The sequence below is a fragment of the Streptomyces durmitorensis genome (assembly GCF_023498005.1).
Lineage (GTDB): Bacteria > Actinomycetota > Actinomycetes > Streptomycetales > Streptomycetaceae > Streptomyces > Streptomyces durmitorensis.
The window spans coordinates 4,098,048-4,152,039 of the sequence record NZ_CP097289.1 but is presented as its reverse complement, the minus strand read 5'-3'; the positions used below and the strand labels follow the sequence as shown (position 1 = coordinate 4,152,039).

General features: G+C 66.7%; 67 protein-coding genes and 4 tRNA genes (2 of these 71 only partly in view). 63 read left to right on the top strand and 8 right to left on the bottom strand.

The genetic code is table 11. From position 1 onward, the window contains the following. The 3 genes from htpX to M4V62_RS18530 all read left to right on the top strand — a co-directional run. Window positions 1–796 carry the 3' portion of a zinc metalloprotease HtpX gene (htpX, locus tag M4V62_RS18540; protein WP_249588360.1) on the top strand. Its footprint begins 68 nt before the window's first position, so 796 of the gene's 864 nt are visible here — the last part of the coding sequence; its start codon lies beyond the left edge, outside the window; the stop codon is at window positions 794–796. Next, window positions 793–1,185 carry a YccF domain-containing protein gene (locus tag M4V62_RS18535; protein WP_249588359.1) on the top strand — a complete coding sequence of 131 codons (393 nt, stop codon included), beginning with the start codon at window positions 793–795 and terminating at the stop codon, window positions 1,183–1,185. Before htpX ends, M4V62_RS18535 begins: the two co-directional genes overlap by 4 nt. Before the next feature lie 130 nt (window positions 1,186–1,315). After that, a complete protein-coding gene (locus tag M4V62_RS18530; RefSeq protein WP_249588358.1) occupies window positions 1,316–1,582 on the top strand; it encodes a GlsB/YeaQ/YmgE family stress response membrane protein in 267 nt (88 codons plus the stop codon). 132 nt (window positions 1,583–1,714) lie between these two features. Here the strand turns inward: M4V62_RS18530 and M4V62_RS18525 are convergent, their stop codons facing one another. Further along, a complete protein-coding gene (locus M4V62_RS18525) occupies window positions 1,715–2,203 on the bottom strand; it encodes a YajQ family cyclic di-GMP-binding protein (RefSeq protein ID WP_249588357.1) in 489 nt (162 codons plus the stop codon). 201 nt (window positions 2,204–2,404) lie between these two features. On the opposite strand from M4V62_RS18525, the gene M4V62_RS18520 reads away from it, so the two are divergent. Then, a tRNA-Tyr gene (locus M4V62_RS18520) sits at window positions 2,405–2,486 on the top strand. A gap of 68 nt (window positions 2,487–2,554) precedes the next feature. After that, window positions 2,555–2,800: a hypothetical protein gene (locus M4V62_RS18515; protein ID WP_249588356.1), complete on the top strand. Its 246-nt coding sequence runs from the start codon at window positions 2,555–2,557 to the stop codon at window positions 2,798–2,800. A gap of 74 nt (window positions 2,801–2,874) precedes the next feature. On the opposite strand, the gene M4V62_RS18510 is transcribed toward M4V62_RS18515, so the two are convergent. The 3 genes from M4V62_RS18510 to M4V62_RS18500 form a co-directional block, all read right to left on the bottom strand. Then, the gene (locus M4V62_RS18510) at window positions 2,875–3,252 is read right to left on the bottom strand and encodes a nuclear transport factor 2 family protein (protein WP_249588355.1); all 378 of its coding nucleotides are present in this window, start codon (window positions 3,250–3,252) and stop codon (window positions 2,875–2,877) included. A gap of 105 nt (window positions 3,253–3,357) precedes the next feature. Further along, a complete protein-coding gene (locus M4V62_RS18505; RefSeq protein ID WP_249588354.1) occupies window positions 3,358–4,014 on the bottom strand; it encodes an SDR family oxidoreductase in 657 nt (218 codons plus the stop codon). 122 nt (window positions 4,015–4,136) lie between these two features. Then, window positions 4,137–5,423 (bottom strand): amidohydrolase family protein, encoded by a 1,287-nt coding sequence (locus M4V62_RS18500; RefSeq protein ID WP_249588353.1) that lies wholly within the window; start codon window positions 5,421–5,423, stop codon window positions 4,137–4,139. A gap of 341 nt (window positions 5,424–5,764) precedes the next feature. Between M4V62_RS18500 and M4V62_RS18495 the strand changes: the two genes are divergently transcribed. The 8 genes from M4V62_RS18495 to M4V62_RS18460 all read left to right on the top strand — a co-directional run bounded on the left by M4V62_RS18495 (window position 5,765) and on the right by M4V62_RS18460 (window position 10,561). Further along, window positions 5,765–5,837, top strand: a tRNA-Thr gene (locus M4V62_RS18495). A gap of 48 nt (window positions 5,838–5,885) precedes the next feature. Further along, a tRNA-Met gene (locus M4V62_RS18490) sits at window positions 5,886–5,958 on the top strand. Between the two features lie 91 nt (window positions 5,959–6,049). Then, a complete protein-coding gene (rpmG, locus tag M4V62_RS18485; protein ID WP_004571794.1) occupies window positions 6,050–6,214 on the top strand; it encodes a 50S ribosomal protein L33 in 165 nt (54 codons plus the stop codon). A gap of 84 nt (window positions 6,215–6,298) precedes the next feature. After that, window positions 6,299–6,763, top strand: coding sequence for a MaoC family dehydratase N-terminal domain-containing protein (locus tag M4V62_RS18480; protein WP_249588352.1), 465 nt, complete (start codon window positions 6,299–6,301; stop codon window positions 6,761–6,763). A gap of 4 nt (window positions 6,764–6,767) precedes the next feature. Continuing rightward, entirely contained in the window at window positions 6,768–7,196 is a 429-nt protein-coding gene (locus M4V62_RS18475) for a MaoC family dehydratase (protein WP_249588351.1), read from the top strand. Window positions 7,197–7,348: 152 nt separating this feature from the next. After that, entirely contained in the window at window positions 7,349–7,906 is a 558-nt protein-coding gene (locus M4V62_RS18470; protein WP_249588350.1) for a TetR/AcrR family transcriptional regulator, read from the top strand. Window positions 7,907–7,982: 76 nt separating this feature from the next. Next, window positions 7,983–9,428: a DHA2 family efflux MFS transporter permease subunit gene (locus tag M4V62_RS18465; protein ID WP_249588349.1), complete on the top strand. Its 1,446-nt coding sequence runs from the start codon at window positions 7,983–7,985 to the stop codon at window positions 9,426–9,428. Window positions 9,429–9,505: 77 nt separating this feature from the next. Next, complete coding sequence (locus tag M4V62_RS18460; RefSeq protein WP_249588348.1) at window positions 9,506–10,561, top strand: UDP-N-acetylmuramate dehydrogenase; 1,056 nt, start codon at window positions 9,506–9,508, stop codon at window positions 10,559–10,561. 19 nt (window positions 10,562–10,580) lie between these two features. Here M4V62_RS18460 and M4V62_RS18455 read toward each other — a convergent pair whose 3' ends face one another. Continuing rightward, a complete protein-coding gene (locus M4V62_RS18455; protein WP_249588347.1) occupies window positions 10,581–11,213 on the bottom strand; it encodes an NAD(P)-dependent oxidoreductase in 633 nt (210 codons plus the stop codon). 87 nt (window positions 11,214–11,300) lie between these two features. Between M4V62_RS18455 and M4V62_RS18450 the strand changes: the two genes are divergently transcribed. Further along, complete coding sequence (locus M4V62_RS18450; RefSeq protein WP_249588346.1) at window positions 11,301–11,900, top strand: TetR/AcrR family transcriptional regulator; 600 nt, start codon at window positions 11,301–11,303, stop codon at window positions 11,898–11,900. Here the strand turns inward: M4V62_RS18450 and M4V62_RS18445 are convergent. Then, window positions 11,890–12,909 carry an adenosine deaminase gene (locus tag M4V62_RS18445; protein ID WP_249588345.1) on the bottom strand — a complete coding sequence of 340 codons (1,020 nt, stop codon included), beginning with the start codon at window positions 12,907–12,909 and terminating at the stop codon, window positions 11,890–11,892. The two genes, M4V62_RS18450 and M4V62_RS18445, sit on opposite strands and share 11 nt — an antisense overlap. 143 nt (window positions 12,910–13,052) lie before the next feature. Further along, entirely contained in the window at window positions 13,053–14,279 is a 1,227-nt protein-coding gene (locus M4V62_RS18440) for a pyridoxal phosphate-dependent aminotransferase (protein WP_249588344.1), read from the bottom strand. A gap of 191 nt (window positions 14,280–14,470) precedes the next feature. Between M4V62_RS18440 and M4V62_RS18435 the strand changes: the two genes are divergently transcribed. The 48 genes from M4V62_RS18435 to truA all read left to right on the top strand — a co-directional run bounded on the left by M4V62_RS18435 (window position 14,471) and on the right by truA (window position 52,449). Next, window positions 14,471–14,543: transfer RNA gene (locus M4V62_RS18435), tRNA-Trp, on the top strand. Between the two features lie 105 nt (window positions 14,544–14,648). After that, the gene (gene secE, locus M4V62_RS18430; protein ID WP_160506639.1) at window positions 14,649–14,936 is read left to right on the top strand and encodes a preprotein translocase subunit SecE; all 288 of its coding nucleotides are present in this window, start codon (window positions 14,649–14,651) and stop codon (window positions 14,934–14,936) included. An 89-nt stretch (window positions 14,937–15,025) separates the two neighbouring features. Beyond that, complete coding sequence (nusG, locus tag M4V62_RS18425; RefSeq protein ID WP_249588343.1) at window positions 15,026–15,946, top strand: transcription termination/antitermination protein NusG; 921 nt, start codon at window positions 15,026–15,028, stop codon at window positions 15,944–15,946. A gap of 175 nt (window positions 15,947–16,121) precedes the next feature. Beyond that, window positions 16,122–16,556, top strand: a complete 435-nt coding sequence (gene rplK, locus M4V62_RS18420) for a 50S ribosomal protein L11 (RefSeq protein WP_160506641.1) — start codon at window positions 16,122–16,124, stop codon at window positions 16,554–16,556. 87 nt (window positions 16,557–16,643) lie between these two features. Further along, window positions 16,644–17,366: a 50S ribosomal protein L1 gene (rplA, locus tag M4V62_RS18415; RefSeq protein WP_249588342.1), complete on the top strand. Its 723-nt coding sequence runs from the start codon at window positions 16,644–16,646 to the stop codon at window positions 17,364–17,366. Between the two features lie 156 nt (window positions 17,367–17,522). Continuing rightward, entirely contained in the window at window positions 17,523–18,416 is an 894-nt protein-coding gene (locus tag M4V62_RS18410) for an SCO4651 family lipoprotein (RefSeq protein ID WP_249588341.1), read from the top strand. A gap of 65 nt (window positions 18,417–18,481) precedes the next feature. Then, window positions 18,482–19,426, top strand: coding sequence for an SCO4651 family lipoprotein (locus M4V62_RS18405; protein ID WP_249588340.1), 945 nt, complete (start codon window positions 18,482–18,484; stop codon window positions 19,424–19,426). Window positions 19,427–19,690: 264 nt separating this feature from the next. Then, window positions 19,691–20,221: a 50S ribosomal protein L10 gene (rplJ, locus tag M4V62_RS18400; RefSeq protein WP_249588339.1), complete on the top strand. Its 531-nt coding sequence runs from the start codon at window positions 19,691–19,693 to the stop codon at window positions 20,219–20,221. A 113-nt stretch (window positions 20,222–20,334) separates the two neighbouring features. After that, window positions 20,335–20,715 carry a 50S ribosomal protein L7/L12 gene (rplL, locus tag M4V62_RS18395; protein ID WP_249588338.1) on the top strand — a complete coding sequence of 127 codons (381 nt, stop codon included), beginning with the start codon at window positions 20,335–20,337 and terminating at the stop codon, window positions 20,713–20,715. A gap of 558 nt (window positions 20,716–21,273) precedes the next feature. Next, window positions 21,274–24,759: a DNA-directed RNA polymerase subunit beta gene (rpoB, locus tag M4V62_RS18390; RefSeq protein ID WP_249588337.1), complete on the top strand. Its 3,486-nt coding sequence runs from the start codon at window positions 21,274–21,276 to the stop codon at window positions 24,757–24,759. Between the two features lie 96 nt (window positions 24,760–24,855). Continuing rightward, complete coding sequence (locus M4V62_RS18385; RefSeq protein WP_249588336.1) at window positions 24,856–28,755, top strand: DNA-directed RNA polymerase subunit beta'; 3,900 nt, start codon at window positions 24,856–24,858, stop codon at window positions 28,753–28,755. 224 nt (window positions 28,756–28,979) lie between these two features. After that, complete coding sequence (locus tag M4V62_RS18380) at window positions 28,980–29,651, top strand: hypothetical protein (protein WP_249588335.1); 672 nt, start codon at window positions 28,980–28,982, stop codon at window positions 29,649–29,651. Between the two features lie 32 nt (window positions 29,652–29,683). Then, entirely contained in the window at window positions 29,684–30,079 is a 396-nt protein-coding gene (locus M4V62_RS18375) for a hypothetical protein (protein ID WP_249588334.1), read from the top strand. Window positions 30,080–30,345: 266 nt separating this feature from the next. Continuing rightward, window positions 30,346–30,717: a 30S ribosomal protein S12 gene (gene rpsL / locus M4V62_RS18370; RefSeq protein WP_003948652.1), complete on the top strand. Its 372-nt coding sequence runs from the start codon at window positions 30,346–30,348 to the stop codon at window positions 30,715–30,717. Between the two features lie 2 nt (window positions 30,718–30,719). Next, a complete protein-coding gene (gene rpsG / locus M4V62_RS18365; protein ID WP_003974303.1) occupies window positions 30,720–31,190 on the top strand; it encodes a 30S ribosomal protein S7 in 471 nt (156 codons plus the stop codon). 39 nt (window positions 31,191–31,229) lie between these two features. Further along, entirely contained in the window at window positions 31,230–33,356 is a 2,127-nt protein-coding gene (gene fusA / locus M4V62_RS18360; protein WP_249588333.1) for an elongation factor G, read from the top strand. Between the two features lie 152 nt (window positions 33,357–33,508). Next, entirely contained in the window at window positions 33,509–34,702 is a 1,194-nt protein-coding gene (tuf, locus tag M4V62_RS18355) for an elongation factor Tu (protein ID WP_160506655.1), read from the top strand. A gap of 530 nt (window positions 34,703–35,232) precedes the next feature. Continuing rightward, complete coding sequence (gene rpsJ / locus M4V62_RS18350; RefSeq protein ID WP_003948644.1) at window positions 35,233–35,541, top strand: 30S ribosomal protein S10; 309 nt, start codon at window positions 35,233–35,235, stop codon at window positions 35,539–35,541. A gap of 13 nt (window positions 35,542–35,554) precedes the next feature. After that, the gene (gene rplC / locus M4V62_RS18345; protein ID WP_160506658.1) at window positions 35,555–36,199 is read left to right on the top strand and encodes a 50S ribosomal protein L3; all 645 of its coding nucleotides are present in this window, start codon (window positions 35,555–35,557) and stop codon (window positions 36,197–36,199) included. Between the two features lie 7 nt (window positions 36,200–36,206). Beyond that, window positions 36,207–36,860 (top strand): 50S ribosomal protein L4, encoded by a 654-nt coding sequence (gene rplD / locus M4V62_RS18340; protein ID WP_160506659.1) that lies wholly within the window; start codon window positions 36,207–36,209, stop codon window positions 36,858–36,860. Then, a complete protein-coding gene (gene rplW / locus M4V62_RS18335) occupies window positions 36,860–37,276 on the top strand; it encodes a 50S ribosomal protein L23 (protein WP_190084419.1) in 417 nt (138 codons plus the stop codon). The genes rplD and rplW overlap by 1 nt, the downstream gene beginning before the upstream one ends. Before the next feature lie 39 nt (window positions 37,277–37,315). Continuing rightward, window positions 37,316–38,152, top strand: a complete 837-nt coding sequence (gene rplB / locus M4V62_RS18330; protein ID WP_160506661.1) for a 50S ribosomal protein L2 — start codon at window positions 37,316–37,318, stop codon at window positions 38,150–38,152. 12 nt (window positions 38,153–38,164) lie between these two features. Further along, window positions 38,165–38,446, top strand: coding sequence for a 30S ribosomal protein S19 (gene rpsS, locus M4V62_RS18325; RefSeq protein WP_160506662.1), 282 nt, complete (start codon window positions 38,165–38,167; stop codon window positions 38,444–38,446). Between the two features lie 41 nt (window positions 38,447–38,487). After that, on the top strand, window positions 38,488–38,835 hold the full coding sequence (rplV, locus tag M4V62_RS18320) for a 50S ribosomal protein L22 (RefSeq protein ID WP_016645177.1): 348 nt from the start codon (window positions 38,488–38,490) through the stop codon (window positions 38,833–38,835). Further along, window positions 38,835–39,677 (top strand): 30S ribosomal protein S3, encoded by an 843-nt coding sequence (gene rpsC / locus M4V62_RS18315; RefSeq protein ID WP_160506663.1) that lies wholly within the window; start codon window positions 38,835–38,837, stop codon window positions 39,675–39,677. The genes rplV and rpsC overlap by 1 nt, the downstream gene beginning before the upstream one ends. Window positions 39,678–39,682: 5 nt before the next feature. Continuing rightward, complete coding sequence (rplP, locus tag M4V62_RS18310; protein ID WP_135332557.1) at window positions 39,683–40,102, top strand: 50S ribosomal protein L16; 420 nt, start codon at window positions 39,683–39,685, stop codon at window positions 40,100–40,102. Beyond that, window positions 40,102–40,326 (top strand): 50S ribosomal protein L29, encoded by a 225-nt coding sequence (gene rpmC, locus M4V62_RS18305; RefSeq protein ID WP_003998824.1) that lies wholly within the window; start codon window positions 40,102–40,104, stop codon window positions 40,324–40,326. The genes rplP and rpmC overlap by 1 nt, the downstream gene beginning before the upstream one ends. After that, on the top strand, window positions 40,326–40,610 hold the full coding sequence (gene rpsQ, locus M4V62_RS18300; protein WP_055564830.1) for a 30S ribosomal protein S17: 285 nt from the start codon (window positions 40,326–40,328) through the stop codon (window positions 40,608–40,610). Before rpmC ends, rpsQ begins: the two co-directional genes overlap by 1 nt. Window positions 40,611–40,718: 108 nt before the next feature. Continuing rightward, the gene (gene rplN / locus M4V62_RS18295; protein ID WP_073768975.1) at window positions 40,719–41,087 is read left to right on the top strand and encodes a 50S ribosomal protein L14; all 369 of its coding nucleotides are present in this window, start codon (window positions 40,719–40,721) and stop codon (window positions 41,085–41,087) included. A gap of 2 nt (window positions 41,088–41,089) precedes the next feature. Continuing rightward, window positions 41,090–41,413, top strand: a complete 324-nt coding sequence (gene rplX / locus M4V62_RS18290; protein ID WP_055553504.1) for a 50S ribosomal protein L24 — start codon at window positions 41,090–41,092, stop codon at window positions 41,411–41,413. After that, a complete protein-coding gene (gene rplE / locus M4V62_RS18285; RefSeq protein ID WP_249588332.1) occupies window positions 41,413–41,970 on the top strand; it encodes a 50S ribosomal protein L5 in 558 nt (185 codons plus the stop codon). The genes rplX and rplE overlap by 1 nt, the downstream gene beginning before the upstream one ends. A gap of 5 nt (window positions 41,971–41,975) precedes the next feature. Further along, window positions 41,976–42,161, top strand: a complete 186-nt coding sequence (locus tag M4V62_RS18280; protein WP_003948630.1) for a type Z 30S ribosomal protein S14 — start codon at window positions 41,976–41,978, stop codon at window positions 42,159–42,161. Window positions 42,162–42,385: 224 nt separating this feature from the next. Beyond that, complete coding sequence (gene rpsH, locus M4V62_RS18275; protein WP_160506666.1) at window positions 42,386–42,784, top strand: 30S ribosomal protein S8; 399 nt, start codon at window positions 42,386–42,388, stop codon at window positions 42,782–42,784. Window positions 42,785–42,805: 21 nt separating this feature from the next. Next, window positions 42,806–43,345 carry a 50S ribosomal protein L6 gene (gene rplF / locus M4V62_RS18270; RefSeq protein WP_249588331.1) on the top strand — a complete coding sequence of 180 codons (540 nt, stop codon included), beginning with the start codon at window positions 42,806–42,808 and terminating at the stop codon, window positions 43,343–43,345. A 3-nt stretch (window positions 43,346–43,348) separates the two neighbouring features. Continuing rightward, window positions 43,349–43,732, top strand: a complete 384-nt coding sequence (gene rplR / locus M4V62_RS18265) for a 50S ribosomal protein L18 (RefSeq protein WP_160506668.1) — start codon at window positions 43,349–43,351, stop codon at window positions 43,730–43,732. A 46-nt stretch (window positions 43,733–43,778) separates the two neighbouring features. Further along, the gene (rpsE, locus tag M4V62_RS18260; protein WP_160506669.1) at window positions 43,779–44,381 is read left to right on the top strand and encodes a 30S ribosomal protein S5; all 603 of its coding nucleotides are present in this window, start codon (window positions 43,779–43,781) and stop codon (window positions 44,379–44,381) included. Then, window positions 44,381–44,563 (top strand): 50S ribosomal protein L30, encoded by a 183-nt coding sequence (gene rpmD / locus M4V62_RS18255; protein ID WP_041985698.1) that lies wholly within the window; start codon window positions 44,381–44,383, stop codon window positions 44,561–44,563. The genes rpsE and rpmD overlap by 1 nt, the downstream gene beginning before the upstream one ends. Window position 44,564: 1 nt before the next feature. Then, window positions 44,565–45,020: a 50S ribosomal protein L15 gene (rplO, locus tag M4V62_RS18250; RefSeq protein WP_249588330.1), complete on the top strand. Its 456-nt coding sequence runs from the start codon at window positions 44,565–44,567 to the stop codon at window positions 45,018–45,020. 224 nt (window positions 45,021–45,244) lie between these two features. Further along, the gene (gene secY / locus M4V62_RS18245; protein WP_249588329.1) at window positions 45,245–46,558 is read left to right on the top strand and encodes a preprotein translocase subunit SecY; all 1,314 of its coding nucleotides are present in this window, start codon (window positions 45,245–45,247) and stop codon (window positions 46,556–46,558) included. Continuing rightward, the gene (locus tag M4V62_RS18240) at window positions 46,558–47,211 is read left to right on the top strand and encodes an adenylate kinase (RefSeq protein ID WP_249588328.1); all 654 of its coding nucleotides are present in this window, start codon (window positions 46,558–46,560) and stop codon (window positions 47,209–47,211) included. The genes secY and M4V62_RS18240 overlap by 1 nt, the downstream gene beginning before the upstream one ends. A gap of 114 nt (window positions 47,212–47,325) precedes the next feature. Continuing rightward, window positions 47,326–48,165, top strand: a complete 840-nt coding sequence (map, locus tag M4V62_RS18235) for a type I methionyl aminopeptidase (RefSeq protein ID WP_249588327.1) — start codon at window positions 47,326–47,328, stop codon at window positions 48,163–48,165. A 153-nt stretch (window positions 48,166–48,318) separates the two neighbouring features. Beyond that, window positions 48,319–48,540: a translation initiation factor IF-1 gene (gene infA, locus M4V62_RS18230; protein ID WP_003948620.1), complete on the top strand. Its 222-nt coding sequence runs from the start codon at window positions 48,319–48,321 to the stop codon at window positions 48,538–48,540. A 57-nt stretch (window positions 48,541–48,597) separates the two neighbouring features. Continuing rightward, window positions 48,598–48,711 (top strand): 50S ribosomal protein L36, encoded by a 114-nt coding sequence (rpmJ, locus tag M4V62_RS18225; RefSeq protein ID WP_003974245.1) that lies wholly within the window; start codon window positions 48,598–48,600, stop codon window positions 48,709–48,711. A 178-nt stretch (window positions 48,712–48,889) separates the two neighbouring features. Then, window positions 48,890–49,270, top strand: coding sequence for a 30S ribosomal protein S13 (rpsM, locus tag M4V62_RS18220; protein ID WP_135332566.1), 381 nt, complete (start codon window positions 48,890–48,892; stop codon window positions 49,268–49,270). 62 nt (window positions 49,271–49,332) lie between these two features. Beyond that, the gene (gene rpsK, locus M4V62_RS18215) at window positions 49,333–49,737 is read left to right on the top strand and encodes a 30S ribosomal protein S11 (protein WP_003948617.1); all 405 of its coding nucleotides are present in this window, start codon (window positions 49,333–49,335) and stop codon (window positions 49,735–49,737) included. 120 nt (window positions 49,738–49,857) lie between these two features. Further along, window positions 49,858–50,880, top strand: a complete 1,023-nt coding sequence (locus M4V62_RS18210; RefSeq protein ID WP_016645160.1) for a DNA-directed RNA polymerase subunit alpha — start codon at window positions 49,858–49,860, stop codon at window positions 50,878–50,880. Window positions 50,881–51,018: 138 nt separating this feature from the next. Then, the gene (rplQ, locus tag M4V62_RS18205) at window positions 51,019–51,513 is read left to right on the top strand and encodes a 50S ribosomal protein L17 (RefSeq protein ID WP_249588326.1); all 495 of its coding nucleotides are present in this window, start codon (window positions 51,019–51,021) and stop codon (window positions 51,511–51,513) included. Between the two features lie 81 nt (window positions 51,514–51,594). Beyond that, window positions 51,595–52,449, top strand: coding sequence for a tRNA pseudouridine(38-40) synthase TruA (truA, locus tag M4V62_RS18200; RefSeq protein WP_249588325.1), 855 nt, complete (start codon window positions 51,595–51,597; stop codon window positions 52,447–52,449). 15 nt (window positions 52,450–52,464) lie between these two features. Here the strand turns inward: truA and M4V62_RS18195 are convergent, their stop codons facing one another. After that, window positions 52,465–53,313, bottom strand: a complete 849-nt coding sequence (locus M4V62_RS18195) for a hypothetical protein (protein WP_249588324.1) — start codon at window positions 53,311–53,313, stop codon at window positions 52,465–52,467. A 74-nt stretch (window positions 53,314–53,387) separates the two neighbouring features. Between M4V62_RS18195 and M4V62_RS18190 the strand changes: the two genes are divergently transcribed. Next, window positions 53,388–53,992: the 5' end (the start) of a glycosyltransferase family 87 protein gene (locus tag M4V62_RS18190; protein WP_249588323.1), read on the top strand. Its footprint extends 607 nt past the window's final position; the window shows 605 of its 1,212 coding nt (coding positions 1–605); its start codon is at window positions 53,388–53,390; the stop codon falls past the right edge of the window.

Genomic DNA, 53,992 nt, shown 5'->3' with positions numbered 1-53,992 from the left:
CATCGGCAGTTTCTTCGGACGTACGGGCTTGATCGTCGCGCTCTTCGTGGCGCTCGGCACCAATGCGTACGCGTACTGGAACAGCGACAAGCTCGCCCTGCGCGCCATGCGCGCGCGCCCGGTGAGCGAATTCGAGGCACCCGAGCTGTACCGCATGGTCCGCGAGCTCTCGACCCAGGCCCGCCAGCCCATGCCCCGTCTCTACATCTCGCCCACCGAGGCACCGAACGCGTTCGCGACGGGCCGCAATCCGCGCAACGCTGCGGTGTGCTGCACCGACGGCATCCTGCGCCTCCTGGACGAGCGCGAGCTGCGCGGCGTCATCGGCCACGAGCTCAGCCACGTCTACAACCGCGACATCCTGATCTCGTCGGTCGCCGGCGCACTCGCCTCGGTGATCATGTTCCTGGTCAACTTCGCCTGGCTGATCCCGATCGGCAGGTCGAACGACAACGAAGGCCCCGGCATCTTCGGCATGCTCCTGATCATGCTCCTGGGACCGCTGGCCGCCTCCGTCATCCAACTCGCGATCAGCCGCTCCAGGGAGTACGAGGCCGATGCGTCCGGCGCGCAGCTGACGGGGGACCCGCTGGCCCTCGCGAGCGCCCTGCGTAAGCTCGACGCGGGCACCAAGCAGCTTCCGCTGCCGCCCGAGCCACGCCTTGAGACGGCAAGTCACATGATGATTGCGAACCCTTTCCGTCCGGGGCAGGGCATGTCCAAGATGTTCTCCACGCACCCGCCGATGGCGGAGCGCATTGCCCGGCTCGAGCAGATGGCAGGTCGCCACCAGTGAAGACAATCCTCAACGTCATTTGGCTCCTCCTGTGCGGCTTCTGGATGTTCCTCGGCTATCTCGTCGCGGGGCTGATCCTGTGCATCACGATCATCGGCATCCCGTTCGGCCTCGCCAGCTTCCGGATCGGCCGCTATGCCCTGTGGCCCTTCGGGTACACGACAGTTGAGCGCCGCGACGCGGGCGCGCCGTCCTGCGTCGGCAACGTCCTGTGGCTGGTCCTGGCGGGCTGGTGGCTCGCGCTCGGCCACATCGTCACGGGCTTCCTCCTGTGCGTCACGATCATCGGCATCCCGCTGGGCGTCGCCAACTTCAAGCTGATCCCGGTGTCGTTGATGCCGCTCGGCCGCGAAATCGTGCGTACGGACCAGCCGTTCGCGCAGCGCTAGAGCCCCATCCGGGCCGCGCCGCGGCCCGGTAAGCGTGTGTCATACACCGCACCGAGCCGATCACCGCAACCGTGCCCCGCCCCTGTGACGTCTTCAAGGAAGACAGCACAACGAGGGGCAGGTACACCGCATGGGCATCATCAGCTGGATCGTTCTGGGGCTGCTCGCCGGTGCCGTGGCCAAGGTCCTGCTGCCGGGCCGCGACCCGGGCGGCTTCATCGGCACGACCGTCATCGGCATCGCAGGCGCGTTCATCGGCGGCTGGTACTCCGCGCGCTATCTCGACCGCCCGATAGCCAACGACTTCTACGACGGCCCGACCTGGGTGGCGGCGATCGGCGGCTCACTCGCTCTGCTCGTCGTCTACCGCATCTTCTTCGGCCACTCGCGCCGCTGAGCCCACCCGCACGCTCCGCGCCCCCTGAGGCGCCGGTCCCCCGATCTGCGGCCAGCAGCAAGGGCGGGCACCCGAACCGGGTGCCCGCCCTTCGGCGTCGTACGACGAGAAAGCACCAGTACTTACTGGCGGCTACCGGTAGTTGGCGAACTGCACCGCGAAGTCGAAGTCCTGCCCCTTGAGCAGCGCCTGCACGGCCTGCAGGTCGTCACGGCTCTTCGAGCTGACCCGCAGCTCGTCGCCCTGGACCTGCGCCTTGACGCCCTTCGGGCCCTCATCGCGGATGATCTTGGCAACCTTCTTCGCGTTCTCCTGGGAGATGCCCTCCTCGATCGAGGCGAAGATCTTGTACTCCTTGCCGGACAGCTGGGGCTCGCCCGCATCCAGCGACTTGAGCGAGATGCCGCGCTTGATCAGCTTGGACTGGAAGATGTCGAGGATCGCCTTGACCCGCTCCTCGCCGTTCGCCTCCATCAGGATCTTCTCGCCGGACCAGGCGATCGAGGCACCCGTGCCCTTGAAGTCGTAGCGCTGCGAGATCTCCTTGGCGGCCTGGTTGAGGGCGTTGTCGACCTCCTGCCGCTCGACCTTCGAGACGATGTCGAAACTGGAGTCGGCCATGTCCTGTGGCTCCTTGTATCGGGGTCTGCGTACTCAGCTGGTGCACGGCCTTCGGTGCCCGGCCGCATCCGCAAAGCCTAGCCACCGCCCCCGTGCCGGGTACTGATCAATCGGGTGGCGAAGCACCCCTGTGCATCAGGTATCGTTTACGTCGTTGCCACGGAGCGCCGCGCAAAGCGAACGATTCCAGGCAGCGACCCAGGCGGTGTGCCCGAGCGGCCAAAGGGAGCAGACTGTAAATCTGCCGGCTCAGCCTTCCCAGGTTCGAATCCTGGCGCCGCCACACGAAGGAGACCCTCTCCGGTCTTGCGGAAACGCAAGCTGGAGGGGGTCTTTTCGTACGCTGAGGCCATGTCGTCCATGTCGTCCATGTCATCCACACCGTCCTCATCGCGCCGCAGGAACTGCCCCGAGTGCCGCCGGGAAATCGCCGTCGTCGGTGGCCGGTTCGCCCGTCACGATCCGCCGGGGCAGCGCGGCAGCGGCGACCTCGTCTCCTGTCCGGGCTCGCGCAGGCAGGCCCTGCTGGGCGCCGCACAGCCCGCTCTGGACGGTTACACGGTCCCGGACTTCCCTGGCCAGCTCCCGCTGTTCTGAGGCGCTCTCACGGCTCTCCAGGGCGTCCTGGGGCATCTGCGGGGCAATCTGTGGGGTGCCTGCCTGTGGGGCGGCTACGGCTGCCGTACGTCCATCCGGCTCACCAGGCCGTCGTCGCGGAACGTGTAGACGTGCTCGACCGTCGACGGCGCCCAGTGGTCGCCCGTCTCGTCCCGCAGTCCTGGCCGCACGGTCGCCACGACCCGCCGTCCGTCGTCGTCGAGCCGCAGCCGCTCCAGGTGCACCAGGGGGTGCATCACCGCGAACTGCCGTGCCCAGTAGGCGCGGACCGCCGGGATGCCGCGGGCGCGCGTGTTGTCCAGGAGGTTCGGCCAGTCCACGTCGGGTGCCAGGGAACGGGGGATGAACGCGTCGCGCTCTTCGGTACTGAAGACGGCGTACATCTGCCGCAGGAGAGCTTCGTGCGCGGCGGGCACTTCGGCGGCGGGCATGGTGTTCCTCACGTAGGCGGTGCCCACAGCCAAGCACCGCCCCGCGCGCGGGACATCCCTCAGGAGACCGACTTCCCTCAGGAGACCGACTTCGCCGTACGGACGTCAGTTCCCCGCAACGGACTTGACCGCCACGGACACCGGTGTGGACCCGCTGATCAGCTCCAGCGTCAGACCCGCCGTCGCCGACGAGTCGACAAGCTCCGCGAGCACCGCGGCCACGTCGTCACGCGGGATCGGCCCGCGTCCGGTCGAGGCCTCCAGGCGCACGAGTCCGGTGCCCGCGTCGTCCGTCAGCATGCCGGGGCGCAGGATCGTCCAGTCCAGGGCCTTGCGGCCGCGTACGGATGCGTCGGCCTCGCCCTTGGCCCGCAGATAGGCGTCGAAGATCTCGTCGCCCTTGTGCGCGGGATCCGCGCCCATCGACGACACGACCACATAGCGCCGCACTCCGGCGCGCTCCGCGGCGTCCGCGAAGAGCACGGCGGCGTCGCGGTCCACGGTGTTCTTGCGGTCGGCCCCGCTGCCCGGCCCCGCGCCCGCGGCGAAGACGGCCGCGTCGGCGCCCTCCAGAAGCCCGGCGACCTCGTCGACGGACGCCGACTCCAGGTCGCACAGCGCGGCCTCGGCACCCGCGTCCCGCAGATCGGCTTCCTGCCCGCTTCTGCGGACGAGCCCGACGACCTCGTCACCCCGCGCGGCGAGCAACCGCTCGAGCCGCAGCGCGATCTGACCATGACCTCCAGCGATGACAATGCGCATGCCTCCGACCGTACGGCAGCCCTCGCAAGATCGCCCCGCGCACGCGGGGGCGCGTCAGGAACCGCCGCCCGCCCTCAAGTGCTTCAGCGAGCCCTTCTGTGGCCCCTCCCTCAAGCCCGCCCTCACGACGGTTCCGCGCCCTTGGACCGCCCAGGACCGTCCTTCTTCGAGCGGCCCTGTCGCGGCAGGTCGAGCGCCACGGCGGCAGCCGAATCGCAGTACTCGCGCACCGCGCTCGTCCGTGCCACCACGCGCCCCCGGTGCACCACGATGCGGCTGTACGCGAGCGAGAGCGCCCCCGCGAGACGGTCGCCGCGCACCGCGAGCAGCTCGGCGGGGAAGCCCGCCTCCACCCGCACCTGGGGAAGCCCCATCGCGGCCCGCGCCGCCGTGCTCACCGCTCCGTACGCGTCCTCGGGGCGCAGCCCGCACCGCGAGGCCAGCAGATAGGCGGCCTCCAGCGGATCCCCGCGCCCCACGGGGTTCGACACGTCCCGCATGGCCCCGCTGCCCGCGGCCACCCGCACCCCGGCCGCCCGCAGCAGCCGGACCGGCGCCACGGCGCCCCGCCGGTCCACGCTTCCGCACCCGCCCTGCGGCAGGCACACCACCGTCACTCCGGCCGCCGCCAGCTGTTCCGCGGTCCGCGCGGCCACGTCCGACGGCAGCCGCCCGAGCCCGCCGCACGGCCCGATCGTCACCCCCGGCCGCAGCCCGCCCGCCATCGCCGCGAGCCGCCCGAGCCGCGCCGGATCGCTGCCGTCCGTGTGCAGGTCGACGGGGCAGCCGTGCTCGGCGGCGACCTCGAGCACCGCCTCCACGTACCCGGTCGGATCGGGGTCAAGGTCGGGGCAGCCGCCCACCACGGAGGCGCCCATCTTCACCGCGTCCCGCAGCATCGCGAGCCCGTCGGCGCCGGCCACCCCGGTCAGCAGGCGCGGCACGGCCACGGTCGTCAGGTCCACCAGGCCGCGCAGCGAACGCCGCGCCTGCAGCACCGCCTCCATCGACGTGAGCCCCGGGACGTCACCGATCCGCACGTGCGAGCGCAGCGCCGTCGCGCCGTGCCCGAGCTGCAGCAGGGCGGCCTCGGTGGTCCGGCGCTGGACATCGGCGAGTTCGTACGAGACCGGGCCCTCCGCGTCGGCGGAGAGCGCCGTGTCGCTGTGCGCGTGCGGTTCGGCCGCGGCCGGCAGCAGGAGGTAGCCGGAGAGGTCCACGCGCGCGGCGTGCGCGGTCAGGCTGCCCGCCGTGCCGACCGCTTCGATGCGCCCGGAGCCGAGCCGCACGTCCACGGTCCTGCCGTCGGTCAGCCGGGCGCCGCTCAGGAGCAGCGCGGTGGCGTCGGCGTCATCACCTGAGGAGCCTGAGGAGCCGGAGGAGTGGGGCTGCGGCTGACTGTCGGGCATCGCGCTCCTGAGGTTCGGGGGCGGCTGCGGGGCGTGGCGTCGTGCGGCACCGAGGTGTCCGGATCCAAGGCGTCCAAGATCACGCAGCGTGGGTCGAGCCTAGGGCGACGACCGGCCCTCTTCGAGGAGGAGCGAAATAGTCGTACCGGCGTGGTGCGGGCCTCCGGAGAAGCGTGCTGCCGGGCTCCGAACGGGCGTGGCGGGAGGGCCGAACCGGTGTGGTGTGTGGCGCCGAAGTGACGTGGTGAGGCGCCCGTGACGCCTGCCGACATGCCCCTGGACAGCCCCGGCGAAACGGATTTGGGCGATCGGCGACCAACCGTGTAATGTCTTCATCGCTCGCCCCAATAGCTCAGTCGGTAGAGCGTCTCCATGGTAAGGAGAAGGTCTACGGTTCGATTCCGTATTGGGGCTCTGATGTCGAGTGATCCTCGCCTTCGGGCGAGGGGATCCGGCATCTACAGCGGTGTAGCTCAGTCGGTAGAGCAAGCGGCTCATAATCGCTGTGTCACCGGTTCAAGTCCGGTCACCGCTACTCAATTGGTAGCCGATTGTGGGGTCGGACCTTCGATCGGCTACTCTTTTTTTGCGTTCATCCGTCCATCCGTCCGTCAAGGAGCACTCACGTGGCTGCCACAGACGTCCGCCCGAAGATCACGCTGGCCTGCGTGGAGTGCAAGGAGCGGAACTACATCACCAAGAAGAACCGGCGTAACGACCCGGACCGTCTTGAGATGAAGAAGCACTGCCCGCGCTGCAACGCGCACACTGCGCACCGCGAAACGCGCTAGATACAGGCTCGTACACGAGGCCGTCCCCGATTTCTGGGGGCGGCCTCGCGTCGTTTACCCATACCTGCAGGAGGTGCCGAGTCCATGGCGCTCGACCAGTCCTTCGTAGGGCGGTCCTACCCGCCCACCGATCCCTATGAGGTCGGCCGGGAGAAGATCCGTGAGTTCGCCGAGGCGGTGGGCGACACCAACCCGGCGTACACCGACGCGGAGGCCGCCAAGGCGTTCGGGCACCCCGATGTGATCGCCCCGCCGACTTTTGTGTTCGCCATCTCGTTCAAGGCCGCGGGCCTGGTCATCGAGGACCCGCAGCTGGGGCTCGACTACAGCCGCGTCGTGCACGGCGACCAGAAGTTCGCGTACACCCGCCCGGTGCGTGCGGGGGACCGGCTCACGGTCACCTCGACCATCGAGGCCATCAAGTCGCTGGCGGGCAACGACATCCTGGACATCCGCGGCGAGGTCCACGACGAGGCGGGCGAGCACGTCGTCACCGCCTGGACCAAGCTCGTCGCGCGTGCGGCGGAGCCCGCGGCAGAGGGAGCGTGAGTCGATGACCGCCAAGATTTCGTACGACAGCGTCGAGGTCGGCACCGAGCTGACGGCCCAGAGCTTTCCTGTGTCGCGCGCCACGCTGGTGCGGTACGCGGGCGCCTCCGGTGACTTCAACCCGATCCACTGGAACGAGAAGTTCGCGGTGGAGGTCGGCCTTCCCGACGTCATCGCGCACGGCATGTTCACCATGGCCGAGGCGATCCGTGTGGTGACGGACTGGGTCGGCGACCCGGCCGCCGTCGTCGAGTACGGCGTGCGCTTCACCAAGCCCGTCGTGGTCCCGAACGACGACAAGGGCGCGCTGATCGAGGTCAGCGCCAAGGTCGCCGTGAAGCTCGACGACAACCGGGTCCGGGTGGACCTGGTGGCGATGAGCGGGGGCCAGAAGGTTCTTGGCATGTCCCGCGCAGTGGTTCAGCTCGCCTGACCTTCGTACGCAGGAAGTGAGTAAGGGGCACCCGCCATGGGGGGTGCCCCTTACTCGTGACTCGTGTTACTCGTGCCCCTTCTTGTGCGCGCTCGCCACTCCGTCGCCACGGGTCTCTTGACTGGGTAGTGATTGGCCACTAACTTTGCCGCATGGTCAGGATGAGCGCAGAGGAGCGACGCGAGAGCGTCATCCGCGCGGCGATGATCGAGTTCGCCCGCGGTGGCTACAACGGCACGTCCACCGAGGTGATCGCCAAGCGCGTGGGCGTCTCGCAGCCGTATCTCTTCCGCCTCTTCCCGGGGAAGCAGGCGATCTTCCTCGCCGCATCCGGGCGTTGCTGCCAGGAGGTCGCCGAGGTCTTCAGGAAGGCGTCCGAGGGGCTCGAGGGGGAGGAGGCCCTGCATGCCATGGGTGAGGCCTATCAGGCGCTCATCGCCGACGACCCCGACATGCTGCTCATGCAGATGCAGATGTACGTCGCCGTGGCCTCCGCCGAGGCGTCCGGGGACCGGGAGTTCGGCGAGGTGCTGCGGGCCGGCTGGATGGAGATGTACGACACGGTCCGCCTCGCGCTGGGGCCGGACGTCGGCGACACGGCGCAGTTTCTCGCCTACGGGATGCTGATCAACGTCCTGGTGTCGATGGGGTTCAAGCCCGACCACCGGGTGTGGGCCGGTTTCTACGATTCGTCGCAGCTCGAGAAGTGAGTCGCGTGCGTCAGGGGGGTGCGTCTTTTTGCGCCCACGAAAGTTAGTCATCAATAACTAACCACAGGGGAAAGCAATGTCACAGCAGACAGCACGGCGCGGGGAAGCGGCCTGGGCCCTCGCCATCACCAGCGTCGCCGGATTCATGGCGGCCCTCGACAACCTCGTCGTCACCACCGCCCTGCCCGCGATCCGCGAGGACTTCGGGGGAGCGCTGCACGACCTCGAATGGACGGTGAGCGCCTACACCCTCACCTTCGCCGTGCTGCTGATGTTCGGCGCGGCCCTGGGCGACCGCTTCGGGCGCCGCAAGCTCTTCATCGTCGGCCTCTCGATCTTCACCGGAGCCTCCGCCGCCGCGGCCCTCGCGCCCGGCATCGAGGCGCTGGTCGCCGCCCGCGCGGTCCAGGGCGTCGGCGCCGCGGTCATGATGCCGCTGACGCTGACCCTGCTGACGGCGGCCGTTCCGGTGGCCAAGCGCGGGATGGTGTACGGGATATGGGGCGCCGTCAACGGCCTCGCGGTGGCCAGTGGTCCGCTCATCGGCGGCAGCCTCACCGAACACGTGTCCTGGCAGTGGATCTTCTGGCTGAACGTCCCGCTCGGCCTGGTGGTGCTGCCGCTCGCCCGGCTGCGCCTCTCGGAGTCGTACGGCACGGGCGCACCGCTCGATGTCACCGGAACCGTGCTGGCCAGCGGCGGGCTCTTCGGCATCGTGTACGCGCTGATCCGCGGCAACATCGACGGCTGGACCAGCGCGACCGTCCTCATCGGTCTGATTGGCGGCGGCGTGCTCCTGGCGCTCTTCGTGCGCCACGGCATCCGCAGCGAGAACCCGATGCTGCCGATGCGGCTCTTCCGCAGCCGCGCCTTCTCCGCGATCAACGCCGCGAGCATGCTGATGTTCGTCGGGATGTTCGGTGCGATCTTCCTGCTCAGCCAGTTCCTGCAGACCGTCCTCGGCTACTCGCCCACCGAGGCGGGCCTGCGGATGCTCCCCTGGACCGGTATGCCGATGATCGTCTCTCCCCTCGCGGCCTATCTCGCCGACCGGTTCGGCGGCCGCCCCGTCGTCACCGCGGGCCTCGCGCTCCAGGCCGTCGGCCTCGCCTGGTTCGCGGTCATCGTGGAGCCCGGCGTTTCGTACGCCGCCCAGCTGCCCGCCCTGATCATCAGCGGCATCGGCATGGCGCTGTACTTCGCCCCCGCGGCGAACCTGGTGATGTCCAGCGTCCGCCCCTCCGAGCAGGGCATCGCGTCCGGCGCCAACAACGCCCTGCGGGAGGTCGGCGGCGCCCTCGGCATCGCGATCCTCGCCTCGGTCTTCTCCGCCCAGGGTGGCTACGGCCCCGCCCAGCACTTCGTGGACGGCCTCGCGCCCGCGCTGTGGGTCGGCGCCGCGCTGGTCGGCGTGGGCGCGGTGGCGGCCGCGCTGCTCCCGGGCCGGACCGTGACCGAGGAGCCGACCGGTGCCGTACCGGCAGCGGCCGGGACCGAGGCGCGCACCCACGCCGGCGTCTGAACCGGTTCTGCCCCTCTCACTCCCACGGTCCGTGGCCCCGCCCGAGCGGCGGGGCCACGGACCGTACCCTTGAGCACGTGCAGGAACTCCACGATGCTCCCCTCGCCCCGCTGACCACCTTCCGGCTCGGCGGTCCCGCGGCCCGTCTGATCACCGCGACGACCGACGCCGAGGTGATCGCCGCCGTCCGCGAAGCCGACGAATCCGGGACCCCGCTGCTGCTCATCGGCGGTGGTTCGAACCTCGTCATCGGGGACAAGGGCTTCGACGGCACCGCGCTGCGCATCGCCACGAAGGGCTTCGAACTCGACGGCACGAAGCTGGAGTTGGCCGCAGGCGAGGTGTGGACCGACGCGGTGGCCCGCGTCGTGGACGCCGGTCTCGCGGGCATCGAGTGCCTCGCCGGGATCCCCGGCTCCGCGGGCGCGACGCCGATCCAGAACGTGGGGGCGTACGGCCAGGAGGTCTCGTCGACCATCACCGAAGTGATCGCGTACGACAGGAAGACGCACGAGACGGTCTCCGTCACGAACGCCGAGTGCGACTTCTCGTACCGCCACAGCCGCTTCAAGGCCGACCCCGACCGCTTCGTGGTGCTGCGCGTCCGCTTCGTGCTGGAGGACGCCCAAGGGATGAGCGCCCCCCTCAAGTACCCGGAGACGGCCCGCGCCCTCGGCGTGAACGCGGGCGACCGGGTCCCGGCGGCCGTCGCCCGTGAGACCGTCCTGAAGCTGCGGGCGGGCAAGGGCATGGTGCTCGACCCCGAGGACCACGACAGCTGGTCGGCAGGGTCCTTCTTCACCAACCCGATCCTCACGGAGGACGAGTTCGCCGCCTTCCACGCGCGCGTGGTGGACCGTCTCGGCCCGGACGTGGCACCCCCCGCCTTCCCGACGGACGACGGCCGCGTGAAGACCTCCGCCGCCTGGCTCATCGACAAGGCGGGCTTCACCAAGGGCTACGGAGAGGGCCGGGCCCGCATCTCCACCAAGCACACCCTGGCGCTCACCAATCGCGGCGGCGCGACCACGGAGGACCTGCTGGCCCTCGCCCGTGAAGTCGTCGCCGGGGTGCGGGACGCCTTCGGGGTCACGCTGGTCAATGAGCCGGTGACGGTGGGCGTCAGCCTCTGACGCCCACCCCTCCGGGCCTCTAGTACGCGACGCCCACGCCCTGCTTCACCGTCGACAGGTCGTCGATCACCGACAGCATCGCGTGCGCCACATCGGCCCTCCCGATGAACCGGCCGCTGGCCGGGGTGCCCCCGACGACCTTGCGGTAGACGCCCGTCACCGGCTTGTCCTGCAGCCTCGGCGGGCGCACGGACGTCCAGTCCGTCGCGCTGCTCGCAAGGCCGGCCTCCATGGCCCGCAGGTCGTCGTACACGGGCTTCAGGATCTTGCTGACCAGGGCCACCGTGATCCGGTCGACCGCCGGCTGACGCTCGGCCGGAGGGCCGACCGGCGCCGCGCTCACCACGACCAGCCTGCGTACCCCCTCGGCCTCCATCGCGTGCACCACCGAGCGCGTGAGCGCGGTCGCGATCCCCGCGTCCGCCTTTTTGCGCGCACCGAGCCCCGACAGGACCGCGTCCCGCCCGGCCACCGCGGCCCGCAGGGACTCCGGGTCGGTCAGATCGGCCCGGACCACCTCCAGGGACTCTCCCGTCGCGCTCAGCCGTGCGGGGTCGCGCACGACGGCCGTGACCTCGTGGCCCGCCGTGAGCGCCTGCCGGACGATCTCCCCGCCGACACCGCCGGTCGCACCGAACACTGTGAGCTTCATTGCGCACCCTCCCCAGGTGGGTAAGTATTCACTCACCCTTAGAGTGAGTATTCACTCACCCCTACGTCAAGGTTGGTTGGACGGCACATGCAGCAGAAGCCCACCCGGGCCCGCATCCTCGACGCGGCCCACGACCTCATGCGCACCATCGGCCTCGCCCGTGCCACCACCAAGGAGATCGCCAAGGCGGCGGGCTGCTCCGAAGCGGCGCTCTACAAGCACTTCGCGAGCAAGGAGGAGCTGTTCGTGGCCGTCCTCCAGGAGCGGCTGCCGCGCCTCGGCCCGCTCCTGCGCCGCCTCGCCGAGGACCCGGGGGAGCGCTCCGTGGAGGAGAACCTCGCCGAGATCGCCCGCCTGGCCAGCCACTTCTACGCCCAGAGCTTCCCGATCGCCGCGTCCCTGTACGCCGAGACCAAGCTCAAGCGCCGCCACGAAGACTCCATGCAGGAGATGGGCACGGGCCCGCACATGCCCATCGAGGCCCTCGACGCCTACCTCCGCACCGAACGCGACGCCGGCCGCATCGACCCCGGGGCCGACACCTTCGCGGCCGCCTCGCTCCTCCTGGGCGCCTGCGCGCAGCGCGCCTTCGCCTACGACTCCGCGGTCGGCAAGCAGCCCCCGCAGCCCGTCGACGAGTTCGCCGCGGCCCTCGCCCGCACTCTCCTCGCGGGCATCAGCCGCTGACCCACTCCTCGATCCCTGACAGCAGCTTCGCCTGTATGTCGACGGGGGCGGCCGAGCCGCGCACCGACTGCCGGGCCAGCTCGGCCAGGTCGCTGTCGTCGAAGGCGTGGTGCTTGCGCGCGATCTCGTACTGCGCGGCCAGCCGTGACCCGAAGAGCAGCGGGTCGTCGGCCCCCAGAGCCATCGGCACCCCGGCGTCGTACAAGGTCCGCAGGGGCACGTCCTCGGGCTTCTCGTAGACCCCCAGCGCCACGTTGGACGCCGGGCACACCTCGCAGGTCACGCCCCGCTCGGCGAGCCGCTTCAGGAGCCGCGGGTCCTCGGCCGCCCGCACCCCGTGCCCGATCCGCCCCGCGTGCAGGTCGTCGAGGCAGTCCCGCACCGAAGCGGGCCCGCTGAGCTCACCGCCGTGCGGGGCCGCGAGCAGGCCGCCGTCCCGCGCGATCGCGAAGGCCCGGTCGAAGTCCCGCGCGAAGCCCCGGCGTTCGTCGTTCGAGAGCCCGAAGCCGACGATGCCGCGATCGGCGTACCGCACGGCGAGCCGGGCCAGCGTGCGGGCGTCCAGAGGGTGCTTCATGCGGTTCGCGGCGACGAGCACGCGCATTCCGAGGCCGGTGTCCCGAGAGGCGCTCTCGACGGCGTCCAGGATGATTTCCAGGGCCGGGATGAGCCCGCCCAGCCGCGGTGCGTACGACGTCGGGTCGACCTGGATCTCCAGCCACCCCGACCCGTCCCGCAGATCCTCCTCGGCGGCCTCCCGCACCAGGCGCTGGATGTCCTCCGGCTCCCGCAGGCAGGACCGCGCCATGTCGTAGAGCCGCTGGAAGCGGAACCACCCGCGCTCATCGGTCGCCCGCAGCTGCGGAGGCTCGCCGCCGGTCAGCGCCGGGGGCAGCCGCACCCCGTACTTGTCGGCGAGTTCCAGCAGGGTCGTGGGCCGCATCGACCCGGTGAAGTGCAGATGCAGATGGGCCTTCGGCAGCTCTCTTACGTCCCGTACACGCTCCATTCAAGGATCTTGCCGCACGTACATGGCCTCCCGGTAGCCACTTTCCCCTTCGTGCGCATCCCCGAACGAAGAAACGGGCCGCCTCCCCGGAGAAGGGAGACGGCCCGCACGCGCGCGTGGAGCGCGAAAACTCGCTCGAGACGTCAGTCGCGGGCCTCGGCCAGGAGCTTCTGGAGCCGCGAGACGCCCTCGACGAGGTCCTCGTCACCCAGGGCGTACGAAAGACGCAGGTAACCCGGCGTCCCGAAGGCCTCGCCCGGAACGACCGCGACCTCGGCCTCCTCCAGGATCAGCGCGGCGAGCTCCACGGAGTCCTGCGGGCGCTTGCCACGGATCTCCTTGCCGATGAGGCCCTTCACCGACGGGTACGCGTAGAAGGCGCCCTCCGGCTCGGGGCAGAGCACGCCGTCGATCTCGTTCAGCATCCGCACGATGGTCTTGCGGCGCCGGTCGAAGGCCTCGCGCATCTTGTCGACGGCGGTCAGGTCGCCGGACACGGCCGCGATGGCCGCGACCTGCGCGACGTTGGAGACGTTCGACGTGGCGTGCGACTGGAGGTTCGTCGCGGCCTTCACCACGTCCTTGGGGCCCACGATCCACCCCACGCGCCAGCCGGTCATCGCGTACGTCTTGGCCACGCCATTGACCACGATGCACTTGTCGCGCAGCTCGGGCAGGATCGCGGGGAGCGAGGTGAACTTCGCGTCTCCGTAGACGAGGTGTTCGTAGATCTCGTCCGTCAGCACCCACAGGCCGTGCTCGACGGCCCAGCGGCCGATCGCCTCGGCGTCGGCCTCGCTGTAGACGGCACCCGTCGGGTTGGACGGCGACACGAAGAGGACGACCTTCGTGCGCTCCGTGCGCGCGGCCTCCAGCTGCTCCACCGAGACGCGGTAGCCCGTGGTCTCGTCGGCGACGACCTCGACCGGCACGCCGCCCGCGAGACGGATCGACTCCGGGTACGTCGTCCAGTAGGGAGCCGGGACGATGACCTCGTCGCCCGGGTCGAGGATCGCGGCGAACGCCTGGTAGATCGCCTGCTTGCCGCCGTTGGTCACCAGGACCTGCGAGGCGTCGACCTCGTAGCCGGAGTCGCGCAGCGTCTTCGCGGCGATCGCGGCCTTGAGCTCGGGGAGCCCGCCGGCCGGGGTGTAGCGGTGGTACTTCGGGTTCCTGCAGGCCTCGATGGCGGCTTCGACGATGTAGTCGGGCGTCGGGAAGTCGGGCTCACCCGCGCCGAAACCGATCACCGGCCGCCCGGCGGCCTTGAGGGCCTTCGCCTTGGCGTCGACGGCGAGGGTCGCGGACTCGGAGATCGCGCCGATGCGGGCGGAGACCCGGCGCTCGGTGGGAGAAGTGGAAGCGCTCATCGCCCCATCGTTCCAGACCCGAAACGCCCCCGGCACACGGGTTTCGGTGTTTGCCGGGCACCGTCGGAGCCGATTCTGTTCGACGGAGGGCCGCGAAGCACGTACACTCACTGCTCGTTGGCCCTCACCGGCCGCACCCACTCATCGCACTCTGTGCACCCGGGCGGATGCGGTAGGTTGGGGGAAATCAAAGGGTCGTAGCTCAATTGGTAGAGCACTGGTCTCCAAAACCAGCGGTTGGGGGTTCAAGTCCCTCCGGCCCTGCTACACACTCCTCTCGGATGTGTGCGCATGTACGTACTGCATTGCACCGCCGTGCGGCTCATACCGGGCGCGGCACGGCCACGACCCGGAATCAGGTGAGGACGAGTGACGGACGCCGTGGGCTCCATCGACATGCCTGATGCCCAGGACGAGGCGCCGGACTCCAAGAAGAAGGCCCGCAAGGGCGGCAAGCGCGGCAAGAAGGGCCCCTTCGGCCGTCTCGCGCTCTTCTACCGTCAGATCGTCGCGGAACTCCGCAAGGTCGTCTGGCCGACTCGCAGTCAGCTCACGACGTACACCACCGTGGTGATTGTCTTCGTCGTCATCATGATCGGCCTTGTGACCGTGATTGACTATGGGTTCAACCAGGCCGTCAAGTACGTCTTCGGCTGAGCCGATGGCTGAGCCGAGAGCGAAGGGCGCCGTACCCGGCGCCCGTTTCGCGCGTTCCACCCCTCTGTATCCAGGAAGAAGCAGCCACCGTGTCTGACCCGAACCTGAACGACGCCGTTGAGCCGCGCGTGGACTCCGAGGAGTCCGTGGAGGACCAGCTCGACATCGTCGAGGCGGCGGACGCCGAGGACCCGGACCAGGCCGAGGCTGCCGACGCCGCCGCCGGTGAGCCCGCCGAAGAGGCCGCCCTGCACGTCGAGGGCGAGGCCGAGGCTGTCGTCGAGACCGACGAGGACGCCGAAGCCGTCGCCGAGGCGGAGACCGACGAGGACGCCGAGGCTGAGTCCGACGAGGCCGCTGAGTCCGCCGAGGACGAGGAGGAGGCCGAGCCGGTCGACCCGATCGTGGCGCTGCGCGAAGAGCTCCGCACCCTCCCCGGCGAGTGGTACGTCATCCACACGTACGCCGGTTACGAGAACCGCGTGAAGACCAACCTCGAGCAGCGTGCCGTCTCGCTGAACGTCGAGGACTTCATCTTCCAGGCCGAGGTGCCGCAGGAAGAGGTCGCGCAGATCAAGAACGGCGAGCGCAAGACGGTCCGTCAGAACAAGCTCCCCGGGTACGTCCTGGTGCGCATGGACCTGACGAACGAGTCCTGGGGCGTCGTCCGCAACACCCCCGGCGTCACCGGCTTCGTGGGCAACGCCTACGACCCGTACCCGCTGACCCTGGACGAGATCGTCAAGATGCTCGCCCCCGAGGCCGAGGAGAAGGCAGCCCGCGAGGCCGCCGAGGCCGAGGGCAAGCCGGCTCCGTCCCGCAAGGTCGAGGTCCAGGTCCTGGACTTCGAGGTGGGCGACTCGGTCACCGTCACCGACGGCCCGTTCGCGACGCTCCAGGCGACGATCAACGAGATCAACGCAGACTCGAAGAAGGTCAAGGGTCTCGTCGAGATCTTCGGCCGCGAGACCCCGGTCGAGCTCAGCTTCGACCAGATCCAGAAGAACTAGCCTCCGCGGCTTCCTCTGGAACATACGCCTCCGACCAGGTCAGACGGGCTCTCAAAGCCTGTCTGACCTGCTCGGTTTTTGGCCGCGCGACTATACCCGTTATCGTGGTGCGGTATGCCTCCATCCGGATGACTGGATGGTGGCTGGAAACTCTCACTAGGACCCGGAGAGAGCAATGCCTCCCAAGAAGAAGAAGGTCACGGGGCTTATCAAGCTCCAGATCCAGGCCGGCGCAGCCAACCCGGCCCCGCCGGTCGGCCCCGCGCTGGGCCAGCACGGCGTCAACATCATGGAGTTCTGCAAGGCCTACAACGCCGCGACCGAGTCGCAGCGTGGCTGGGTCATCCCGGTGGAGATCACGGTCTACGAAGACCGCTCCTTCACCTTCGTGACCAAGACTCCGCCGGCCGCCAAGATGATCCTCAAGGCCGCGGGTGTCGAGAAGGGCTCCGGCGAGCCGCACAAGACCAAGGTCGCCAAGATCACCGAGGCGCAGGTCCGCGAGATCGCCACCACCAAGATGGAAGACCTCAACGCCAACGACCTGGACGCCGCGTCGAAGATCATCGCCGGCACCGCCCGTTCCATGGGCATCACGGTCGAGGGCTGAGAGCTTTCCCCGTCTGACCTTTCTCAGTGGTAGGGCCAAGCGCTGGTCCGCACCACGACTCCACACCTGAAACCAACAGGAGCAGAAGTGAAGCGCAGCAAGACTCTCCGCGCTGCGGACGCCAAGATCGACCGGGACAAGCTCTACGCCCCGCTCGAGGCCGTCCGTCTCGCCAAGGAGACCTCCTCGACCAAGTTCGACGGCACCGTCGAGGTCGCCTTCCGCCTGGGTGTCGACCCGCGCAAGGCCGACCAGATGGTCCGTGGCACCGTGAACCTCCCGCACGGCACCGGCAAGACCGCCCGGGTCCTGGTCTTCGCGACCGGTGACCGTGCTGCGGCCGCGGAAGCCGCTGGGGCCGACATCGTCGGCGCCGACGAGCTGATCGACGAGGTCGCGAAGGGCCGCCTGGACTTCGACGCCGTCGTCGCCACCCCGGACCTCATGGGCAAGGTCGGCCGCCTCGGCCGCGTGCTCGGTCCGCGTGGTCTGATGCCGAACCCGAAGACCGGCACCGTGACCCCCGACGTCGTGAAGGCTGTCAACGACATCAAGGGCGGCAAGATCGAGTTCCGCGTCGACAAGCACTCGAACCTGCACTTCATCATCGGCAAGGTGTCCTTCGACGACACCAAGCTGGTGGAGAACTACGCCGCCGCGCTGGACGAGATCCTTCGTCTGAAGCCGTCGGCCGCCAAGGGTCGCTACATCAAGAAGGCCGCGCTGGCCACCACGATGGGCCCCGGCATTCCGCTGGACAGCAACCGCACCCGCAACCTCCTCGTCGAGGAGGACCCGGCCGCCGTCTGAATCTGACGGCAGTCGCGTCGCGTACGCGTTTGTGACGACGGGCCCCGCAACCTTTCGAGGTGCGGGGCCCGTCCTCGTATGCGTGCATGTCCGTCAGAGCTGTCGGGGGACTGCGCTAGCGTGCAGGATTCACACGAGTACAAGGGGTGGGATGTCATGAACAGCACGACCATGCGACGCGCGGGCCTTTCGATCGCGGTGGCCGCCGCGCTGTCCGGGGTCGCGGCCTGTGGCTCCTCCGGCGGCTCCGGGGGAGGCGACGGGAAGGGCAAGGACAAGGGCTCCGTGGCCCTCAGCCCGATAGCCGCCCTGCGCACCATCGAGAACAAGACCGACAACGCCGACTCGGCCAAGGTCGAGGGCAAGACGGTCATGGGCGCCCAGATGTCGATGGACATGAAGGGCGTCATGGGCTGGAAGGACGGCGTGACCGGCGAGGTGACGGCGACCCTCACCGGCGGCACCGCGGCCCAGCAGATGGAACAGCTCGGCCAGTCCACGATCGACTACCGCTATCTGCCCGACGCCTACTACGCGAACATGGGCGACAAGTTCGCGTCCCAGTCCGGCGGCAAGCACTGGATCGAGTACGACTACGCCACGCTGGCCGAGATGGGCGGCGCCGCGGGCGAGGCCTTCAAGGACCAGATGCAGAACACCACGCCCAACTCCTCGGTGAAGATGCTCCTCGCGTCCGGCGACGTGAAGCGCGTGGGCGAGGAGAGCGTCCGTGGCACGAAGGCGACCCACTACTCGGGGACCGTCGACGTCGCGGACCTCACCGGCAAGAACACGGACCTCGACGCCGAGCAGATGGACGAGCTGAAGAAGCAGTTCAAGCAGGCCGGCATGAGCACCGAGAAGATCGACATCTGGGTCAACGGCGACGACCTGCTGGTCAAGAAGACCGAGAAGGCCGACATGAAGACGGGCTCCTTCTCCCAGACGGTCTACTACAGCGACTACGGCACCCCGGTCTCCGCAGAGAAGCCCCCGGCCGGGGACACCATGAGCTTCAAGGACCTCATGAACCAGCAGCCGCAGGCCTGACCTCGGACGTCAGGTATTCTCGCCGGACCGAATTATGTCGATCATGTGTTCCTAGGGGTGGGGTCATGACTGTGAAGAGAGCTGCGGGCGCCGTGCTCGCCACCGCGCTGCTGTGTACGGGTGCGGTGGCTTGCGGAGGCTCGGACGACGGCAAGAAGGCCAACGGGGCGGGCTCGGGGGAGACCCAGTCCCGGTCGCAGGTGACCGAGGTCATCACGGCGGCGTACGAGAAGACCGCGAAGGCCAAGTCGGCCAAGGTCGAGATGACGATGACGGCGCCGAAGTCCATGGGTGCCGACGCCGGTGAGATGAAGATGTCCGGCGTCATGGGCTGGGACCCGACCGTCATGGATATGACGATGACGGGTTCGGCGCTCACCGAGGGCGATCCCGAGGCTCCGGAGAAGATCCGGATGCTCTGGCTCGACAATGTCATGTACATGGACATGGGGGCGGCCGCCGCCAAGGACATGGACGGCAAGCAGTGGGTCAAGATGGACCTGAACTCCATCGCCGAGCAGGCCGGTGACGAGAAGCTCGCCAAGCAGATGACCGGCGGCCTGGACAGCATGAACCAGGACCCGGCGCAGCAGCTCGCGATGCTCCTGGACTCGCCGAACCTCAAGCACGTCGGCCCGGCCAAGGTCGACGGCGTCGAGACCCAGCGCTACAAGGGCCGCCTTTCCGTCAAGGAAATGATGGAGTCGAACAAGGGCCTCGACGAGGTGCTCGGCAAGAGCGAGCGCGAGGAGCTGTTCAAGAGCATCGAGAAGTCGGGCATCAAGGGGTACGACACCGAGGTCTGGGTCAACGAGGACGACTACCCCGTCCGCATGGACATCGACATCAAGTCCCCCGAGGGCACGGTGAAGACGTCCCAGAAGTTCTCCGAGTACGGCGCCGCCGCCAAGGTGACCGCGCCGCCGGCCGGCAAGACCTTCGACCTGATGGACATGTTCAAGGAGCTCGAGAAGAGCGGCGCCGGTACCGGCTCGGACAGCGGTATCTGACCCGATTTGCTTGACGCGAACCCGTTCGCGTACTCTTCCACAGAAGCCAAAGACCGCTGGTCGTTGCCGTGTGCTCGCAAGAGGATGCGGTGGCCGAAGGATCCGCTGAAACTGCGGACGACCCGCGTAGGTGACTGTGGAAGTGAGTGCTCCCGGACGGAATTCCGTCAGGTCGAGCTCATGCCCCGGCGCCTGCGCCGGGGCGTTTTGTTTTGTCAGCCCCTTTTGAGCGGTCCTCATCACCCGGAAGGAGGCCGACGCTCTATGCCGACGCCCGACAAGGCTGCCGCGGTAGCCGAGCTCACGGACAAGTTCCGCAGCTCGAACGCCGCCGTGCTGACCGAGTACCGGGGTCTCACCGTGGCCCAGCTCAAGCAGCTGCGCCGTTCCCTCGGTGAGAACTCCGAGTACGCCGTGGTGAAGAACACGCTGACCAAGATCGCGGCCAATGAGGCCGGGATCAACCAGCTGGACGACCTGTTCTCGGGTCCGACCGCTGTTGCCTTCGTCACCGGTGACCCGGTGGTGTCGGCGAAGGGTCTTCGTGACTTCGCCAAGGACAACCCGAACCTCATCATCAAGGGCGGTGTCCTTGACGGTAAGGCGCTGTCCGCCGATGAGATCAAGAAGCTCGCGGACCTCGAGTCCCGCGAGGTTCTGCTCGCCAAGCTGGCCGGCGCGCTGAAGGGCAAGCAGACGCAGACTGCGCAGCTCTTCCAGGCTCTGCCGTCGAAGTTCGTCCGCACCGCGGAGGCGCTTCGTGCCAAGAAGGCCGAGCAGGGCGGTGCCGAGTAATTCGGCTCGCGCATTGATCGACGTCCGCTAGGGCGACGGTCGCAGCGGGCCCAACGTACGCCCGCCTTCATGTACACCCGGCACCAGCCGAATTAGTGGAAGGATCGCCCATCATGGCGAAGCTCAGCCAGGAAGACCTGCTTGCTCAGTTCGAGGAGCTCACCCTCATCGAGCTCTCCGAGTTCGTGAAGGCCTTCGAGGAGAAGTTCGACGTCACCGCCGCCGCCGCGGTCGCCGCTGCCCCGGCCGGCCCGGGCGCCGTCGCCGAGGCCGTCGAGGAGCAGGACGAGTTCGACGTCATCCTCACCGGCGCCGGCGAGAAGAAGATCCAGGTCATCAAGGTCGTGCGTGAGCTGACCTCGCTGGGTCTCAAGGAGGCCAAGGACCTCGTCGACGGCACCCCGAAGCCGGTCCTCGAGAAGGTCGCCAAGGAGGCCGCCGAGAAGGCTGCCGAGTCCCTCAAGGCTGCCGGCGCCTCGGTCGAGGTCAAGTAACCTCGCGAGTCGTCTGACTCCTTTTGAGCGTCGTTCACGCGACGCCTGCCAAGGGCGATCACCCATCTGGGTGGTCGCCCTTCGGCGTTCTCCAACGCACCCCGACGGCTGCCTTGCGCAGCCCGCCGCGACGAGTATGGTGATCTTCGTTGTGCCTCGGAGCAGCCGTGACGGTGACCTCTGAGAGCCAAGTCGGGGCAGGGGGGCCTTGACGAACCGCACGCAGCGCGCAATTCTCAGGACGCGTCGTCACATCGATCCGCATCCGAGGCATGGATCGACGGCGAAGAGGGCAGTATCGATGTGCATCGAGGGCGTGGCTTGCAGCAGGGGTTGAGAACAACGAGGGTCTTCAAAAACCCGCACTGGACATCAGTGGGCCTAGTGGCTACACTGACCCTTTGCGCTGCCTGTTAGCTGCCTCCTGCCCGTCACCAGGGGCATGCCCATGCTTGAGCACTGTGGAACGAAACTTCCCTGACCGGGGATTTCTGTCTCTGTGTCCAGCCTGGGACCGGTACGCGCGTAGTGAGTCCGAGCCCTCGGAAGGACCCCCTCTTGGCCGCCTCGCGCACTGCCTCGACCGCGAATACGAACAACGGCGCCAGCACCGCCCCGCTGCGCATCTCCTTTGCAAAGATCAGGGAGCCCCTCGAGGTTCCGAACCTTCTTGCGCTGCAGACCGAGAGCTTTGACTGGCTGCTCGGCAATGAAGCGTGGAAGGCTCGTGTCGAGGCGGCTCTCGACAGTGGACAGGACGTCCCCACCAAGTCCGGTCTGGAGGAGATCTTCGAGGAGATCTCTCCGATCGAGGACTTCTCCGGGTCGATGTCCTTGACGTTCCGCGACCACCGTTTTGAGCCTCCGAAGAACTCCATCGACGAGTGCAAGGAGCGCGACTTCACGTTCGCCGCCCCGCTCTTCGTCACCGCTGAGTTCACCAACAACGAGACCGGCGAGATCAAGTCCCAGACGGTCTTCATGGGCGATTTCCCGCTCATGACGAACAAGGGCACCTTCGTCATCAACGGCACCGAGCGTGTCGTCGTGTCGCAGCTGGTCCGTTCGCCGGGTGTCTACTTCGATTCCTCGATCGACAAGACGTCCGACAAGGACATCTTCTCCGCCAAGATCATCCCGTCCCGGGGTGCCTGGCTGGAGATGGAGATCGACAAGCGCGACATGGTCGGTGTGCGCATCGACCGCAAGCGCAAGCAGTCGGTCACCGTTCTGCTCAAGGCTCTCGGTTGGACCACCGAGCAGATCCTTGAAGAGTTCGGCGAGTACGAGTCCATGCGCGCCACCCTGGAGAAGGACCACACCCAGGGCCAGGACGACGCGCTGCTCGACATCTACCGCAAGCTCCGTCCGGGCGAGCCGCCGACGCGCGAGGCTGCTCAGACGCTGCTTGAGAACCTCTACTTCAACCCCAAGCGCTACGACCTCGCGAAGGTCGGCCGCTACAAGGTCAACAAGAAGCTGGGTGCGGACGCTCCGCTCGACGCGGGCATCCTCACGGTCGAGGACATCATCGCCTCGATCAAGTACCTGGTGAAGCTGCACGCCGGTGAGACCGAGACCGTTGGTGACAGCGGTACGTCGATCGTCGTCGAGACCGACGACATCGACCACTTCGGCAACCGTCGTCTGCGTAACGTCGGCGAGCTCATCCAGAACCAGGTCCGCACGGGTCTGGCTCGTATGGAGCGCGTCGTGCGTGAGCGCATGACGACCCAGGACGTCGAGGCGATCACGCCGCAGACCCTGATCAACATCCGCCCGGTCGTGGCGTCGATCAAGGAATTCTTCGGCACCTCGCAGCTGTCGCAGTTCATGGACCAGAACAACCCGCTGTCGGGTCTCACCCACAAGCGCCGTCTGTCGGCGCTTGGCCCGGGTGGTCTCTCCCGTGAGCGGGCCGGCTTCGAGGTCCGTGACGTGCACCCGTCTCACTACGGCCGCATGTGCCCGATTGAGACCCCTGAAGGCCCGAACATCGGTCTGATCGGTTCGCTCGCCTCGTACGGCCGCGTCAACGCGTTCGGCTTCGTCGAGACGCCGTACCGCAAGGTCGTCGAGGGCGTCGTCACCGACGACGTCGACTACCTCACGGCCGACGAAGAAGACCGCTTCGTGATCGCCCAGGCCAACGCCGTGCTCGGCGAGGACATGCGCTTCACCGAGTCGCGCGTCCTGGTCCGCCGTCGTGGCGGCGAGATCGACTACATCCCCGGCGACGACGTCGACTACATGGACGTCTCGCCGCGCCAGATGGTGTCGGTCGCGACCGCGATGATCCCGTTCCTCGAGCACGACGACGCCAACCGTGCCCTCATGGGCGCGAACATGATGCGTCAGGCCGTGCCGCTGATCACCGCCGAGGCTCCCCTCGTCGGCACCGGCATGGAGTACCGCTGTGCGGTCGACGCCGGTGACGTGATCAAGGCCGAGAAGGCGGGTGTGGTCCAGGAGGTCTCCGCGGACTACGTCACGGTCACGAACGACGACGGCACGTACACCACGTACCGCATCGCGAAGTTCTCCCGGTCGAACCAGGGCACCTCGGTCAACCAGAAGGTTGTCGTCGACGAGGGCGCCCGCGTGATCGAGGGCCAGGTTCTGGCCGACGGTCCCGCGACCGAAGAGGGCGAGATGGCCCTCGGCAAGAACCTGCTCGTGGCGTTCATGCCCTGGGAAGGTCACAACTACGAGGACGCGATCATCCTGTCGCAGCGCCTCGTGCAGGACGACGTCCTCTCCTCGATCCACATCGAGGAGCACGAGGTCGACGCCCGTGACACGAAGCTCGGCCCGGAGGAGATCACCCGGGACATCCCGAACGTCTCCGAAGAGGTCCTCGCCGACCTCGACGAGCGCGGCATCATCCGTATCGGTGCCGAGGTCGTCGCCGGCGACATCCTCGTCGGCAAGGTCACGCCCAAGGGTGAGACCGAGCTGACGCCGGAAGAGCGTCTGCTGCGCGCGATCTTCGGTGAGAAGGCGCGCGAGGTGCGCGACACCTCGCTGAAGGTGCCGCACGGTGAGATCGGCAAGGTCATCGGCGTACGCGTCTTCGACCGTGAAGAGGGCGACGAGCTGCCGCCGGGCGTGAACCAGCTGGTTCGTGTCTACGTGGCGCAGAAGCGCAAGATCACGGACGGTGACAAGCTCGCCGGTCGTCACGGCAACAAGGGCGTCATCTCCAAGATCCTTCCGATCGAGGACATGCCCTTCCTTGAGGACGGCACGCCGGTCGACATCATCCTCAACCCGCTGGGTGTCCCGTCCCGAATGAACCCGGGTCAGGTCCTGGAGATCCACCTCGGCTGGCTCGCCAGCCAGGGCTGGGACGTCTCCGGTCTCAGCGAGGAGTGGGCGCAGAGCCTGCAGCGCATCGGCGCCGACCAGGTCGCCCCGCGGACGAACGTCGCGACCCCGGTCTTCGACGGCGCCCGCGAGGACGAGCTGACCGGCCTCCTCGAGCACACCGTCCCGAACCGCGACGGCGACCGCATGGTCCTGCCGTCCGGCAAGGCGCGGCTGTTCGACGGACGCTCCGGCGAGCCGTTCCCGGACCCGATCTCCATCGGGTACATGTACATCCTCAAGCTGCACCACCTGGTCGACGACAAGCTCCACGCTCGTTCGACCGGTCCGTACTCCATGATCACCCAGCAGCCGCTGGGTGGTAAGGCTCAGTTCGGTGGTCAGCGCTTCGGTGAGATGGAGGTGTGGGCGCTTGAGGCTTATGGCGCCGCGTACGCCCTCCAGGAGTTGCTGACGATCAAGTCCGACGACGTGACCGGCCGCGTGAAGGTCTACGAGGCCATCGTCAAGGGCGAGAACATCCCCGAGCCCGGCATTCCCGAGTCCTTCAAGGTGCTCATCAAGGAAATGCAGTCGCTCTGCCTCAACGTGGAGGTGCTGTCCTCGGACGGCATGTCCATCGAGATGCGCGACACCGACGAGGACGTCTTCCGCGCGGCGGAAGAGCTCGGTATCGACCTGTCCCGGCGCGAGCCGAGCAGCGTCGAAGAGGTCTGACGGGTTGGCCGGCCGGACCTCGTGTCCGGCCGGCTCTCCCCGGACCCGTTCAGACCATGATTGAGACTCGACCCCGAAAGAGGGATTGACGACAAAGTGCTCGACGTCAACTTCTTCGACGAGCTGCGGATCGGCCTTGCCACCGCGGACGACATCCGACAGTGGTCCCACGGCGAGGTCAAGAAGCCGGAGACCATCAACTACCGCACGCTCAAGCCCGAAAAGGACGGACTCTTCTGCGAGAAGATCTTCGGTCCGACCCGGGACTGGGAGTGCTACTGCGGTAAGTACAAGCGTGTCCGCTTCAAGGGCATCATCTGCGAGCGCTGCGGCGTCGAGGTCACTCGCGCCAAGGTGCGTCGTGAGCGGATGGGCCACATTGAGCTGGCCGCGCCTGTCACGCACATCTGGTACTTCAAGGGCGTTCCGTCGCGCCTCGGCTACCTGCTTGATCTCGCCCCGAAGGACCTCGAAAAGGTCATCTACTTCGCGGCGTACATGATCACGTTCGTGGACGAGGAGCGCCGTACGCGTGACCTGCCCTCCCTGGAGGCGCACGTCTCCGTGGAGCGTCAGCAGGTCGAGAACCGTCGCGACTCCGACCTGGAGGCCCGCGCCAAGAAGCTCGAGACCGACCTGGCCGAGCTTGAGGCCGAGGGCGCCAAGGCCGACGTACGCCGCAAGGTGCGCGAAGGTGCCGAGCGTGAGATGAAGCAGCTGCGCGACCGTGCGCAGCGCGAGATCGACCGTCTCGACGAGGTCTGGAACCGCTTCAAGAACCTCAAGGTCCAGGACCTGGAGGGTGACGAGCTGCTCTACCGCGAGCTGCGTGACCGCTTCGGCACGTACTTCGACGGTTCGATGGGTGCCGCTGCACTGCAGAAGCGCCTTGAGTCGTTCGACCTGGATGAGGAAGCCGAGCGGCTTCGCGAGATCATCCGTACCGGCAAGGGCCAGAAGAAGACCCGTGCGCTCAAGCGCCTCAAGGTCGTCTCCGCGTTCCTGCAGACCAGCAACAGCCCCAAGGGCATGGTGCTCGACTGCGTGCCGGTCATCCCGCCGGACCTGCGTCCGATGGTGCAGCTGGACGGTGGCCGCTTCGCGACCTCCGACCTGAACGACCTGTACCGCCGCGTGATCAACCGCAACAACCGCCTGAAGCGCCTTCTCGACCTCGGTGCGCCCGAGATCATCGTGAACAACGAGAAGCGCATGCTCCAGGAGGCCGTGGACGCCCTCTTCGACAACGGTCGTCGTGGTCGCCCGGTCACCGGTCCCGGTAACCGCCCGCTGAAGTCCCTGAGCGACATGCTCAAGGGCAAGCAGGGTCGATTCCGTCAGAACCTTCTCGGTAAGCGTGTGGACTACTCCGCGCGTTCCGTGATCGTCGTCGGCCCGCAGCTGAAGCTGCACCAGTGTGGTCTGCCGAAGGCCATGGCTCTGGAGCTCTTCAAGCCGTTCGTGATGAAGCGCCTGGTTGACCTCAACCACGCGCAGAACATCAAGTCGGCGAAGCGCATGGTCGAGCGCGGCCGCACGGTCGTGTACGACGTCCTGGAAGAGGTCATCGCCGAGCACCCGGTTCTCCTGAACCGTGCGCCGACGCTGCACCGCCTCGGCATCCAGGCCTTCGAGCCGCAGCTGGTCGAGGGCAAGGCCATTCAGATCCACCCGCTCGTCTGCACCGCGTTCAACGCGGACTTCGACGGTGACCAGATGGCCGTGCACCTGCCGCTCTCCGCGGAGGCGCAGGCCGAGGCCCGCATCCTGATGCTGTCCTCGAACAACATCCTGAAGCCGGCAGACGGCCGTCCCGTCACCATGCCGACCCAGGACATGGTCCTTGGCCTCTTCTTCCTCACGACGGACGAGGAAGAGCGCAAGGTCATCGGTGAGGGCCGTTCGTTCGGTTCCTCCGCCGAGGCGACCATGGCGTTCGACGCCAAGGAGCTCTCGCTCCAGGCGAAGGTCGACATCCGCTTCCCGGTGGGCACCATCCCGCCGCGCGGCTGGACCCCGCCGGCCGTCGAAGAGGGCGAGCCGGAGTACCAGCAGGGCGACAGCTTCCGGCTGCGTACGACCCTGGGCCGCGCGCTCTTCAACGAGCTGCTGCCCGAGGACTACCCGTTCGTCGACTACTCGGTGGGCAAGAAGCAGCTCTCCGAGATCGTCAACGACCTGGCCGAGCGCTACCCCAAGGTCATCGTGGCGGCGACGCTCGACAACCTGAAGGCGGCGGGCTTCTTCTGGGCGACCCGTTCCGGTGTCACCGTGGCCATCTCCGACGTCGTGGTCCCCGAGGCCAAGAAGGCGATCGTCGCGGGCTACGAGGCGCAGGACGAGAAGGTCCAGAAGCAGTACGAGCGCGGTCTGATCACCAAGGACGAGCGCACGCAGGAGCTCATCGCGATCTGGACCAAGGCGACCAACGAGGTTGCCGAGGCGATGAACGCGAACTTCCCCAAGACGAACCCCATCTTCATGATGGTTGACTCGGGTGCCCGAGGAAACATGATGCAGATGCGTCAGATCGCCGGTATGCGTGGTCTGGTGTCGAACGCGAAGAACGAGACGATCCCGCGCCCGATTAAGGCATCGTTCCGTGAGGGCCTCTCGGTCCTCGAGTACTTCATCTCCACGCACGGTGCCCGTAAGGGTCTTGCGGACACGGCTCTCCGTACCGCCGACTCCGGTTACCTCACCCGTCGTCTGGTCGACGTCTCTCAGGACGTCATCATTCGCGAGGAGGACTGTGGCACCGAGCGCGGTCTGAAGCTCAAGATCGCGGTCAAGGGCGAGGACGGTGTGCTCCGCAAGACGGAGAACGTCGAGACCTCGGTGTACGCCCGCATGCTGGCCGAGGACGTCGTCATCGACGGCAAGGTCATCGCGCCGGCCAACGTCGACCTCGGTGACGTCCTCATCGACGCCCTGGTCGCCAACGGCGTGGAGGAGGTCAAGACCCGTTCGGTCCTGACCTGTGAGTCCGCGGTCGGCACCTGTGCCTTCTGCTACGGCCGTTCGCTCGCCACCGGCAAGCTGGTCGACATCGGTGAGGCGGTCGGCATCATCGCCGCCCAGTCCATCGGTGAGCCCGGCACGCAGCTGACGATGCGTACGTTCCACACCGGTGGTGTGGCCGGTGACGACATCACCCAGGGTCTGCCCCGTGTCGTCGAGCTCTTCGAGGCTCGTACGCCCAAGGGTGTCGCCCCGATCTCGGAGGCGGCAGGCCGCATCCGTATCGAGGAGACCGAGAAGACCAAGAAGATCGTCGTCACGCCGGACGACGGCAGCGACGAGACTCCCTTCCCGATCTCGAAGCGTGCCAAGGTCCTCGTGCGTGAGGGTGACCACGTCGAGGTGGGCCAGAAGCTCACCTTCGGTGCCACCAACCCGCACGACGTGCTGCGGATCCTCGGTCAGCGCGCGGTCCAGGTCCACCTGGTCGGCGAAGTCCAGAAGGTCTACAACAGCCAGGGCGTGTCGATCCACGACAAGCACATCGAGATCATCATCCGGCAGATGCTGCGCCGCGTGACGATCATCGAGTCCGGCGACGCGGAGCTGCTGCCGGGCGAGCTCGTCGAGCGCTCGAAGTTCGAGACCGAGAACCGTCGTGTGGTCACGGAAGGCGGCCACCCGGCCTCCGGCCGTCCGCAGCTGATGGGTATCACCAAGGCCTCGCTGGCAACGGAGTCCTGGCTGTCGGCCGCCTCCTTCCAGGAGACGACCAGGGTCCTGACGGACGCGGCGATCAACGCCAAGTCCGACTCCCTGATCGGCCTCAAGGAGAACGTCATCATCGGTAAGCTCATCCCGGCCGGTACGGGCCTGTCCCGCTACCGCAACATCCGGGTGGAGCCGACCGAGGAAGCCAAGGCTGCGATGTACTCGGCCGTCGGTTACGACGACATCGACTACTCGCCCTTCGGCACGGGCTCCGGCCAGGCTGTTCCGCTGGAGGACTACGACTACGGGCCTTACAACCAGTAGGCGTTGCCAGGCAGTTGTTTGAGTTGACGGGCGGTCATCCCTTCGGGGGTGGCCGCCCTTCGGCGTTTTCCGCTGGTTAGGATGCCGTGCAACGTTGGTCCAAGTGCGCTGCTTGCCGCGGGAGTTGGAGGATCGGGGTGGAGACGGCTCGGCTCTCCTTCGGCTTGGCGGCAGCGGTGCTGGTCCCGTTGGGTCTCGCGTGGCAGGGATCCAGGCCCTGGCTCATGGTCCTGTTCACGCTCGCCTACGGTGGCTATGCGGTTGCTCCGTACGGCGATGAAGGCGAGCCGTGGCTCACTCTGGCAGTCGCGGCTCTGCTGTCCCTGGGTGCGGTGTTGTGGAAGCACCCGGCAGGCATGCCGGAGATGGGATTCTCTTTCGCGCTCCCACTGTCCGTGGGGCGACTGGCGCAGACGCGAAGGGTGAGCGTGGCGGTCTTTGTCGGTGCCGTAGGCCTGGGGGTGTGGTCAGCTGGCGAGACATCGGGATCGTTGGGCGTCGATCTGGTGCTGAGTGACGGGGTGGCGGTCTTCCTCTCGGCGGCGCTCATCTCCGTATTCGGAGGTGGAGCACTCGCCAAGGCGGCAACTGGCCCCGTACGCGCGGAGATATTGGCTCTTCCGGACAGCCCGGAGCGACGGGCTGCCGTGGAATTCATGAGCGCCGGACGGGCGATCGGTCTGTTGGAGCGGGGGCTTCTCTTTGCGTTTCTCGCGGCCGGCCAGCCGGAGGCGGCGGCCCTGGTGCTCGCGGCGAAGTCGCTGGCCCGTGTGCCTACGAGTGACCACGGCAAGCACGCCTCGGAGTACTTCCTCATCGGTACGCTGGCCAGTGTCATCGCTTCACTGGCGATGAGCATGGCTGCTCGCTCAGCGGTCGGGCTGCCCGTCCTTTAGGAGACGCCGCTTTGGAGCTGAGAGAGCACCCCTTGGTCGAGAAGCTCCTGTCTCTCAACCTGCCGACCACGGACTACGTGGTGGCTGGAAGCGGGCCGTTGCTGGCACATGGCATCAGGGACCGGATCGGAGACCTGGATCTCGTCGCGCGGGGAGCTGCCTGGAAGATGGTTGCGGGGATGGCTGATCCAGTCGTGGCGCCGTCCGGTCATGGCCGCATGGTGTTGCTCTTCGGCGGGGACATCGAAGTCTTCGATCGCTGGCTGCCTGGAACGCCTGATCCGGATGATCTGATCGATGGTGCCGAGTGGGTGCGTGGTGTCCCGTTCTGCCCGTTGCCTCAGATCCTCGCCTGGAAAGAGCGCTCGCTTAGGTCGAAGGACCAGGCAGACGCCAGGCTGATCAAGGCCTTTCTGCGGTGTCCTTGATCCGTCCAGATGCCCGGCGTGTCGCCCCCCACCGCATTTGTTTTGACCGAACCCGATGAGGTAGGTACGCTCAGACCTTGTGCCTGGGGTGTGCCTGGGCTCGCGCGCGTGTCCTCAACCGCATCGTGAGTCCGTGAACGGCCACCGTAATCTGCGCCCCTCCTCGCCTTGCGGCGGGAGTCTGCAGCATTCGACACACCCGACCGCGTGGGTCGGCGATGTTTCAGGTTAGCTTTACTATTCGGCACACAGAAACCGGAGAAGTAGTGCCTACGATCCAGCAGCTGGTCCGGAAGGGCCGGCAGGACAAGGTCGAGAAGAACAAGACGCCCGCACTCGAGGGTTCGCCCCAGCGCCGCGGCGTCTGCACGCGTGTGTTCACGACCACCCCGAAGAAGCCGAACTCGGCACTCCGTAAGGTCGCGCGTGTGCGTCTGACCTCCGGGATCGAGGTTACGGCCTACATTCCGGGTGAGGGACACAACCTGCAGGAGCACTCCATCGTGCTCGTGCGTGGTGGCCGTGTGAAGGACCTGCCGGGTGTTCGTTACAAGATCATCCGCGGCTCCCTTGACACCCAGGGTGTCAAGAACCGCAAGCAGGCCCGCAGCCGCTACGGCGCCAAGAAGGAGAAGTAGAAATGCCTCGTAAGGGCCCCGCCCCGAAGCGCCCGGTCATCATCGACCCGGTCTATGGTTCTCCTCTGGTGACCTCCCTCATCAACAAGGTGCTGCTGAACGGCAAGCGCTCCACCGCCGAGCGCATCGTGTACGGCGCCATGGAGGGCCTGCGCGAGAAGACCGGCAACGACCCGGTCATCACGCTCAAGCGCGCGCTCGAGAACATCAAGCCGACCCTCGAGGTCAAGTCCCGCCGCGTCGGCGGTGCGACCTACCAGGTTCCGATCGAGGTCAAGCCCGGTCGCGCCAACACGCTGGCCCTGCGCTGGCTGGTGGGTTACTCCCGCGCCCGTCGCGAGAAGACGATGACCGAGCGTCTCCTCAACGAGCTCCTCGACGCCTCCAACGGCCTTGGTGCCGCTGTGAAGAAGCGTGAGGACACCCACAAGATGGCCGAGTCCAACAAGGCCTTCGCGCACTACCGCTGGTAGTCGCTACCCACATCGAGACCGAGAGAAGACTGAGCCGATATGGCTACCACTTCACTTGACCTGGCCAAGGTGCGCAACATCGGCATCATGGCTCACATCGACGCGGGCAAGACGACGACCACCGAGCGGATCCTGTTCTACACCGGTGTCTCGTACAAGATCGGTGAGGTCCACGACGGTGCCGCCACCATGGACTGGATGGAGCAGGAGCAGGAGCGTGGCATCACGATCACCTCTGCTGCCACCACCTGTCACTGGCCGCTGAACGACGTCGACCACACGATCAACATCATCGACACCCCGGGCCACGTCGACTTCACCGTCGAGGTAGAGCGTTCGCTCCGTGTGCTCGACGGTGCCGTGACGGTGTTCGACGGCGTCGCCGGTGTCGAGCCGCAGTCCGAGACCGTGTGGCGTCAGGCTGACCGCTACGGCGTCCCGCGCATCTGCTTCGTCAACAAGCTCGACCGCACGGGTGCCGAGTTCCACCGCTGCGTCGACATGATCATCGACCGCCTCGGTGCGACCCCGATCGTCATGCAGCTGCCCATCGGCGCAGAGGCTGACTTCAAGGGCGTCGTCGACCTCGTCACGATGAAGGCCTTCGTCTGGTCCGCAGAGACCAAGATGGGCGAGGCGTACGACATCGTCGACATCCCGGCGACGCACGTCGAGGCCGCCGACGAGTGGCGCGGCAAGCTGCTCGAGGCTGTCGCCGAGAACGACGAGCAGATGATGGAGCTGTACCTCGAGGGCCAGGAGCCCACCGAGGAGCAGCTGTACGAGGCGATCCGCCGCGTCACCATCGCCTCCGGCAAGGGCGGCGACACCACCGTCACCCCCGTGTTCTGCGGCACCGCGTTCAAGAACAAGGGCGTCCAGCCCCTGCTCGACGCGGTCGTGCGTTACCTGCCTTCCCCCCTGGACGTCGAGGCCATCGAGGGCCACGACGTCAAGGACCCCGAGACGATCGTCAAGCGCAAGCCTTCGGACGAGGAGCCGCTTTCGGCTCTCGCGTTCAAGATTGCGAGCGACCCGCACCTCGGCAAGCTCACCTTCGTCCGGATCTACTCCGGTCGCCTGGAGGCCGGCACTGCGGTGCTGAACTCCGTCAAGGGCAAGAAGGAGCGCATCGGCAAGATCTACCGCATGCACGCGAACAAGCGTGAGGAGATCGCGTCGGTGGGCGCCGGTGACATCGTCGCCGTCATGGGCCTGAAGCAGACCACCACCGGTGAGACGCTGTGTGACGACAAGAAGCCGGTCATCCTGGAGTCCATGGACTTCCCGGCGCCGGTCATTCAGGTCGCCATCGAGCCCAAGTCCAAGGGTGACCAGGAGAAGCTGGGTGTAGCCATCCAGCGTCTCTCGGAGGAGGACCCCTCCTTCCAGGTGCACTCGGACGAGGAGACCGGCCAGACCATCATCGGTGGTATGGGCGAGCTTCACCTCGAGGTGCTCGTCGACCGCATGAAGCGCGAATTCCGCGTCGAGGCGAACGTCGGCAAGCCCCAGGTCGCGTACCGCGAGACGATCCGTCGGGCCGTCGAGCGCGTGGACTACACCCACAAGAAGCAGACCGGTGGTACCGGTCAGTTCGCCAAGGTGCAGATCGCGATCGAGCCCATCGAGGGCGGCGAGGCGTCGTACGAGTTCGTGAACAAGGTCACCGGTGGCCGTATCCCGCGGGAGTACATCCCGTCGGTTGACGCCGGTGCGCAGGAGGCCATGCAGTTCGGCATCCTCGCGGGCTACGAGATGACTGGTGTTCGCATCACGCTTCTCGACGGTGCCTACCACGAGGTCGACTCCTCCGAGCTCGCCTTCAAGATCGCCGGTTCGCAGGCGTTCAAGGAGGCCGCGCGTCAGGCCAAGCCCGTGCTGCTCGAGCCGATGATGGCCGTTGAGGTCACCACGCCCGAGGACTACATGGGCGACGTCATCGGCGACATCAACTCCCGCCGTGGCCAGATCCAGGCCATGGAGGAGCGCAGTGGCGCCCGTGTCGTGAAGGGCCTCGTGCCCCTCTCGGAGATGTTCGGCTACGTCGGAGACCTCCGCAGCAAGACCTCGGGTCGCGCAAGCTACTCGATGCAGTTCGACTCCTACGCCGAGGTTCCGCGGAACGTCGCCGAGGAGATCATCGCGAAGGCCAAGGGCGAGTAACTCACCCGAGTTGACGCTTTAGGCTTGACTCCGGAGCCTCCGGGGCATTCCGACCCTCTTCGGGACGGGTGCCCCGGGCCCCGGGTATCCCAGCAAAGATCACCTGGCGCCGATGAAGCAAGGCGTACAGAACCACTCCGCAGGAGGATTCAGTGGCGAAGGCAAAGTTCGAGCGGACTAAGCCGCACGTCAACATCGGCACCATCGGTCACATTGACCACGGTAAGACGACCCTCACGGCCGCCATTACCAAGGTGCTGCACGACGCGTACCCCGAGCTGAACGAGGCCTCGGCCTTCGACCAGATCGACAAGGCTCCCGAGGAGCGCCAGCGCGGTATCACGATCTCGATCGCGCACGTCGAGTACCAGACGGAGACGCGTCACTACGCGCACGTCGACTGCCCGGGTCACGCGGACTACATCAAGAACATGATCACGGGTGCCGCGCAGATGGACGGCGCCATCCTCGTGGTCGCCGCCACCGACGGCCCGATGCCGCAGACCAAGGAGCACGTGCTCCTGGCCCGCCAGGTCGGCGTTCCGTACATCGTCGTCGCCCTGAACAAGGCCGACATGGTGGACGACGAGGAGATCCTGGAGCTCGTCGAGCTCGAGGTCCGTGAGCTCCTCTCCGAGTACGAGTTCCCGGGCGACGACCTGCCGGTCGTCAAGGTCTCGGCGCTCAAGGCGCTCGAGGGCGACAAGGAGTGGGGTGAGTCCGTCCTCAACCTGATGAAGGCTGTCGACGAGTCCATCCCGGAGCCCGAGCGTGACGTCGACAAGCCGTTCCTGATGCCGATCGAGGACGTCTTCACGATCACCGGTCGTGGCACCGTCGTCACCGGTCGTATCGAGCGCGGCATCCTCAAGGTCAACGAGACCGTCGACATCATCGGCATCAAGACCGAGAAGACCACCACCACGGTCACCGGCATCGAGATGTTCCGCAAGCTGCTCGACGAGGGCCAGGCCGGTGAGAACGTCGGTCTGCTCCTCCGTGGCATCAAGCGCGAGGACGTCGAGCGCGGCCAGGTCATCATCAAGCCCGGTTCGGTCACGCCGCACACCGAGTTCGAGGCCCAGGCCTACATCCTGTCGAAGGACGAGGGTGGCCGTCACACCCCCTTCTTCAACAACTACCGCCCGCAGTTCTACTTCCGCACCACGGACGTGACCGGCGTCGTGACCCTCCCCGAGGGCACCGAGATGGTCATGCCGGGCGACAACACTGAGATGACCGTTGAGCTCATCCAGCCCGTCGCGATGGAAGAGGGCCTGAAGTTCGCCATCCGTGAGGGTGGCCGGACCGTCGGCGCCGGCCAGGTCACCAAGATCAACAAGTAAGCTCCGCTTGCCTGTTGATCGGGGAGACCCGGTCGCTCTGAACTGAGCGCAGCGAAGAGCCCCGTCCACCTTCGGGTGGGCGGGGCTCTTTGCGTACAGCTCTTTGCGTGCGGCTCTTTGCGTACGCGATGTCGGCCGTGGCAGCTTGACAGCTCGGCCCGATTGGCCTTCGGCGTCCCAGGTGTGGCACACTGTCCAGGTTGCTCGGTTGAGTGCCGATGCTGCGCGCCTCCCGCCGGGAGGACCGGAAGCGAGTCCCACAGTACTCGTCGCCCCATCTGCCGAAAGGCAGCGCTGGAGCGGACGTACGGGAATCTTCTGGGAAGTGCGGTGCGGAGACTTAACCAGGCGCCCGGTGGGTTTCTTCCCCCGGACCCGCGGTCAGCTGGGCCGCAGCCCCTAGCAGGGAAATCCTTCGGGAAATCTCCGTGAGCGGGACTGCGACACGCCCGACCGCGTGGGTCGGAGGAAGTAGAAAAAAGGGCCTCCCGGGAGCCAGAGCGTTCGAGACAAAGGACTACCAAGTAGCCATGGCGGGACAGAAGATCCGCATCCGGCTCAAGGCCTACGACCACGAGGTCATCGACTCTTCGGCGAAGAAGATCGTCGAGACGGTGACTCGCACTGGTGCGTCGGTCGCAGGCCCGGTGCCGCTGCCCACTGAGAAGAACGTGTACTGCGTCATCAAGTCGCCGCACAAGTACAAGGACTCGCGCGAGCACTTCGAGATGCGCACGCACAAGCGCCTGATCGACATCCTCGACCCGACTCCCAAGACCGTTGACTCGTTGATGCGCCTGGACCTTCCGGCCGGCGTCGACATCGAGATCAAGCTCTGAGAGGCGCGGACAGATGACTAAGCAGATCAAGGGCGTCCTGGGCGAGAAGCTCGGCATGACCCAGGTCTGGGACGAGAACAACCGTGTCGTCCCGGTCACCGTCGTCAAGGCCGGGCCCTGCGTCGTTACCCAGGTCCGTACGAATGACTCCGACGGCTACGAGTCGGTCCAGATCGCCTTCGGCGAGATCGACCCTCGCAAGGTGAACAAGCCCCTCAAGGGTCACTTCGCCAAGGCCGACGTGACTCCCCGCCGCCACCTGGTGGAGATCCGCACCCCTGACGCCAGCGAGTACACGCTGGGCCAGGAGGTGACTGCCGAGGTGTTCGAGTCCGGCGTCAAGGTTGACGTCACGGGCAAGAGCAAGGGCAAGGGCTTCGCCGGTGTCATGAAGCGTCACAACTTCAAGGGACTCGGCGCGGGTCACGGTACCCAGCGCAAGCACCGCTCTCCCGGTTCCATCGGTGGCTGTGCCACCCCGGGCCGTGTGTTCAAGGGCCTCCGCATGGCGGGCCGTATGGGCAACGAGCGGGTCACCACCCAGAACCTGACCGTTCACGCCGTTGACGCGGAGAAGGGTCTGCTCCTGATCAAGGGCGCAGTCCCCGGTCCGAACGGTGGCCTCGTCCTGGTCCGTACCGCGGCCAAGGGGGTTTGAGGAACCGATGAGCACCATTGACATCCTTTCGCCGGCAGGCGACAAGGCCGGGACGGTCGAGCTCCCCGCGGAGATCTTCGACGTAGAGAAGATCAGCATCCCGCTTCTCCACCAGGTCGTCGTCGCTCAGCTGGCAGCTGCCCGTCAGGGCACGCACAAGACCAAGCGCCGCGGTGAAGTCCGCGGTGGTGGCAAGAAGCCGTACCGCCAGAAGGGCACCGGCCGCGCCCGCCAGGGTTCGACCCGTGCGCCGCAGTTCGCCGGCGGTGGCGTCGTCCACGGCCCGCAGCCGCGTGACTACTCGCAGCGGACCCCGAAGAAGATGAAGGCCGCGGCCCTGCGCCACGCCCTCACCGACCGGGCCCGCAACGCTCGTATCCACGTTGTCACCAACGTGGTCGAGGGCGACATCTCCACGAAGGCCGCGAAGACGCTGCTCGGCAAGGTCAGCGAGCGCAAGAACGTGCTCCTGGTCATCGACCGTGCGGACGAGACTTCGCTGCTCTCCGCCCGCAACCTGCCCCAGGTGCACATCCTGGAGCCGGGCCAGCTGAACACGTACGACGTGCTCGTCTCGGACGACGTGGTCTTCACCAAGGCCGCCTTCGAGTCCTTCGTGTCTGGCCCCAAGGCCGATGAGACCGAAGGGAGCGAAGCCTGATGGCTACGCGTCACCCGAGCATCGCCCCCAAGGCGGCCAAGGCCGCCAAGGCCGCGCGCCTCGCCAAGGCGAAGCGCCACGCCACCGAGGGCAAGAACACCGTTGAGACGCCGCTGAGCAAGAGCTTCACGGACCCCCGTGACGTCCTCGTCAAGCCGGTCGTCTCTGAGAAGAGCTACGCGCTCCTCGACGAGGGCAAGTACACCTTCGTCGTCGCGCCCGGCGCCAACAAGACCCAGATCAAGCAGGCCGTCGAGGCGGTCTTCTCGGTCAAGGTCACTGGGGTCAACACGATCAACCGCCAGGGCAAGCGCAAGCGCACCCGCACGGGGTTCGGTAAGCGCGCTGACACCAAGCGCGCGATCGTGACCCTTGCTGAGGGCGACCGTATCGACATCTTCGGCCAGGCCTCCTAACGGAGCGCCCTGGTCCGAATATCGGACGAGGACTGAGAAATGGGAATCCGCAAGTACAAGCCGACTACGCCGGGCCGTCGTGGCTCCAGCGTCGCCGACTTCGTCGAGGTAACGCGGTCCACGCCGGAGAAGTCGCTGGTCCGCCCGCTGCACAGCAAGGGCGGCCGTAACAACGCCGGTCGTGTGACCGTTCGCCACCAGGGTGGCGGACACAAGCGCGCCTACCGAGTGATCGACTTCCGTCGTCACGACAAGGACGGCGTGCCGGCGAAGGTCGCGCACATCGAGTACGACCCGAACCGCACCGCGCGCATCGCGCTTCTGCACTACGCGGACGGCGAGAAGCGCTACATCCTGGCCCCCCGCAACCTGTCGCAGGGTGACCGGGTCGAGAACGGACCGGGCGCGGACATCAAGCCGGGCAACAACCTGGCCCTCCGCAACATCCCGGTCGGTACGACCATCCACGCCATCGAGCTGCGGCCCGGCGGCGGCGCGAAGTTCGCCCGCTCCGCGGGTGCCTCCGTGCAGCTGCTGGCGAAGGAGGGCTCCATGGCCCACCTTCGTATGCCGTCCGGTGAGATCCGTCTGGTCGACGTCCGCTGCCGCGCCACCATTGGCGAGGTCGGCAACGCCGAGCAGTCGAACATCAACTGGGGCAAGGCCGGCCGTAAGCGCTGGCTTGGCGTTCGCCCGACCGTTCGCGGTGTGGCGATGAACCCGGTCGACCACCCGCACGGTGGTGGTGAAGGCAAGACTTCCGGTGGTCGCCACCCGGTCTCGCCGTGGGGTCAGAAGGAGGGTCGTACTCGTTCGCCGAAGAAGGCGAGCAACAAGTACATCGTCCGCCGCCGCAAGACGAACAAGAAGCGCTAGGAGCGGGTTTAGATGCCGCGCAGTCTCAAGAAGGGACCCTTCGTCGACGGACACCTCATCAAGAAGGTGGATGTCCAGAACGAAGCAGGTTCCAAGAACGTCATCAAGACCTGGTCCCGTCGCTCGATGATCGTCCCGGCCATGCTGGGCCACACGATCGCGGTGCACAACGGCAAGACCCACATCCCGGTGTTCGTCACCGAGGCGATGGTCGGCCACAAGCTCGGCGAGTTCTCGCCGACTCGCACCTTCCGCGGCCACGTCAAGGACGACCGGAAGTCGAAGCGCCGCTAGCGCGGGGTGGAACGACTATGACTTACACCGAAGGGACAACCATGGAAGCCAGGGCCCAGGCGCGGTACATCCGCGTCACGCCCATGAAGGCCCGCCGAGTGGTGGACCTCATCCGTGGCATGGATGCCACGGAGGCTCAGGCGGTCCTGCGTTTCGCCCCGCAGGCCGCGAGCGTGCCGGTTGGCAAGGTGCTTGACAGCGCCATCGCCAACGCTGCACACAACTACGACCACAGTGACGCCTCTTCGCTGGTCATCAGCGAGGCGTACGTGGATGAGGGCCCGACCCTGAAGCGGTTCCGTCCGCGTGCCCAGGGCCGTGCCTACCGGATCCGTAAGCGGACCAGCCACATCACCGTGGTCGTCAGCAGCAAGGAAGGAACCCGGTAATGGGCCAGAAGGTAAACCCGCACGGGTTCCGGCTCGGCATTACCACCGACTTCAAGTCGCGTTGGTACGCCGACAAGCTGTACAAGGACTACGTCAAGGAAGACGTCGCCATCCGTCGGATGATGACGTCCGGCATGGAGCGCGCCGGCATCTCGAAGGTTGAGATCGAGCGCACCCGTGACCGCGTGCGGGTGGACATCCACACCGCGCGTCCCGGCATCGTCATCGGCCGCCGTGGCGCCGAGGCCGACCGCATCCGCGGTGACCTCGAGAAGCTCACGGGCAAGCAGGTTCAGCTGAACATCCTCGAGGTCAAGAACCCCGAGGTCGACGCTCAGCTGGTCGCGCAGGCCGTTGCAGAGCAGCTGTCCTCCCGCGTCTCCTTCCGTCGCGCCATGCGTAAGAGCATGCAGTCGACGATGAAGGCCGGCGCGAAGGGCATCAAGATCCAGTGTGGCGGCCGTCTCGGCGGCGCCGAGATGTCTCGCTCGGAGTTCTACCGCGAGGGCCGCGTGCCCCTGCACACCCTCCGTGCGAACGTCGACTACGGCTTCTTCGAGGCCAAGACGACCTTCGGCCGTATCGGCGTGAAGGTCTGGATCTACAAGGGCGACGTCAAGAACATCGCCGAGGTCCGCGCCGAGAACGCTGCGGCCCGTGCGGGTAACCGCCCGGCCCGTGGCGGCGGCAACGACCGCCCGGCCCGTGGTGGCCGTGGTGGCGAGCGTGGCGGCCGCGGCCGCAAGCCGCAGCAGCAGTCCGCGCCGGCTGCCGAGGCCCCCAAGGCCGACGCTCCCGCCGCAGCTGCCGCTCCGGCTGAGAGCACCGGAACGGAGGCCTGACCGACATGCTGATCCCTCGTAGGGTCAAGCACCGCAAGCAGCACCACCCGAAGCGCAGCGGTATGTCCAAGGGTGGTACGCAGGTTGCGTTCGGCGAGTACGGGATTCAGGCCCTCACTCCGGCGTACGTGACCAACCGCCAGATCGAGGCGGCTCGTATCGCGATGACCCGCCACATCAAGCGTGGCGGCAAGGTCTGGATCAACATCTACCCGGACCGCCCGCTGACGAAGAAGCCCGCCGAGACCCGCATGGGTTCCGGTAAGGGTTCCCCCGAGTGGTGGGTCGCGAACGTCAAGCCCGGACGGGTGATGTTCGAGCTGTCCTACCCGAATGAGAAGACTGCGCGTGAGGCGCTTACCCGCGCTGCTCACAAGCTTCCGATGAAGTGCCGGATTGTTCGGCGCGAGGCAGGTGAGTCGTGATGTCGGCCGGTACCAAGGCGTCCGAGCTGCGCGAACTGGGTGACGAGGAGCTTCTCGCGAAGCTCCGCGAAGCCAAGGAAGAGCTGTTCAACCTCCGCTTCCAGGCGGCGACCGGTCAGCTCGAGAACCACGGGCGGCTCAAGGCCGTCCGTAAGGACATCGCGCGGATCTACACCCTGATGCGTGAGCGCGAGCTGGGCATCGAGACGGTGGAGAGCGCCTGATGAGCGAGAGCAACGTGACTGAGACCAAGACTGACCGCGGATTCCGCAAGACCCGTGAGGGTCTGGTCGTCAGCGACAAGATGGACAAGACCGTCGTCGTCGCTGTCGAGGACCGCGTGAAGCACGCGCTGTACGGCAAGGTCATCCGCCGTACGAACAAGCTCAAGGCGCACGACGAGCAGAACGCTGCTGGCGTCGGCGACCGCGTCCTCCTGATGGAGACGCGTCCGCTGTCGGCGACCAAGCGCTGGCGCATCGTCGAGATCCTCGAGAAGGCCAAGTAATTTCCGAGGGGATTTCCCCTCGGATCAGTTCCGCCAGGCTCGGCGGGGGCCGGTTCCCGTAAGGGATAAAGCCCCCGCCGGGAACCGGCAGACAATCAGGAGATAGACGTGATCCAGCAGGAGTCGCGACTTCGGATCGCCGACAACACGGGTGCGAAGGAAATTCTCACCATTCGTGTTCTCGGTGGCTCGGGTCGCCGCTACGCGGGCATCGGTGACGTCATCGTCGCCACCGTCAAGGACGCGATCCCCGGTGGCAACGTGAAGAAGGGTGACGTCGTCAAGGCCGTCATCGTTCGCACCGTCAAGGAGCGCCGCCGTCCCGACGGCTCGTACATCCGCTTCGACGAGAACGCCGCCGTCATTCTGAAGAACGACGGCGACCCTCGCGGCACCCGTATCTTCGGCCCGGTCGGTCGTGAGCTGCGCGAGAAGAAGTTCATGAAGATCATCTCGCTCGCGCCGGAGGTGCTGTAAGCATGAAGATCAAGAAGGGCGACCTGGTTCAGGTCATCACCGGTAAGGACAAGGGCAAGCAGGGCAAGGTCATTGCCGCTTACCCGCGCGACGAGCGTGTCCTGGTCGAGGGTGTCAACCGGGTCAAGAAGCACACGAAGGCCGGCCCGACCGCCAGCGGTTCGCAGGCCGGCGGCATCGTGACCACCGAGGCCCCTGTCCACGTCTCCAACGTCCAGCTGGTCGTGGAGAAGGACGGCAACAAGGTCGTCACGCGTGTCGGTTTCCGCTTCGACGAAGACGGCAACAAGATCCGCGTTGCCAAGCGGACGGGTGAGGACATCTGATGACGACCACCACCACTCCGCGTCTGAAGACGAAGTACCGCGAGGAGATCGCGGGCAAGCTGCAGGAAGAGTTCTCCTACGAGAACGTCATGCAGACCCCGGGCCTCGTCAAGATCGTGGTCAACATGGGTGTCGGCGACGCCGCCCGTGACTCGAAGCTCATGGACGGTGCCGTCCGTGACCTGACCACCATCACGGGTCAGAAGCCGGCCATCACCAAGGCCCGGAAGTCCATCGCGCAGTTCAAGCTGCGCGAGGGTCAGCCGATCGGCTGCCACGTCACGCTTCGTGGCGACCGCATGTGGGAGTTCCTGGACCGCACCCTGTCGCTCGCGCTTCCGCGCATCCGCGACTTCCGTGGTCTGTCCCCCAAGCAGTTCGACGGCCGTGGCAACTACACCTTCGGTCTCACGGAGCAGGTCATGTTCCACGAGATCGACCAGGACAAGATCGACCGCGTCCGGGGTATGGACATCACCGTGGTCACCACGGCGACCAACGACGCTGAGGGCCGTGCGCTCCTTCGTCACCTCGGCTTCCCGTTCAAGGAGGCGTAAGCGAGATGGCGAAGAAGGCACTTATTGCCAAGGCTGCTCGTAAGCCCAAGTTCGGTGTGCGCGGCTACACCCGCTGCCAGCGTTGTGGCCGTCCGCACTCCGTGTACCGCAAGTTCGGCCTGTGCCGCGTCTGCCTTCGTGAGATGGCTCACCGTGGCGAGCTGCCGGGCGTGACCAAGAGCTCCTGGTAATTCCCGCCTGTCCTTAGGGACTTGGGAATTACTGGAGGCTCTCGGTAAGTATCTGGTCGGTAGGTGGCCCACCTCTCCATGGCTTAGGCTAGGAGGGTTGGGCGCCTGCCGCCCTGACCGACTTACTACGCCGTAGGTCCCCGCGCCGCACCCGTCCCGCCTCTGAGTGGGGAGAGGGATGGCGCAGATAGGAAACCACGGCGAGAGAGGCCGAAGGCCAATTCATGACCATGACTGATCCGATCGCGGACATGCTGACTCGTCTGCGTAACGCGAACTCGGCGTACCACGACTCCGTGGCGATGCCGCACAGCAAGATCAAGTCTCACATCGCGGAGATCCTCCAGCAGGAGGGCTTCATCACGGGCTGGAAGACCGAGGACGCCGAGGTCGGCAAGAACCTCGTCCTCGAGCTGAAGTTCGGCCCGAACCGTGAGCGCTCCATTGCGGGCATCAAGCGGATCTCCAAGCCCGGTCTCCGGGTTTACGCGAAGTCCACCAATCTGCCGAAGGTGCTCGGCGGCCTGGGCGTGGCGATCATCTCCACGTCCCACGGTCTCCTCACCGGCCAGCAGGCAGGCAAGAAGGGCGTAGGTGGGGAAGTCCTCGCCTACGTCTGGTAGTCGGGAACGGAGGAATAGCTAATGTCGCGTATTGGCAAGCTCCCCATCACGGTTCCCGCCGGCGTGGACGTCACCATCGACGGCCGGACGGTCTCGGTTAAGGGTCCCAAGGGCTCCCTTTCCCACACCGTCGTCGCGCCGATCGACATCGCTAAGGGTGAGGACGGCGTGCTGAGCGTCACCCGCCCGAACGACGAGCGTCAGAACAAGGCCCTGCACGGCCTGTCCCGCACGCTGGTGGCGAACATGATCACCGGCGTGACCACGGGTTACGTGAAGAAGCTCGAGATCAGCGGTGTCGGTTACCGCGTGCTCGCGAAGGGCTCCAACCTGGAGTTCTCGCTGGGTTACAGCCACCCGATCCTGGTCGAGGCCCCCGAGGGCATCACCTTCAAGGTGGAGTCCGCGACCAAGCTTTCGGTCGAGGGCATCGACAAGCAGAAGGTCGGCGAGGTTGCGGCCAACATCCGCAAGCTGCGCAAGCCCGACCCGTACAAGGCCAAGGGTGTCAAGTACGAGGGCGAAGTCATCCGGCGCAAGGTCGGAAAGGCAGGTAAGTAAGCCATGGCATACGGTGTGAAGATCGCCAAGGGTGACGCTTACAAGCGTGCCGCCAAGGCCCGCCGCCACATCCGCATCCGCAAGAACGTGTCGGGTACGGCGGAGCGTCCGCGCCTCGTCGTGACTCGCTCGAACCGCAACATCGTTGCTCAGGTCATCGACGACCTCAAGGGTCACACCCTTGCGTCGGCGTCGACCCTGGACGCGACGATCCGCGGTGGCGAGGCCGACAAGTCCGCGCAGGCCAAGCAGGTCGGCGCGCTCGTTGCCGAGCGTGCCAAGGCTGCGGGTGTCGAGGCCGTCGTGTTCGACCGCGGTGGCAACAAGTACGCCGGGCGCATTGCCGCTCTGGCGGACGCCGCCCGCGAAGCCGGGCTGAAGTTCTAAGCCCCGGTTCCGGAGCTAGCGGACGTAACAGAGAGAGGTAATTCCAATGGCTGGACCCCAGCGCCGCGGAAGCGGTGCCGGTGGCGGCGAGCGGCGGGACCGGAAGGGTCGCGACGGTGGCGCTGCCGCCGAGAAGACCGCATACGTTGAGCGCGTTGTCGCGATCAACCGTGTCGCCAAGGTTGTCAAGGGTGGTCGCCGCTTCAGCTTCACCGCGCTGGTCGTGGTGGGCGACGGTGACGGCACCGTAGGTGTCGGATACGGCAAGGCCAAGGAAGTTCCCGCGGCCATCGCCAAGGGCGTTGAAGAGGCCAAGAAGAACTTCTTCAAGGTTCCGCGTATCCAGGGCACCATCCCGCACCCGATCACGGGCGAGAAGGCCGCAGGCGTCGTCCTGCTCAAGCCTGCTTCCCCCGGTACCGGTGTTATCGCCGGTGGCCCGGTGCGTGCTGTGCTCGAGTGCGCCGGCGTGCACGACATCCTGTCGAAGTCGCTCGGTTCTTCGAACGCGATCAACATCGTGCACGCGACCGTGGCGGCCCTCAAGGGCCTGCAGCGTCCCGAGGAGATCGCGGCTCGCCGTGGTCTGCCCCTCGAGGACGTCGCTCCCGCGGCCCTGCTTCGTGCACGTGCCGGGGCGGGTGCGTAATGGCTCGCCTCAAGATCACGCAGACGAAGTCGTACATCGGCAGCAAGCAGAACCACCGCGACACGCTGCGTTCGCTCGGGCTCAAGCGCCTGAACGACGTGGTCGTCAAGGAAGACCGCCCCGAGTTCCGCGGAATGGCTAACACCGTCCGCCACCTCGTGACGGTTGAGGAGGTCGACTGACATGGCGGAGCAGAACCCGCTGAAGGTCCACAACCTCCGGCCCGCCCCGGGCGCCAAGACCGCCAAGACCCGTGTGGGTCGTGGTGAGGCGTCCAAGGGTAAGACCGCAGGCCGTGGTACCAAGGGCACCAAGGCCCGTTACCAGGTTCCGGAGCGCTTCGAGGGCGGGCAGATGCCCCTCCACATGCGCCTCCCGAAGCTCAAGGGCTTCAAGAACCCGTTCAAGACCGAGTTCCAGGTCGTGAACCTCGACAAGCTGAGCGCGCTGTTCCCCGAGGGTGGCGAGGTCACCGTCGAGGGTCTCGTCGCCAAGGGTGCCGTTCGCAAGAACAGCCTCGTCAAGGTTCTCGGCCAGGGTGAGGTCACCGTGGCGCTGCAGGTGACGGTTGACGCCGTCTCCGGCTCCGCCAAGGAGAAGATCACCGCCGCTGGCGGTACCGTCACCGAGCTCGTCTGAATTCTTCAGGCCACTCGATGACTTGAGCGATTCCCAGCCGGGGATGCCCCACATATGGGGCATCCCCGGTTGGTCGTTCCAAGGGGGGCACGGTCGCCGGTAAGGTGGCGTGCACTGTCTAAGCTCCGTGCGGTCTGCCCGTGCGGTTTTTCTGACTGATACGTATTCGTCGATCCTCAGACCACTACCTCTTGCGCACGCGCGCGGGGGTCGCAGGAGGCACCGTGCTCACCGCGTTCGCCCGGGCGTTCAAGACGCCCGACCTGCGCAAGAAGCTGCTCTTCACGCTCGGCATCATCGTGATCTACCGGATCGGTACGCACGTACCGATTCCCGGTGTCAGCTATAAGAACGTCCAGACCTGCATGGACCAGGCCAACTCCAACCAGGGGTTGTTCGGCCTGGTGAACATGATGAGTGGCGGGGCGCTCCTGCAGATCACGATCTTCGCCCTCGGCATCATGCCGTACATCACGGCGAGCATCATCTTGCAGCTGCTGACCGTGGTGATCCCGCGGCTCGAGGCCCTCAAGAAGGAGGGCCAGGCCGGCACGGCGAAGATCACGCAGTACACGCGTTATCTCACTGTCGCGCTCGCGATCCTCCAGGGGACCGGCCTCGTGGCCACCGCTCGCACGGGCTCGCTGTTCTCCGGCTGCCCCGTCGCCACCGAGATCGTGCCGGACCAGTCCATCTTCGTGACCGTCACCATGGTCATCACGATGACTGCGGGCACGGCCTGCGTCATGTGGCTCGGTGAGCTCATCACCGACCGCGGCATCGGCAACGGCATGTCGATCCTCATGTTCATCTCGATCGCCGCGACCTTCCCGAGCGCCCTGTGGGCCATCAAGGAGCAGGGCTCGCTGGCTGATGGCTGGATCGAGTTCGGCACGGTGATCGCGGTCGGTCTCGTCATGGTCGGTCTGGTCGTCTTCGTGGAGCAGGCTCAGCGCCGCATTCCCGTCCAGTACGCGAAGCGCATGATCGGTCGCCGTTCCTACGGCGGTACGTCGACGTACATTCCGCTGAAGGTCAATCAGGCGGGCATCATCCCTGTGATCTTCGCCTCTTCGCTGCTCTACATCCCTGCTCTCGTCGCCCAGTTCGCGGGTGGCAACTCGGGGTGGAAGCAGTGGATCGAGGCGAACCTGACCAAGGGCGACCACCCGATTTACATCGCGACGTACTTCTTGTTGATCGTGTTCTTCGCCTTCTTCTACGTGGCTATCTCGTTCAACCCCGAGGAAGTCGCGGACAACATGAAGAAGTATGGTGGCTTCATCCCGGGCATCCGGGCTGGCCGTCCGACCGCTGAGTACTTGAGCTACGTACTCAACCGGATCACGTGGCCGGGCTCGCTGTATCTGGGTCTGATCGCTCTCGTGCCGACGATGGCGTTGGTGGGCTTCGGCGCGAACCAGAACTTCCCGTTCGGCGGGACAAGCATCCTGATCATCGTGGGTGTGGGTCTGGAGACCGTGAAGCAGATCGAGAGCCAGCTCCAGCAGCGCAATTACGAAGGGTTCCTCCGCTGATGCGAATCGTCCTCGTCGGGCCGCCCGGTGCGGGCAAGGGAACGCAGGCCGCGTTCCTCGCCAAGAACCTGAAGATCCCGCACATCTCCACGGGCGACCTCTTCCGCGCCAACATCAGCAAGGGCACGGAGCTGGGCAAGCAGGCGAAGGCCTTCATGGACGCCGGCAACCTCGTCCCCGACGAGGTCACCATCGGCATGGCCCACGACCGCATGACGCAGCCGGACGCCACGAACGGCTTCCTGCTCGACGGCTTCCCGCGGAACGTGTCGCAGGCCGAGGCCCTGGACGAGTCGCTCAAGGCGGACGGCCAGAAGCTGGACGCGGTGCTCGACCTCGAGGTCCCCGAGGACGAGGTGGTCAAGCGCATCGCGGGCCGCCGCATCTGCCGGAACGATTCCAGCCACGTCTTCCACGTGACGTACAGCAAGCCGAAGACCGAGGGCGTCTGCGACGTCTGCGGCGGCGAGCTCTACCAGCGCGGTGACGACCAGGAAGAGACCGTGCGCAAGCGGCTCGACGTGTACCACCGCGAGACCGAGCCGATCATCGACCACTACAAGGCCCAGGGCCTGGTGGTCACGATCTCGGCGCTCGGCAAGGTGAACGAGGTCACCAAGCGCGCGATGGACGCCCTCAAGGGCGACAAGTAGTCAGTACGCTGTCTCGGCCGCGGTGCCCCTCGGGGGACCGCGGCCGTAGTGTTGTGTACGTAGCGGTTACGTACGTAACCGGTTGTCGGACGGATGACGGAGAGCGGAAGCCCCATGGTGCAGATCAAGACCCCCGAGCAGATCGCGAAGATGCGTGAGGCGGGCCTTGTCGTCGCCGCCGTCCACGCCGCGACGCGCGAGGCGGCGGTGCCGGGTGCCACCACGAAGGACCTGGACGACGTCGCCCGCAAGGTGATCGCCGAGCACGGCGCGAAGTCCAACTTCCTGGGGTACGGCGGCTTTCCGGCGACGATCTGCACCTCGGTCAACGAGGTCGTCGTGCACGGCATCCCGGACGACAAGACCGTCCTGAAGGACGGCGACATCATCTCCATCGACGCGGGCGCCATCATCGACGGCTGGCACGGCGACGCCGCGTACACCGCGTTCGTGGGCACCGGTCACGCTCCGGAGCTGATCGAGCTCTCCCGGGTGACCGAGGAGTCGATGTGGGCCGGCCTGGCCGCCATGAAGCAGGGCAACCGCCTCGTGGACATCTCCCGCGCCATCGAGACGTACATCCGCCGCCAGCCGAAGCCCGGCGGCGGCAAGTACGGCATCGTCGAGGACTACGGCGGCCACGGCATCGGCACCGAGATGCACATGGACCCCCACCTCCTGAACTACGTCGAGCGCCGCCGCGGCAAGGGCCCCAAGCTGGTCCCCGGCTTCTGCCTCGCGATCGAGCCCATGGTCTCCCTCGGCACGCCCCGCACGGAGGTCCTGGAGGACGACTGGACGGTCATCACGACGGACGGCACCTGGTCCTCGCACTGGGAGCACTCCGTCGCGCTGACGGAGGAGGGGCCGATTGTGCTGACGGCTCCTGACTGCGGCAAGGCGAAGCTGGCGGAGTACGGGGTTACGACGGCGCCGGACCCGCTGGCGAAGTGACCCCCTTGCTTAAGGATCTTGCTCGTGGGGCATTCTTCCTCGATTCGTCTTTCCGGGTGGCCTGACGTAGACTGACGCGTCGGCTCTCGTGCATCCGTGTGTCTGCATGCGGTGAACGAAGTCGATCAAGGTAGTCGATTCGAAGGGCAGAGCGTGGCCAAGAAGCAAGGTGCCATCGAGATCGAGGGCACTGTCGTTGAGTCTCTTCCGAACGCCATGTTCAAGGTTGAGCTCCAGAACGGCCACCAGGTCCTGGCACACATCAGCGGCAAGATGCGTATGCACTACATCCGCATCCTCCCTGACGACCGGGTCGTGGTGGAGTTGTCTCCTTACGACCTGACCCGTGGCCGGATCGTCTACCGGTACAAGTAGATCTTGCCCCCGCCCCATCTCGTATGGGGCGAGGCACTGACCCGGAGAACCTCACCAATGAAGGTCAAGCCGAGCGTCAAGAAGATCTGCGACAAGTGCAGGGTGATCCGCCGTCACGGCCGGGTCATGGTTATCTGCGACAACCCGCGCCACAAGCAGCGCCAGGGCTGACGCACGACTGCAGTTCGCAGATTTTCGCGCGACGCACGTAAGCACATATGCAGGACGCGTCCCTCTTCAGTGATGGAGGGCGACACCCCCGGTCGGAGGCCGGGGACCCAGGATGTACCTCGTACGGCACCTGGGACCGGTCCTGCTGAAGACCTCCGAAAATCAACAGGAGCCTTGAATGGCACGCCTTGAAGGTGTTGACCTCCCGCGCGAAAAGCGTGTTGAGGTCGCCCTCACGTACGTGTTCGGCATTGGCCGCACGCTGTCCCAGCAGACGCTGGACGCCACCGGTGTGGACCGCAACACCCGTGTTCGTGATCTGTCCGAAGAGGACCTGATCAAGATCCGCGAGTACGTGGACGCGAACATCCAGACCGAGGGTGACCTCCGTCGCGAGATCCAGGCCGACATCCGCCGCAAGGTCGAGATCGGTTGCTACCAGGGTCTTCGTCACCGTCGTGGCCTGCCCGTCCGCGGTCAGCGCACCAGCACCAACGCCCGCACCCGTAAGGGCCCGCGTCGCGCCATCGCCGGTAAGAAGAAGCCGGGCAAGAAGTAGTCCTCAGCGGTCGATCGACAGCTGTCGCTGCAGGACCGACCACCTCGCGTAGGAGTTAATAGATGCCCCCCAAGGGTCGTCAGGGCGCTGCCAAGAAGGTGCGCCGCAAGGAAAAGAAGAACGTCGCTCACGGGCACGCCCACATCAAGAGCACGTTCAACAACACCATCGTCTCGATCACGGACCCCACGGGCAACGTGATCAGCTGGGCCTCCGCCGGCCACGTCGGCTTCAAGGGCTCGCGCAAGTCGACTCCGTTCGCCGCGCAGATGGCCGCCGAGTCGGCCGCGCGTCGCGCCCAGGAGCACGGCATGCGCAAGGTTGACGTCTTCGTCAAGGGTCCCGGCTCCGGCCGTGAGACCGCGATCCGCTCCCTCCAGGCCACTGGCCTCGAGGTCGGTTCGATCCAGGACGTCACGCCGACGCCGCACAACGGCTGCCGTCCCCCCAAGCGTCGCCGCGTCTGACGCACGTCGTTTGGTCTGAGGATTTCGGGCGGTGCGGCTCTCCGGAGCTGTACCGCCCGTACCCTTGTAACAACATCAGGGCATCAAATAGTGGGTGCCCCTGACTGAAGGACTCACTTCATGCTGATCGCTCAGCGTCCCTCGTTGACCGAAGAGGTCGTCGACGAATTCCGCTCCCGGTTCGTGATCGAGCCGCTGGAGCCGGGCTTCGGTTACACCCTCGGTAACTCTCTGCGTCGGACCCTTCTCTCCTCGATCCCGGGTGCGGCCGTCACGTCCATCCGCATCGACGGTGTCCTGCACGAGTTCACCACCGTGCCGGGCGTCAAGGAAGACGTCACCGACCTCATCCTCAACATCAAGCAGCTGGTCGTCTCCAGCGAGCACGATGAGCCCGTCGTGATGTACCTGCGCAAGCAGGGTCCCGGTCTGGTCACCGCCGCCGACATCGCGCCGCCGGCCGGTGTCGAGGTGCACAACCCCGACCTGGTCCTCGCCACGCTCAACGGCAAGGGCAAGCTGGAGATGGAGCTGACCGTCGAGCGCGGTCGCGGCTACGTCTCGGCCGTCCAGAACAAGCAGGTGGGCCAGGAGATCGGTCGTATCCCGGTCGACTCGATCTACTCGCCGGTCCTGAAGGTCACGTACAAGGTCGAGGCGACCCGTGTCGAGCAGCGCACCGACTTCGACAAGCTGATCGTCGACGTCGAGACCAAGCAGGCCATGCGGCCGCGTGACGCCATGGCGTCCGCGGGCAAGACGCTGGTCGAGCTGTTCGGTCTGGCGCGCGAGCTCAACATCGACGCCGAGGGCATCGACATGGGCCCCTCGCCGACGGACGCGGCCCTGGCCGCCGATCTCGCCCTGCCGATCGAGGAGCTGGAGCTCACCGTTCGGTCGTACAACTGCCTCAAGCGCGAGGGCATCCACTCCGTGGGTGAGCTCGTGGCCCGCTCCGAGGCGGACCTGCTCGACATCCGCAACTTCGGTGCGAAGTCGATCGACGAGGTCAAGATGAAGCTGAACGGCATGGGTCTCGCGCTGAAGGACTCGCCTCCCGGCTTCGACCCGACCGCTGCCGCTGACGCCTTCGGGGCTGACGACGACGCGGACGCTGGGTTCGTCGAGACCGAGCAGTACTAAGAGCTCGGGACTGACAGTTTGATTTTGGCTGCGCGTGCGTTCTGGTTGCTCGCGCAGTTCCCCGCGCCCCTTACGGGGCGCGGGTGCCACTGACCCCGGTACCTGATACGGCCGGGGCAGACAACAAGGAGAAACACCATGCCGAAGCCCACCAAGGGTGCCCGTATGGGCGGCAGCGCCGCGCACGAGAAGCTTCTTCTGGCGAACCTCGCCAAGCAGCTCTTCGAGTACGGCCGCATCACCACCACCGAGGCGAAGGCCCGTCGTCTGCGTCCCTACGCGGAGCGTCTGGTCACCAAGGCGAAGAAGGGTGACCTTCACAACCGTCGCCAGGTGCTCCAGGTGATCACGGACAAGAGCATCGTGCACACGCTCTTCACCGAGATCGGCCCGCGCTACGAGAACCGCCCCGGTGGTTACACCCGTATCACCAAGATCGGTAACCGTCGTGGCGACAACGCGCCCATGGCGATCATCGAGCTTGTCGAGGCCCTGACCGTGGCGCAGGCTGCCACCGGTGAGGCCGAGGCGGCGACCAAGCGCGCCGTCAAGGAAGACGCCCTCAAGAAGGACGACGCGCCCGTCGAGGACGCGAAGCCGGTTGAGGCCGCCGAGGAGTCCAAGGACGCCTGAGGCTCTGCCTTGCTGTGAGCGGGTCCGCCCTTCGGGGCGGGCCCGCTTTCGCGTGGTCGGCTTCCTGAGAGGATCTGTTCTGTGAGTGATGAAGTAGAGCCCGGGTTCGTGCGGGTGCGTCTCGACCTTTCGTACGACGGCAAGGATTTCTCCGGCTGGGCCAAGCAGCGGCAGGGGCAGCGGACCGTCCAGGGCGAGATCGAGGACGCGCTGCGGACCGTGACGCGCTCGCAGGAGACGTTCGAGCTGACCGTCGCCGGGCGGACCGACAGCGGGGTGCACGCGCGGGGGCAGGTCGCTCATGTCGATCTGCCCGAGGACGTGTGGGCCGAGCACAGCGACAAGCTGCTGCGGCGGCTCGCCGGGCGGCTGCCGCACGACGTGCGGGTCTGGAAGGTGGCCGAGGCCCCTGCCGGATTCAACGCGCGCTTCGCGGCCGTGTGGCGGCGTTACGCCTATCGCGTGACCGACAACCCGGGCGGCGTCGATCCGCTGTTGCGCAGTCATGTGCTGTGGCACGACTGGGAGTTGGACCTCGACGCCATGAACGCCGCCGCCGAGAAGCTCGTCGGTGAGCATGACTTCGCCGCCTACTGCAAGCGGCGCGAGGGCGCGACCACCATTCGTACGCTGCAGGAGCTGCGGTGGGAGCGTCGGGACGACGGGATTCTCGAAGCCACCGTGCGGGCCGATGCCTTCTGCCACAACATGGTGCGGTCGCTGGTCGGCGCCATGCTGTTCGTGGGGGACGGGCATCGCCCCGTGGAGTGGCCCGCCCAGGTGCTCGCCGCCGGGGTGCGGGACTCCGCCGTGCACGTCGTACGGCCGCACGGGCTGACCCTTGAGGAAGTCGGTTACCCCGCCGACGAGTTGCTCGCCGTGCGCGCCAAGGAAGCGCGCAACAAGCGGACGTTGCCCGGCGCCGGGTGCTGCTGAGCCCCGACTGCCGGACTACTCGGGGGCGTTGGCCGCGGCGGAGGCCTGGGCCTCGCCCCGCCGGTTGATCTGGCCGAAGGCGAAGCGGGCCAGGTCGTCGCCGACGGTGTAGACCTTGCGCTCCTTCTCCGTGACGTCCTTGTCGCTGGTGAAGCCGGAGGTCGTGAAGTAGGCGTAGCGGCCGTAGGCGTTGTACGTGCCGCGGCAGACCGCCGTACGGCAGAAGGCGGGGATGCCCTTGCCGGACAGGGAGAGGACCAGGCCTTCCTTCGCCTGGTCGTTGGCCTTGGCGGCCTGGGCCGCCGTGTCGAAGACGGCGACGCCGACCGTGACGGCGATGTTGTCCTTCACGTAGCTGGCGCGGAAGAGCTGCGTGCAGTCGTTCTTGGTGAGGACCGCGGCCAGTTTGGCCTGCGTGACGCTCGCGCACTTCTTCGTGCCGTCCGTGTCGCCCTTCTTGTAGACACGGTCGCCCGAGGTCAGCGACTTGCCGGGGAAGAGCGTGTCGGCGCTGAGCGGCGCCTTGTCCTTCTTGGCGCTGGAGATGAACTCCTTGGGGTCCGGCGGGGGCGGCGGTGTCGTCTCCTCGAAGGACGGGCCGGGGTTCTCGCTCGCGCCGGGGATGTCCGCGGTCGAGGGCAGCTCGCTGGCCGGTTTGTTCGCGGCGGAGGAGTTGTCGCTGTTCGCGGAGACGACCGCGACGGCGACCGCGGCCGCGACCACGACGGTGGCGAGCGCGCCGCCACCGATCATCAGCCATTTGCGGCGCCGGGTGCGCGATTCGGACGCCTCGGCGAGCGCCGCCCAGTCAGGGGTCTGTGAATCCCCTGGACCCCACTGAGGTCCCCCTTGCCCAAAGCTCATGCGCCGCATCTTAGACGGGGAGTTGGGGATGTTGAGCGGGGGTCCGGGGAGGGGCCCGGCCTAGCCTGATCCGTATGAACACGGGCAAAGTAGCTGTTAGCGGGTGGTTGTTGCGGCCGGTGACCTGGCACGGCTGGGCGGCCCTCGGGGTCGTGCTCCTCGCCGGGGTCGTGCGCGTGGGGCTGCGGGGCCCGGACGGCGGCATGGACAACGCCATCGTGGTGCGGGCGGCCGAGGCCTGGCTTGAGGGGCGTTCGCCCTACGCCGACCGGCACTTCCTCTATCTGCCGGGTGCCGTGCTCGCCGCGGTGCCGCAGGCACTGCTTCCGCAGTCCGTCGTGCGGTTCCTCGTCCCGGCGGGGGTCACGGCCTCGCTCGTCGTCGGGTGGGGGTGCGCGCTGCGGATCCACGGGGTGGCGTGGCGCAGCCGGTTCGCGGTGCTCGGTCTCCTCGCGCTCGCCGTGGGGTTCGCGCCGTTCGGGCATCTGATCGGCCTCGGGAACTGGACGGTGGCGTCGGCGGCGGCGCTGCCGCTCGCGCTGCTCCTCGTCTGCCGGGGGAAGTGGGTGGCCGCGGGTCTTGTCATCGGGACGGCCGTCGCCGTGAAGCCGCTGCTCGCGCCGGTGGTGCTGCTCTTCGTCTTCGCGCGGCGGTGGCGGGCGCTCGGGGGCGCGGTGCT

Coding starts and splice junctions, on each gene's coding strand:
- M4V62_RS18530 (WP_249588358.1), top strand. CDS start 1,316: ATGGGCATCATCAGCTGGATCGTTCTGGGGCTGCTCGCCGGTGCCGTG.
- M4V62_RS18525 (WP_249588357.1), bottom strand. CDS start 2,203: ATGGCCGACTCCAGTTTCGACATCGTCTCGAAGGTCGAGCGGCAGGAG.
- M4V62_RS18515 (WP_249588356.1), top strand. CDS start 2,555: ATGTCGTCCATGTCGTCCATGTCATCCACACCGTCCTCATCGCGCCGC.
- M4V62_RS18510 (WP_249588355.1), bottom strand. CDS start 3,252: ATGCCCGCCGCCGAAGTGCCCGCCGCGCACGAAGCTCTCCTGCGGCAG.
- M4V62_RS18505 (WP_249588354.1), bottom strand. CDS start 4,014: ATGCGCATTGTCATCGCTGGAGGTCATGGTCAGATCGCGCTGCGGCTC.
- M4V62_RS18500 (WP_249588353.1), bottom strand. CDS start 5,423: ATGCCCGACAGTCAGCCGCAGCCCCACTCCTCCGGCTCCTCAGGCTCC.
- M4V62_RS18480 (WP_249588352.1), top strand. CDS start 6,299: ATGGCGCTCGACCAGTCCTTCGTAGGGCGGTCCTACCCGCCCACCGAT.
- M4V62_RS18475 (WP_249588351.1), top strand. CDS start 6,768: ATGACCGCCAAGATTTCGTACGACAGCGTCGAGGTCGGCACCGAGCTG.
- M4V62_RS18470 (WP_249588350.1), top strand. CDS start 7,349: ATGGTCAGGATGAGCGCAGAGGAGCGACGCGAGAGCGTCATCCGCGCG.
- M4V62_RS18465 (WP_249588349.1), top strand. CDS start 7,983: ATGTCACAGCAGACAGCACGGCGCGGGGAAGCGGCCTGGGCCCTCGCC.
- M4V62_RS18455 (WP_249588347.1), bottom strand. CDS start 11,213: ATGAAGCTCACAGTGTTCGGTGCGACCGGCGGTGTCGGCGGGGAGATC.
- M4V62_RS18450 (WP_249588346.1), top strand. CDS start 11,301: ATGCAGCAGAAGCCCACCCGGGCCCGCATCCTCGACGCGGCCCACGAC.
- M4V62_RS18445 (WP_249588345.1), bottom strand. CDS start 12,909: ATGGAGCGTGTACGGGACGTAAGAGAGCTGCCGAAGGCCCATCTGCAT.
- M4V62_RS18440 (WP_249588344.1), bottom strand. CDS start 14,279: ATGAGCGCTTCCACTTCTCCCACCGAGCGCCGGGTCTCCGCCCGCATC.
- rplK (WP_160506641.1), top strand. CDS start 16,122: ATGCCTCCCAAGAAGAAGAAGGTCACGGGGCTTATCAAGCTCCAGATC.
- M4V62_RS18410 (WP_249588341.1), top strand. CDS start 17,523: ATGAACAGCACGACCATGCGACGCGCGGGCCTTTCGATCGCGGTGGCC.
- M4V62_RS18405 (WP_249588340.1), top strand. CDS start 18,482: ATGACTGTGAAGAGAGCTGCGGGCGCCGTGCTCGCCACCGCGCTGCTG.
- rplJ (WP_249588339.1), top strand. CDS start 19,691: ATGCCGACGCCCGACAAGGCTGCCGCGGTAGCCGAGCTCACGGACAAG.
- rplL (WP_249588338.1), top strand. CDS start 20,335: ATGGCGAAGCTCAGCCAGGAAGACCTGCTTGCTCAGTTCGAGGAGCTC.
- M4V62_RS18380 (WP_249588335.1), top strand. CDS start 28,980: ATGGTCCTGTTCACGCTCGCCTACGGTGGCTATGCGGTTGCTCCGTAC.
- rpsG (WP_003974303.1), top strand. CDS start 30,720: ATGCCTCGTAAGGGCCCCGCCCCGAAGCGCCCGGTCATCATCGACCCG.
- fusA (WP_249588333.1), top strand. CDS start 31,230: ATGGCTACCACTTCACTTGACCTGGCCAAGGTGCGCAACATCGGCATC.
- rpsJ (WP_003948644.1), top strand. CDS start 35,233: ATGGCGGGACAGAAGATCCGCATCCGGCTCAAGGCCTACGACCACGAG.
- rplC (WP_160506658.1), top strand. CDS start 35,555: ATGACTAAGCAGATCAAGGGCGTCCTGGGCGAGAAGCTCGGCATGACC.
- rplD (WP_160506659.1), top strand. CDS start 36,207: ATGAGCACCATTGACATCCTTTCGCCGGCAGGCGACAAGGCCGGGACG.
- rplW (WP_190084419.1), top strand. CDS start 36,860: ATGGCTACGCGTCACCCGAGCATCGCCCCCAAGGCGGCCAAGGCCGCC.
- rplB (WP_160506661.1), top strand. CDS start 37,316: ATGGGAATCCGCAAGTACAAGCCGACTACGCCGGGCCGTCGTGGCTCC.
- rpsS (WP_160506662.1), top strand. CDS start 38,165: ATGCCGCGCAGTCTCAAGAAGGGACCCTTCGTCGACGGACACCTCATC.
- rplV (WP_016645177.1), top strand. CDS start 38,488: ATGGAAGCCAGGGCCCAGGCGCGGTACATCCGCGTCACGCCCATGAAG.
- rpsC (WP_160506663.1), top strand. CDS start 38,835: ATGGGCCAGAAGGTAAACCCGCACGGGTTCCGGCTCGGCATTACCACC.
- rplP (WP_135332557.1), top strand. CDS start 39,683: ATGCTGATCCCTCGTAGGGTCAAGCACCGCAAGCAGCACCACCCGAAG.
- rpmC (WP_003998824.1), top strand. CDS start 40,102: ATGTCGGCCGGTACCAAGGCGTCCGAGCTGCGCGAACTGGGTGACGAG.
- rpsQ (WP_055564830.1), top strand. CDS start 40,326: ATGAGCGAGAGCAACGTGACTGAGACCAAGACTGACCGCGGATTCCGC.
- rplX (WP_055553504.1), top strand. CDS start 41,090: ATGAAGATCAAGAAGGGCGACCTGGTTCAGGTCATCACCGGTAAGGAC.
- rplE (WP_249588332.1), top strand. CDS start 41,413: ATGACGACCACCACCACTCCGCGTCTGAAGACGAAGTACCGCGAGGAG.
- M4V62_RS18280 (WP_003948630.1), top strand. CDS start 41,976: ATGGCGAAGAAGGCACTTATTGCCAAGGCTGCTCGTAAGCCCAAGTTC.
- rpsH (WP_160506666.1), top strand. CDS start 42,386: ATGACCATGACTGATCCGATCGCGGACATGCTGACTCGTCTGCGTAAC.
- rplF (WP_249588331.1), top strand. CDS start 42,806: ATGTCGCGTATTGGCAAGCTCCCCATCACGGTTCCCGCCGGCGTGGAC.
- rplR (WP_160506668.1), top strand. CDS start 43,349: ATGGCATACGGTGTGAAGATCGCCAAGGGTGACGCTTACAAGCGTGCC.
- rpsE (WP_160506669.1), top strand. CDS start 43,779: ATGGCTGGACCCCAGCGCCGCGGAAGCGGTGCCGGTGGCGGCGAGCGG.
- rpmD (WP_041985698.1), top strand. CDS start 44,381: ATGGCTCGCCTCAAGATCACGCAGACGAAGTCGTACATCGGCAGCAAG.
- rplO (WP_249588330.1), top strand. CDS start 44,565: ATGGCGGAGCAGAACCCGCTGAAGGTCCACAACCTCCGGCCCGCCCCG.
- M4V62_RS18240 (WP_249588328.1), top strand. CDS start 46,558: ATGCGAATCGTCCTCGTCGGGCCGCCCGGTGCGGGCAAGGGAACGCAG.
- map (WP_249588327.1), top strand. CDS start 47,326: ATGGTGCAGATCAAGACCCCCGAGCAGATCGCGAAGATGCGTGAGGCG.
- rpmJ (WP_003974245.1), top strand. CDS start 48,598: ATGAAGGTCAAGCCGAGCGTCAAGAAGATCTGCGACAAGTGCAGGGTG.
- rpsM (WP_135332566.1), top strand. CDS start 48,890: ATGGCACGCCTTGAAGGTGTTGACCTCCCGCGCGAAAAGCGTGTTGAG.
- rpsK (WP_003948617.1), top strand. CDS start 49,333: ATGCCCCCCAAGGGTCGTCAGGGCGCTGCCAAGAAGGTGCGCCGCAAG.
- M4V62_RS18210 (WP_016645160.1), top strand. CDS start 49,858: ATGCTGATCGCTCAGCGTCCCTCGTTGACCGAAGAGGTCGTCGACGAA.
- rplQ (WP_249588326.1), top strand. CDS start 51,019: ATGCCGAAGCCCACCAAGGGTGCCCGTATGGGCGGCAGCGCCGCGCAC.
- M4V62_RS18195 (WP_249588324.1), bottom strand. CDS start 53,313: ATGAGCTTTGGGCAAGGGGGACCTCAGTGGGGTCCAGGGGATTCACAG.